Below are 56,653 nucleotides of genomic sequence, written 5' to 3'. Positions count from 1 at the left end.
TGCACCACAAGCTGTTCGACTTCGGCGCGCTGGGGCTCGACGGTGACCTGCGCATCGAGGTGTCGGCCGCCTTCACCGCTCGCACGCCGGCTGGTCGGTCGACCTATGACCTGCACGGCAGGATGCTCCGGCCCCGTCCCGGGACGCAGGCCCCCGCCGTCGAACACATCTCCTGGCACCGCCGCGAAGTGTTCAAGGGCGAGTCTCTGGCCGCATAGGAAGGGCGAACCGATTCGGGGAAGGAGTGCTCAGGCGGCGTCGGCGTTCGGAGCGAACTTGACGTCCAGCTTCACGTTGAGCGCCCGTGCGAGACGCTCGAGGACCGGCAGGGTCGGCACTGTGCCGCCCGCCTCGAACCGGGCAACGGCGGACTGCGTCATACCGGCGGACCTCGCCAACTGGCTCTGGCTCCAGCCGTTTCGCTCCCGCAGATGCCGCACCTCCTGACCGAGCTCGAAGGCGATGCGCGTCGCCTCGTACGACTCGGCGGCTCCCGGCTCCGCCATCCGGCGGTCACGCAGATCGTTCCAGTCGACGCGATCACTCATCGCTCCGCCTCCTCGTTCACCGTGTGCCGCTCCGCCACGCATCGCTCGAGCGCCCGGCGGGCTCGTTCCACCTCCCGGTCCTCCCGCATACGCGTCTTGCGAAACACGGTCAGCAGGATGATCCGCCGGTCGGAGGCTATCCAGTACGTCACCCGGACCGCATCGCGCTCCAGGTAGAAGCGCAGCTCCCGCAGCTTCCCGTCGAGCTGCCGGGAGTGCGGCTCACCCAGCAGCACTTCCCTACTCCCAAGTAGGTCGATGTAAAACGCCGCGCGCGCAAAGTCTGCGCTTGTTAGTCCCTCCAGCCACTCTCGAACTTCTGGTTCCAGCTCCACGCTACCCCAGCCCATAGCATCGATGCTATGGAGCCGTGGAAGTCCTCCTGGGCATTGCGCCCCGCATGTCGGCACGAACTGCTTGTCAGGACGCGTGGGCCGAGGCGTCCACCACCCGGTTGCTGGCGATGGCCAACTCATCGTCGGTGAAGAGCGGACGGAAGCGGGGCCGGATCACCACGGCCTCGGCGGTCAGGTCCACCCGCCCCCGCTCCCACAGGGCGGTGAACCCGTCGGAGACCACCGGGTGGTGCAGGAGCTGCCGGGCGGTGGCGAGGCCGCCCTTCTCGGTCACCATCCGCAGCAGCAGGCTGGCGTGGTAGTTCGCCTCGTCGCGCGCCCGCTCGTACGTACGCACCATCGCCTCGTGGAACGCGGCTTCGAGCGCCCGGCGATCGGCCGATACCTCGACCTCCTCGTCCGCCAGCTCGGCCTTCCGGTCGTACGCCCGCACCATCGCCTGGTGCAGCGTCTCCTCCAGTTCCCGCCGGGCGGGCGTCCCCTGCCCCGCCGGCGCGGGCCGCGACTCGACCGGGCCGCGCTGCTCGGGCGCGGACCGGACCGGCGGCGCGGCCTGGCGGCCGTCGCGGCTCTCGCCGCCGGACAGCCGCAGGAGTCGGGTGACGCTGCGGAAGCGGACGGCGGCGGGGCTGGTGGCCGGGAAGTACTGGACGAGGCCCGCGTGCCGGCCGTGGCTGTCCTCGATCGGCATGTCGCGCTTCATCGACGCCGCGGCAACCACTGCCCGCGCCTCGTGCGGGCGCACCCAGCAGACCAGTCGCGCGCCGTTCGGGTGTGCCCGCTCGACGCGGACGTTCGCCCGGTACTTGCGCGCCTCGGCGGAGGCACTGTCGTAGTAGCGGGCCCACCCCAGCACCTTGCCTTCGTGCCGCACCGGCACGTCGCGGCAGTGCTGGTAGCTGTCCAGGGCGGCGACCGCCTCGTACTGCCGCAGCCAGGCCACGTTCCGGTAGCCGGCGGGCACCGGCACGATCCCCTCGTCCGTCGCCTGGGCCGGCTCCTGAGCCGCTGGTGGGACTGTGACCGGGGAGGGCCTTGTCGGGGGCACAACGCTCGGGCGCGGCTCGTCGTCGACCCTGGGCGCCACCGCGGCGGGGCCGGCCGCCGCCTCCGGGCGGGCCGGCTCAACGGGGAGGGGCGTCGAGGGGCTGGCCGGCCCGTTCGGCTCCTCGCCGCCGGCCGAATCCTTCGCCGGGACGGCGGGAGTGGCCTCGGCGCGAGGCTGACCCACCAGCGGTTGAAGATCCGGTCGAGCTTCGCCCGCACCCCGCTCGACGACTTCCGCGTCGATGACCGGAGCAGCCGTCGGGGACGACACCGCGATGCCCAGCTCGGCGATGCGCTGCCAGAGCGGCTCCAGCGCCGCCTCCGGGTCGCGGCTGAAGACGCTCCCCCGGATGCGGACGAAGACGCAGTTGCCGACCCGTTCCAGCACCGCCTGTCGGCGCATGTCGCTCTCCCACTGGTCCGGCCCGTGGTAGGCGTCACCGTCGCACTCGATGGCGAGCCGCCGCCCGTCCGGCGCGGGGAGGACGAAGTCGATCCGGTACCCGCCGATGCGGAACTGCGGCAGCGGCCGGTATCCCCGGCCCAGGATGCGCCGGAGCACCGCGCGTTCGAAGTCGCTGTCGCAGCGCCTCTCCAGGTCGTCGTACGCCTCGTCGGCGGCGGTGACGTTCTGGCAGTAGGTGAGCAGCAGCCCTCGGGCGTCGTCCTCGCGCAGGTCGGCGGGCTGGACGGAGTGGAAGACCCAGAGCTGGTCGCGGGCGCGGGACGCGGCGACGTTGACCCGCCGGTGGTGGTCGCGCTTGGTGAACGCCGAGACGATGCCGTTGTGCGGTGAGACGACCGTGGAGACGAGCACGACGTCGCGTTCGTCGCCCTGGAAGGTGTACGAGTCGCCGACGCGCAGCCGACGCCGTTCCATCTCCTCCTCGCCCACCACCTCGCGCAGGCGGGTGAGCAGGTAGACGGCCTGCCCGCTGGTGCTCAGCAGGCTCACCACGCCGATGGTGCGTCCCTCGTACGCGGGGTCGGCGACGATCGCGGCGACCCGCTCGACGAGCGCCTCGGCCTCGGCGACGTTGACGTTTCCGTACGCGGGGAGGTCCTGGCGGATGCCCTCGGGGACGTGCACGGCGATGACGGGGTCGCCGATGCCGGCGGGCCGGTCGGTGCGCAGCGGCTCGATCTCGCCGCCGTAGTACGTCTGGCTGGAGAAGCCGATGATCGCCGGTACGGAGCGGAAGTGCTCGGTCAGCAGGATGCGCTCCGGCGAGCGCCGTACGGCGTGGTCGTAGAGGCTGCTCTCCGGGTCGAAGTGCTCGGCGGAGGGCACGTCGACCAGGTGCGAGTTGATCAGGCCGGTGACCGTGCCGACGAACGACAGCTGCGGGCCGATCTGCTGGTCGTCGCCGACGACGACGGCCCGCTCGGCGAGGCTGAGGATCGGCAGGGAGAACATGTCGGCCTGCGACGCCTCGTCGACGATCACGACGTCGAAGTGGGCGCCGCCGGCGAACTGCTCGATGGCCCGGTCGACGGACATGACCCAGACGGGCACGGCGTCGACCGCGGCGTTCATCGCCCGCTGGGCGTGCGCCTGCCACTGGGCGGCGTTCTTGCCCGTACCCTTGCCGATCTTACGCAGGGCGGTGGTCCAGTCGGCGAGCGCGGCGCGGCGCCGGTCGTCGAGCGCCTTGGAGACCTCCAGCCAGGAGGAGGCGACGACGAGTTCCTGGGTCAGCCGGCGGATCCGCTCCCGCGTCTGCTCGATCCGGCGGCCCAGGGCGACGGGGTCGACGCTGCCGACGACGGCGTCGAACCAGGTCTGCGCGCGGCGCCACTGCCAGCGGTGCGGGCAGTCGGCCCCGGTGCCGCCGATCGCGACGGCGCTGCCGTCCTCGATCTGGGCGGTCCAGCCGGGTGCCGCCGGCCGCAGTCGCTCGGTGAGCTGCGCGAAGCGCTGCGCGTCCGGACGCAGCGCGGCGAGCCGGCGTACCTCCGCGAGGGTGCCGTCCCAGCCGCCGAGGTCGGCGCGCTGGCGGCTCTGGTCGAGCAGCCGCCACAGCTCGCTGGCGTCCGTGCGGGACATGCCCTCCTCGAGCACCGTGCCGAGGGCCCGCTCGTCGGCGACGAGCCGGTCGTATTCGAACACGGTCGCGCACCGGGAGACGAGGTCGGTGAGGGCGGTCAGCCGGCGTACGTCGACCGCCTGCTCGGCCCGGGGGACCAGGCGGCGGACGGTGGCGTGCAGGGTGGGCCAGCGGCGGCGGTCCCAGTCGAGCGCGGTGGCGGCGTCGGTGAGCAGCCGGCCGACCCACAGGTCCGGCTGGTCGCCGAGGTCGTCGGAGAGGTTGAGCAGTTGCCGCCACTCGGCCCACCGGGTGTTCAGCTCGTGGCGCAGCCGCAGCCGGGTGACGTACGCGACGACGATGTCGACGTCCTCGGTGGTGCGCAGGGGCTCGCCGTCGATGCGGCATTCGGCGGCGAGCCGGGCGAGGGTGCCCTGGAAGAGCCGGCTGACGCCCTTGCCGCTGGCGAACCGCTGCCGCAGCTCACCGAGCTGGGCGAGGAGGCGGCGCGGCTCGGCGAGCTGCGCCTCGGGGACGCTCGCCTGGTGACCGGCGAGGGTCCGGGCCGCCGCGGTCAGGTCGGCGAGCGCGCGCTGGCAGGCCGCCACGTGGTCCTGCCACATGGTCTGCCAGTTCGGGTCGGCCTGTAGCAGGGTGGCCAGCCGGTCGGTCCACGCGCCCTCCCGGCCGGCGAGCAGGGTCAGCGCCTGACGCAGCTGCCCGACGAGGTCGTCGAGCGCCGGCCGGCCGAACGCCCGCACCTCCGGCAGGACGACCCCGGCGGCGGCGAGCCGGTCGAGTTCCTCGCGGGCGGCGGCGAGCTCGCGCCGCCCGGCGAGGACGGCGGCCTCCGCGGGCAGCTCGGCCGCCGTGGGCAGGTGCCGCAGCGCCTGCGTGCGGTCCTGCCGGACGGTACGCCGGGCGATGTCGAGCAGCTCGGTGAACTCCTCGGCGTCGAGCGGCGCGGCCACGTCCGGCGCCACGGCGTCGGGGATGTCCCCGTAGCGGTCGGCCCGTTCCCGCAGCCAGTTCCCGACGTCGCTCGGCGACAGCCGGATGCCGTCGATCTCGTAGTGCGCGGACTCGTTCTCGGCCATCGTGCGCAGGCCGGCGAGGGCCTGCCCGAGGTCCCGCTCGGCCTCCTCCAGCTGGCGTCGCAGCCGGTCGACGCGCTGCTGCTCGCCCCGCTTGTCGAGGGTCGCGCCTCGGTCGGAGAGTTCGCGGGCGGCCAGTTGGAGCTGCACGAGCTGGTCGGTGGAGCGGCCCAGCACCGCCAGGCACAGCGACTGGATCTCCTGGGGCAGGCCGTCGCGCAGGACCCGCAGCGGGTCCTCCTTCTGCGCCACGACGAGCACCCGCTTGCCGTGCGCCATCAGGTGGCAGATGAGGTTGCGGATGGTGTGGGTCTTGCCGGTGCCGGGCGGGCCCTGCACGGCGACGTTGCGGTGCTGCGCGAGCCGGCGGGCGATGGATTCCTGCGCCTCGTTGGTCGGCAGCGGCATGAGCAGCCGCTCCCCCAGCGGCGCCCAGCGGGCCGGCTGGTCCTGCGGCATCTCCAGCCGGCTCGGCTCGTGGGCCAGGATGGCGGCCAGCGAACCGATGCTCGCGGTGTCGCCGGCGAGCAGCCGGGCGCGCAGCTCTTCCAGGAAGCGGCGCAGCATCCGCTGCCGGGGCCGGACGAAGAGCACGCCCGTGTCGTGCACGTGCGGGCCGGCCGGGGCCGCCGCGCCGCCGTCCCGGACCACGGGGTCGTGCCCGAGGCGGCGCAGCGCCCGCTCGAGGAACTCCACCCGGTCGAGGTCGTGCCAGACGTCGAGGTCGAGCTGGCCGCCGGAGCCGGCAAGGGCGAGCAGTTGACCGAGGTAGCGCTCGTCGAGGCCGGTCAGCGGGTCGGTCTGGAGCCGTGGCGCGCCCTGCGGCACCACCGTGACCATCGACCGGTCGGCGTCGAACTCGATGGCGACCGGGGTCACCACCAGCGGGTACTGCACCCGGTGCCCGGCGACGTCGGTGCGGAGGACGCCGTGGCCCCACACCAGCTCGTGGGTGGCTGCGGCCATGTCGACGCGGTGCTTCAGGTCGAACAGGCTGCGGTGCAGCTGCCGCGTCGACTCCGTACGCCGGGCCTGGTCGGCCCAGGGGCGCCACTCCCGCTCGCGCCACTGCGCGAACCGCTCCTGGAGCCTCCCGATCGTCTCCTCGTCGCCGACGAGCCGGGGTTCGGCCGCGTACGACGGCGCACCGGCCAGGTACGGCGTGAACTCCGCGGGCGTCCTGATCGGTCTCGTGGCGGCGGGCAGGCCGACCCGCAGCCAGCTGGCGCCGTCGGTGGAGACGCCCACCTCGCAGTCGGCGTGCGCGGGGAAGTCGTGCTGCCAGAAGGCGTCGCCGGTGGGCACCGTCCGGGCCGGCTTCTCCATCTGCGCCCGCACGGCCATCAGGTACTCGACCAGCGAGGTGGCCCGGTCCCGGATCAGTGCGGGCGGTTCCGTCGAGGACGTGGAGCGGGAGAGCATGCGGCACCTTTGGTTCTGGTGGATGGACCTGCCACGACGAGGCCGAACCGACCTGTCGTCAGGAGATCGGCCGGCGGGCTCGTCGCACGAGTGGTCGGTCCCGTCCGCGCTGACGCACAGCGCCCACCTCCCCCCTGGCGGTCCCCGGACCCTACCCGCAAGAGTCCTACCAGCGGGACCCCCCGATGTTCCACCGATCGGCCGGCGTCGGCTCACCTGTTCCCGCCGTCAATTACCCGCCAAGTCGATATTGCCCATGTGCAAGTTAGTTGCCCGCATTACACCGTTCCCCTGCTCAGCGGGGGCGGCGGATCCGCGTGCGACACGACGAGGTTCCTCACCACAGCGTCCGTTCCTGATCGGGCCTGGTGCACTCGGCCCGGCAGCACTGTCGCAGACGCGACAGCCGCACCCCTGGCTGCTCCCCACTCTCCATCCACCCGCCGGACGGACCGTGGCCCGGCGGGACGACGAGGGCGCCAACCCGGCGGGCCGTCGCCCCTGTGCGCGGCGGATAGCATCGCGCGATGCAACCGACCTATGTGACCTTCGCCGGACGCTCGGCGGTGACCGCGAACGCCGTCCTGCGCGTCGACCGCGGCACCGCGACCGGGGGGCATCTCACGCTCGACGCCGACGGCTGCGTGGAGATGACGTTCGACGTTCCGGAGGCGGACGCCGACGGGGAGGCCACCCTGGGGATCGTGGCGCTGGTGTCCAGGTCGGGCGGCGCGATCGGGTTCGCGCCGCTCGACATCACCGTCAACGACCGGTGCCTGGTGCACGGCTGGCGCATCCCGGGCGGCGGCGACCTCTTCCAGCAGATGGACTTCGTCGTACCCGCCGGCTGGCTGCGGCCGGGTGCCAACAGGCTCCGGCTCGCCACTGCCGTCGACGCCCGCAGCGTGCTCTGGCTCAACCGGATCACCATCGACGCGGTGTTCGACCGGGACCGGTCCGCGCGGGCCATGGACCAGCGCGAGGCCGAAGAACCGGTGCTCCGGTACGCGACCCGCATCCTGCCGGCCAGGGGCCGCCGGTGGCAGCCCGGCCCGGCAGTCACCGCGTACGTGGACCGGGGCGAGCAGAGCCTGCTCACGGACCTCGCCTGGGCGGACGCCTCCGGCGCGGAGTACGCGGTCACCCTCACCGCCGAGCTGAACGCCTTCTACGGCTGGTGCCGACCGGCTGGCGCGGAGGCTCCCTGTGAGATCCGAGGCGAGCTGACCGGGCGGTGGCGGGCCGATCACCCCGACGCCGCAGTGGCGAGGCGCTGGTTTCAGACGGAGGAGGGGTGGGGCGGCGGCTGGCACCGCTCGAACGAGATCACCTTCGCGATCGGCGCCGACTCGTTGCCGCTGACCAGGGCCAGTTGGCGGGACAAACGCGGCAACAGCGGCACTGTCGCGTTCACCGGCCCCGGCGACGCCTTCGTCGGCACGTACCAGCGGGTGGGCGAGGGCGCCATCGGCTACCGTGGCCGCTCGCCCAAGGTGACCAAGGGGTAAGCAGCACGACGGCGAACCTCACCGCCCGGCAAGCGCGACCGCCTTCTCCAGGTAGCTGTCGACGTCCGTCGCGTGGTAGATCCGCTCGCTCGCCTCGATCCCGTCGAGGAACATCGCGTACACCGCCGCCATCCGCAGTGCCGCGACCGGCCGCAGCAGCTCCACGGCCCGCTCCGGCTCGCACCCCGGCACCTCGGCCCGCCACCGCGCACACCACTCGACGAGCACCGGCGAGGCGGCGTCGTCGGGTAGCCCCTCGGCCAGCCGCAGCGCGTCGAACGCCGGGTGCCCGACGAACGCGTCGCCCCAGTCGATGACCACGTGCCGGCCGGCGTCGGCGCGCACGTTGCCGGGGTGCAGGTCGCCGTGCACGAGCGTCTCCGGCAGCCCGCACCCGCGCACCTCGTCGAGCCGCGCCGCCAGGCCCGCCAGCAGGGAATCCACGCTGGAGGTGTCGTAGCCGGCCAGTCGGTCCCGGATCCAGCCCGGCAGGGCGTGGGCGCGCAGGTCGGGCACGCCCGCCGCGACCAGTTCCGCCGCGTCCGGGATGGACCGCACCTGCACCGGGTGGAAGTCGGCGGCCATCGCCAGGCGTTCCTCGACGGGCGCGCCGTAGCGGTCCTCCCCCGGCACGTGCTCGATCAGCATCCGGCCGTCGCCGTCGTCGGCGAGCAGCGTCGACGTCTTCCCCGGCGCGGTCCGGCCGAGCCAGCGCAGCACCGCGGCCTCGTGTCGGAAGAACGCCGGCACCTGCTTCAGCCAGGCCGTCCCGCCCGGGCCGTCGAGCCGCCAGACCGCCGAGAGGTTCCAGGTGCGCTGCTGGACGGCGGTCTCCGCCGGGCGGCCGAGCCGCCGCAGCTCCCCCGTCGCCCAGGCGAGGCTGCGCGCCGGTCCGCCGGGCTCGGCGTACGGGGCGCGCAGCGGGTCCGCCGCCAGCGGAATCGGCGTCGGTACGAGCGGCGTGGCGGGCGGCGCGTCGACCTGCCCGAGGTACGTGACCGCGCCGCCCATCGGCTGCGGCCCGTCGCCGGTCAGCAGGCGGAGCACGGCCACCTCGACGCCGTACCGCCGGTGGGCCTCGGCCACGACGGGGCCCACCTCCTGCCACCAGGGCGACGGGACGTCGAACGGCGGCAGGGCGCCCAGCGGCGCGCCGGCGGCGTCGACCAGGTCGAGGGTCACGGTGCGGAACACGCCGGCACGCTACCGCCGGCCGCCGGGCCCGGGCGAGGGGTTAACGGCGGGTGCGGGCCAGGGTGCCGACGACGGCGAGGGAGGCCACCGCTGCCCCCGCGACCACCACGGCCATCGGGACGGCGCTGCCCTCGCCGCCCAGCCCGACCAGCGGCGCGGCCATCGCCCCCACCAGCGACTGGATCGTGCCGAGCAGCGCGGCGGCCGTCCCGGCGTGGGCGGGGTGCCGGTCCAGGGCGAGCGCGGTGCCGTTCGGCATCACCATGCCGAGCGAGCCGACGAAGACGAAGAGCGCCACCGCGACCAGCGGCAGGCTGCCGAGGAGCGCGCCCGCGAGCAGGACGGCGGCGGCCAGCAACCCGAGGCCCAGCGGGCGCACCAGCAGCGTACGGGGCTCGAAGCGGTCCAGCAGGCGGGCGTTGAGCTGGCCGGCGGCGACCAGGGCGAGCGCGTTGACGCCGAAGATGAGGCTGAACGCGCCGGCCGAGACGCCGAAGACGTCCTGGAAGACGAAGGACGACCCGGAGATGTATGCGAAGAGCGCGGCGAAGGCGAGGCCCTGCGCCAGCGCGTACCCGAGGAAGATCCGGTCGGTGAAGAGCGAGCGGCCGGCGGCGGCCGTGGCGGCGAGGCCGCCGGTGCTGCGCCGTTCGGCGGGCAGCGTCTCCGGCAGCCGCCACGCGACGGCGGCGGCGAGCAACGCGCCGATCACGGCGAGGGCGACGAAGACGGTACGCCAGTCCCCGAAGCGCAGCACCAGGCTGCCGAAGGCGGGCGCGGCCATCGGGGCGATGCCGAAGACGAGGGTGAGGCGGGAGAAGTACTTCGCGGCCTCGCGGCCGGCGTAGAGGTCGCGGACGACGGCGCGGGCGACGACCACGCCCATGCCGCCGGCGAAGCCCTGCGCGAGCCGCGCGGCGGCCAGGGTCTCGGCCGACGGTACGGCCGCGCAGACCAGCGACAGCAGGGTGTACGCGGCGACGCCCACCAGCACGGGTCGGCGCCGCCCGAAGCGGTCGCTGAGCGGGCCGGTGACGAGCTGACCGAGGGCCATGCCGACGAGGCAGGTGGTCAGCGAGAGCTGGATCTGCGCCTGGCTGGCGGACAGGTCGCGGGTCATCTCCGGGAACGCCGGCAGGTAGGTGTCCAGAGAGAGCGGCCCGAACGCGGTGAGCGTGCCGAGCAGCGCCAGCAGCACGGCGGCGGCCCGCCCGGTGGGGGCGGCGACGCGCTCGCCCGGGCGGACGGGCGGCGCGGTGGCGTGCGGCATGGCGGTCCCCTCACTGACGGCTCGGCCCGGTTAAGGTAGCTCTGACTACAGAGCTATTGCACCGACGGAGGGCCCGACTGTGACGGACGAGACGGTCGACCAGCTCGGCGGGGCGCTCGGCGACCTGCACCGGGTGCTGCGCCGGGCGGCCACCCAACGAGCCGCCCGCACCGCCCTGCCGGACGCCCAGGTGGAGGTGCTGCGGCTGGTGCAGCGGTGGCCGGGGATCGGCGTGCGGGAGGCCGCCGACCGGTTGGGCACCGCCCCGAACACGATCAGCACCCTCGTCGGTGAGCTGACCGCCGCCGGCCTGCTGCACCGGGAGCGGGACCCGGCCGACCGCCGCACCGTCCGGCTGGACCTGACCGACGCGGCGCGGGAGCGGATGGCCGCGTACGGGCGGCACCGGCGCGACCTGCTCGCCGCCGCGCTGACCGAGCTGGACGGCCCGGACCGCGAGGCGCTGCTCGCCGCCGCCCCAGCGCTGCGCCGCCTCGCCGACCGGATGACGGGGCGGAGCTGAGCCACCGGGGCCGGAACGGCCCGCGACTTCGGCGCTACGGTGACGGTGGACGGTGCGGCTCGCGCGTGGAGGTCGTCGGGTGATGGAGCAGCGGATCAGTCTCGTCACGCTCGGCGTCGCCGACGTGACCCGGGCGCGCGCCTTCTACGAGCGGCTCGGCTGGCGCGGCCAGGAGGTCGAGGAGACCGTCTTCTTCCAGGCCGGCGGCCTGGCGCTGGTGCTGTGGGGTCGGGAGAAGCTGGCCGCCGACGCGGGCGTGCCCGACCAGGGCGCGGGCGGGTTCGGCGGGCTGACGCTGGCGCAGAACGTCCGCTCCCGGGGCGAGGTCGACGACCTGCTGACGGCGGCGGCCGACGCCGGGGCGCAGGTGACCGTGCCGGCGCGGGAAACCTTCTACGGCGGCTACGCCGGCTGCTTCGCCGACCCCGACGGACACGTCTGGGAGATCGCCTGGAACCCGGGCTTCCCGCTCGGCCCGGACGGCTCGCTCACCGTCCCCGACCTCGCCCCGCCGGGGTGACGCGCGGTCCGACGGCAGGGGCGGCAGGTCCCGCCACCGCGCCCAGACCCCCGGCGCCGCCAGCCGTCAGGAGGCGACCCGGCGGGGGTACGCGTCGGCCTCCCGCGCCCACTGCTCCGCGGCCACGGAGAGGGCGTCGGCGGAGACGGTGAGCGTCAGCGGGTAGACCGCGCCGAGCGGCTGCCGCCGCATCCACGGCGGCAGGGACTCGTACGCGAACTCGACGGTCAGCGCCAGCCGGCGGCGGCGCAGCACCCAGGCGCGGAAGGCCAGGTTCGGCTCGGTGAAGCGCACCACCGCCGAGGGCTCCGCCGGGTCGCCGGTCGTCTCGGCCTGCTGCCGCAGCCAGCCCGCCAGCACGTACGCCTCGGCCACCGTCAGGCAGGGCGTGAAATGCGACCAGGCCTGCCCGTCGGCGGTGCGGGCGTCGGTCTCGACGAGCAGCCAGTCGTCCCAGTCCGCCGCCTCGTCCGGGTCGTCCGGCGGCTCGACCCCGGGCTGGTAGCCCACGGGCCGCATCCTCACCCGGGCGCCGTCGTCGGAGCGGATCTCCATGCTGCCATCATGACCGATCCCCGGGGCGACGATGAGGCATCCACGCAGCTCAGGGGCACACCGGCGGGCAGCGCACCGGGTTCACGGGTGCCCGGTCAGCGCACCGGGTTCACGGGTGCCCGGTCAGCGCACCGGGTCGTGGGTGCCGCGCGGCACGTCGGGCCGGCAGCGGCGCAGCCGGTCGGCGGCCAGCCGCCCGCCGACGGCCAGCCCGTACCGCTCCACGGCGGCCAGCCCGTACGCGCTGCACGTCGGGGTGAAGCGGCACTGCCCGGGCCAGCGGTGCGACAGCCAGCGCCGGTAACCCAGGATCGCGGCCCGCCCGGCCCGGTCCACCAGCGGCGCCCGCCCGGCGGCGGTCCTCGGCGGCGTCGACGCCCGCCCGGGCGCCACGAGCCGGGCGAACAGCGCGCCGAGGGTGAGCAGGAACGAGAAGAGCCCCAGGTCGCAGCAGGGCACGTCGCAGCTGGGCATGTTGCAGTTGCACGCGTCGCAGTTGTCGAAGTAGTCCTTCTTCTTCTTGCGACGCCGGTCGCCCTTCAGGTTGATCACAGGAAACATCATGCGCCGGCCGCGCCACCCCCCGGCCGGCCGGTCGCCGGGCCGGTCGGCGGGTGCGGGGTCGTACGACGCTGTCGAGCTGAGTCGTCTACGACATCAGCTCGACAGCGTCCCGCATGTGGATCCTCCGCTGGCCGCAGCCGTGGCAGGTCTCCACGTTGAACGGGACCGATGTCCGGTCCGGCATGCCGGCCGCGTCGGCGGCACCGATCAGCGCCAGACCGTGCGGCGCACCCCGTCGTGCGCGGCGCAGGCGTCGCGCCGCCCGCCGGTGAGGCTGACCGAGCCGTCGCCGCACTGCACCAGGTAGCCCCGGCCGGCCCAGAACTCGGGCGTGCAGTCGAACCAGTCGCAGATCTCGACGGCCGGCCTGCGGACGCGGTCGCCGCCGCAGAAGTCGTACCCCATCGGGTTGACGGGGGCGCCGCAGAGCCGCTCGCGGGTGGCTGTCGGCGAGGGCGGGGCGGTGCCGCGTCGCGGCTTCGACGCGGCCGGCGACGCCTTCGCCGGCGCGGCCGGGAGGGCGACGGGTGGGACGGCGGAGGCGCCCGGCGCGGGGGTGGCGGCGACGGCGACCTCGGAGCCGGTCGGGTCGGAGGGGTCGGTGTCCAGCAGCGCGGCGGGCACCAGCAGGGCGATGCCGGCGGCGACGGCCACGGTGCGCCGGCCGCCGGGCACGAACGCGAACGGCCGGGCCTGCGCCGGGGTGGCGATCAGCGGCCGGAACGGCTTGAGCTGCGCGTGCTCGGCGATCGCCTCGTCGAGCTGGTCGAGCACCGCGCCGCGCTGCTCGATGGCGTCGGCGAAGGCCAGGGTCAGCTTGAACCGGAAGTCGGCGGCGACGTCGGCGGGCAGCATCAGCCCGGAGGTGCGCCGCCGGTCCAGCACCTGCATCAGGGTGACCGGCGCGTGCGGGTCGTGGGCCAGGCCGGTCATCTTCCCGTACGCCCAGTCGCGCCGGCCGCGACCGCCGAGCAGCACCAGCCGGCGGTTGGTGATCACCGCCATGCCGGCGTCGGCGACCCGGATGCCGTCGGGTTTGCGGGGCCGCGGCGGCGCGGCCGTCGGAGCGACCGTGAGGTCGGGCGCGGGCAGCACGGTGGTGTGTCGGACCTCCACCAGCTGCGCGGCCGGCAGCACCCAGAACACCACCTCGTCGGGCGCCAGCTCCAGGGGCAGGCCGGCGCCCGCCGCGGCCGAGCCCTGGAACTCCTCGGCGAGGGTACGCAGGCGGCGCAGTTCGTCGTCGCGTCGTCGCCATGCCTTGTCGGCGCTGCGGAACTCCCGCCGCCGCCGTTCGTTCTGCCGGTGCACCCACCGGTACCGCCACGTGGAACCCGTCGAATCAGTCCTTGCCACGCCGACTCCTTCGCCGCGCAGGCCACCAACCGGGGTGTCACAGCTGTCAACTGTGACAACGGCCGGCGGGGACACGCCGCAACGGGCAAAATGACCGAACGACGGGCGAAAACGGACGTTAGGTGGATTTCGTCGAGTCGCTTCGCGTCCATCGGGCGTGTCCGGCGGCGCGCCCCACCGCACCGGACAGCCGCCACGAAACCGGCACCGGCCACGGTCGATAGGCGCCGGTGTAGATCTTGGTACGAAAGGGCCCCCGGAGGGGCCGTTTGTTGCCAAGATCTGAAAGGAGGCCAGGTCCGGACCGCACCACCCCGAACCGCGCAGCCGTGCACGCGGTCGCGCCCGCCCGGTCGCGGTGACCGGACGGGCGCGACGGGCGGCGGGTCAGTGGCGGCGGCCCTCCCCCACCCGGTAGGTGCGCAGGTTCGGGTCGGCCTTGATCTGCGCCTCCGTGTACTTGATGGTGTCCCAGCCCTTGCCCGAGTAGAGCCGGGTCTGGTCGCCGTACCAGGGCGAGTTCGGGTTGGCCGACTGCGAGTAGGTGAGGATCTGCCGCCCCGAGGGGCCGTCGCGGCCCAGCTCGACGGCCATCACGAAGGACGAGCCGTGCACCACCTTCGGATAGCCGACGCCGGGCGCCAGCGGACTGATGATCATGTTGAACACGCCGGCCTCGGCGCGTCCGCCGTGGATCGGGATCCGCCGGTCGCCGCGCGGTTCGGTCTGGACGTCGCCCAGGCGCGCGTCGAGCGGGATGCCGGCGAGCTTGCGGACCGCGTCGGCGAGCGCGGTGAGCACGCGCGGGTCGGCGGTGTTCAGCCGGCTCGGGGTGCGCACCGGGTCGGCGGCGTCGAACGCGTCGGCGAACCGGATGCCGCCCGACAGGGCGAACTCGGTGAACAGGTGCGCGCCCCGGCTGTCCAGGTCGACGCGCAGGTCCCAGCCCTTCAGCGCCGCGCAGGCCCCGCGCAGGTCGACGGTGGTCCCGTCCGAGGCGGTCGCGCTGGGGTGCGCGGCGCAGAGCGCCACCAGGTCGTCGCGGAGCAGTTCGCCGCCGTACGCGCGGTTGCCGAAGACCGTCTGCCAGAGCCGGGACGTGGTGTAGCCCCGCCCGGGCAGCCCGTCGGTGCCGGCGAGCCGCCCCCGCACCTGCTCCACGCCGAGGCGGGTGCGCAGGCTGCGCTCGGTGCGCTCGTTGCCGACGATCCGCGGGTAGCCCTCCAGCGGCGCCTCCGGGTTGGCCAGCCAGTGGCTGTCGTTGGAGTTGGTCACGTAGTCGGCGCGGAACCGGATCGGCAGGTGCGCCGGGCCGAGGATGCCGGGCACCGCCGCGTCGGGGTCGCGGCCCAGCGCGCAGGCCGACCGGGAGCCGTCCAGGACGGCCTGGCCGCTGGTGGCGTAGAGCGGCTGGAACGGCGCGGGGATGCAGGCGGCGGCCAGCTCGTCGGTCACCCGGGGCACCACCGAGTGGTCGGCGTAGAGCGCCTCGCCGCGCGCGTCGGCGGCGATCACGTTCACCCAGGGCAGGAACTGGTGCCGGTCGAGGACCTGCTTCAGCTCGCGGACCGTCTTCGCCCGGCCCATCTCGAGCCAGCCGTCGAAGGCGCGGTTGTTGGTCGCGTTGGCGTCGGTGATCGCGTACGCCGCGGTGGTGGTCCAGTCGAAGGTGCCGGGGACGACGACCACCGGACCGAAGTGGGTGTCGTGGAAGGTGCGGCTGACCGGCACGGTGCCGCCGCCCGGGGCGGGCACCTGGACGGTGACCGCGCGGGTGGTCATCTTCCGGGCCCGGCCGTCCACGTAGTACGAGGTGGGGTCGCCGGGGACCAGCGCGAGCCGGTGCCAGACGAAGCGCCGGGCGGTGGAGACGGTGTGGCTCCAGGCGAGCGTGCGGTTGTGCCCGATCTCGATGATCGGGTCGCCGACCAGCGCCGCGCCCTCCACGTCGTAGCGGCCCGGGACCTTCAGGTGCATCCGGTAGAAGCGTTCCGCCCCCTCCCACGGGAAGTGCGGGTTGGCCAGCACCATCCCGCCGCCGTGTGTGGTGGCCTGCGCGCCCAGCCCGTAGGCGTTGCTGCCGACGCCGGCGGGCGCGCCGTCGCGGGCGGCGACGATCGCCGCGGCGCCCGGCGCGTCGAGGACGGCGGCCGGGCCGGTGGCCGTGGGCGGGGCGGCGGCGACGATCCCGTCGAGCACCGCCCGCGAGCCGGCCCGGACCATGCTGGCCCAGCTCGTACGCCACATGTCCAGCTCGGTCAGCGGGCGCACCCACGGCTTGCCCCGGCAGGCCGGGTCGGTGAGGTTGGCCGCGCCGGTGTGGCGCAGGTAGTTGTTGTAGCCGGCGACGAAGCCGCGGATCTGGTCGCGGACCTCGTCAGACGGGGAGTGCACGCCGTCGCGGGGCCCGAGCAGCAGCCGCTCCGCCGTGCCGTCGTCGATCGCCTTGCGGAAGAACAGGTCGCTGCGCACGTTCGGGTCCGTGGGGCTCGCCGCCCCGAAGTAGCGGGACCGCTCGGCGTTGACCGTGACGACCTTCTCCGCGATGACGCAGATGTTGTCCTCGGCCTGGACGTGACCGACGCCGAAGCCGAGGCTGGCGAAGGAGCGGGCGGTGATGTGCGGGACGCCGTAGGACGCCCGGCGGATCTCCGCCGAGTAGCCGCCGTCACCGTGCCGCGCGGCGGCCGGCGGGACGCCGGCGACCGCGGTGGTGGCGACCGTGGCGAGGGCGGTGACCAGTGCGCAGAGCGGCCTTGGCCTCATCGGGACTTCCTCCCGTCCGGTGGACGTGTGAGAAGTTCACACGACCGGCATTCTCGCCGGGCGCGGGCGTGCCGAGGAAGACCCGACCGGGAAACCGGGTTGTTCCCCCTACGGACCACCCGGACGCTGGGTAACGTCGGCGGCACCCGGGGTCGACGAGGGGGTGGGACCGGTGGGCGAACCGCTCCGCCCCGTGGTGATCGGCGTCGACATCGGCACCACCAGCACCAAGGCGGTCGCGTACGACGTGGACGGTGCCCAGCTCGCCCACCACTCGGTCGGCTACCCGCTCGACGAGCCGCACCCCGGCTACGCGGAGCAGGACCCGCGGCACATCCACGCGGCGGTGCTGGAGTCGGTGCGCACGGTCGTGGCGGAGCTGGACCGGCCGGTCGCCGGGCTCTCCTTCGGCACGGCGATGCACAGCCTGATCGGCCTGGACCCGGACGGCCACCCGATCACCCCGTCGCTCACCTGGGCCGACTCGCGGGCCAGCCGGCAGGCCGAACGGCTGCGCGCGGTCCCGTCCGGGTTGGCGCTGCACCGCCGCACCGGCACCCCGGTCCATCCGATGGCGCCGCTGCCCAAGCTGCTCTGGTTCGCCGAGCAGGAGCCGGTGCTGTTCGGGCGGGTGGCGTACTGGGTGGGCATCAAGGACTGGGTGCTGCTGCGGCTGTGCGACGCGCTGGTGACCGACCACTCGGTCGCCTCCGCGACCGGGCTGATGGACCTGAGCCAGCTGTCCTGGGACGAGGAGGCGCTCGGCGTCGCCGGGATCACCGCGGAGCAGTTGCCGGAGCTGGTGCCCACCACCACCGTGCTGCCCGGCCTCACCGCCGAGGCCGCCGCGGCGACCGGGCTGCCCCGGGGCACGAGGGTGGTCGTCGGCGCCGGGGACGGCCCGCTGGCCAACCTGGGGCTGGGCGCGGTCGCCCCGGGCGTGATGGCCTGCACGATCGGCACCAGCGGCGCGATGCGGGTGATGGTGGAGCGCCCCGGCGTCGACCCGCTCGGCGGGGTGTTCTGCTACGCGCTGACCGAGCACCGCTGGGTGGTGGGCGGGGCGATCAACAACGGCGGCATCGTGCTCGAATGGGTCGGCGACGCGCTCGCCCCGGAACTCGGCGAGCACGCCGAGGAGGAGCTGCTGGCGCTGGCCGCCGAGGCGCCGGTCGGCTCCGGCGGCCTGATCATGCTGCCGTACCTGCTCAGCGAGCGCGCCCCGCACTGGAGTGCGCTGCCGCGCGGCGCGTACGTGGGGCTGACCAACGGGCACCGCCGGGCCCACCTGGTGCGGGCCGCGCTGGAGGGCGTCTGCCAGCAGCTGGCGCTGGTGCTGGCCTCGGTGCGCGCCGCCGGCAACGAGGTCCGGGAGATCCGGGCCAGCGGCGGTTTCGCGCGCAGCCCGCTGTGGCGGCAGATGCTGGCCGACGTGCTCGGCGTGCCGGTGCGCTTCCCCGCCACGCGCGAGGGCTCCGGCTTCGGCGCGGCGCTGCTCGGCATGCAGGCGCTGGGGCTGATCCCCTCCATCGACGTCGCCGCCGACCTGGTGCGCATCGAGGAGACGGCCCGCCCGGACCCGGCCGCCGCCGCCACCTACGCCGCCCTGCTGCCGCTCTTCGCCGGGCTCTACGACGCGCTGGTCCCCACGTTCACCGCGCTGCGCCGCCTCGCCCCGGGCCTGCCGCCAACGCCGGGGCCCCCGCCGCGGTAGGCCCCGGGCCGACCGCCACCGGCGGCGAGGTGGTCCGCCGGCTCGCCCGCACCCCTCCGCGACCGTCCGACCGCGCCGGCCGGACGGCGTGCCGCCCGGCCGGCCCGGTCAGGGCGCCTCGACGCCGGAGATCAGGTACCGGTGCACCTCGGCGCCGCGGATCGCCACCGCCTGCTCCGTCGAGGGACCGGAGCCCCGGAAGTCGAGCAGTTGCCCCTCGGACTCCCAGCGCTCGTAGACGTTGATCCGGCCCGGCTCGACCAGGTCCGCGCCCATCGCGAAGTCGACGCAGCCCGGCGCGGACCGCGCCTGCCGGACGACCTCCACGCAGTCGGCGAGGTAGGCGTCCCGCTGGTCCGGTTCGACGTAGAGACTGCCGGCGACGATGAGCACTGTGACCTCCGGGGACGGCCGCGCCTCAGGCGCGGGTGATCGCGTTGGCGTGGATGGCCTCGCCCAGGTACGCGGCCATCCCCGGCCTGATCTTCTCGAAGTACGCGGTGAACCGCTCGTCCGCCACGTACATGTCGGCCAGCCCGGTGTGGATCTCGTACGAGCACTCGTAGAACCAGCGGCTGATCAGCTGCCGGTGCGCCTCGGCCAGGTCCATCGCCGCCGGGCTGTCCGCCGGCGCGCCCGAGGACATCACCTCGGCGAACCGCCGGCCCCAGTCCTCGTTCTCCGCCCTGTTCCGCAGCCAGTCGTCCTTCGTGTAGCGGGACACGCGCCGGTTCGACTCCCGGTACGCCTCGCTGCCGCCCCAGCGCTGCTCGGCCTCCTCGGCGTACGCCTCCGGGTCGAAGTCGCCGAAGACCTCGAACCGCTCCTGCGGGGTGAGTGGGATGTTCAACCTGCTCGCCTCCATCGCGAACTCGATCGCCGCGACCATCTCCTGGAGCCGTCCGATCCGTACGGTCAGCAGCTCGTGCTGGCGGCGCAGGTGCGCCGCCGGGTCGCTCGCCGGGTCGTCGAGGATCGCGGCGATCTCCTCCAGCGGGAACCCCAGCTCCCGGTAGTAGCGGATGTGCTGCAACCGCTCCAGGTCGGCGTCGTCGTAGCGCCGGTAGCCCGTGCTGCTGCGGCCACCGGGCGTGAGCAGCCCGATCTCGTCGTAGTGGTGCAGCGTCCGCACGGTCACCCCGGCCGCCTTCGCCACCTGTCCCACCGTGTAGGCCATGGTTTCCCTCCCTTCCGCAAACGAGGCTCCCGCCTGCCGTCACGTGAGGGTCAAGCCCGATCCGCGTCGGCGTCGCGGGCCTCGTCGCCGGCGGGGGTCGGCGGTCCGCCGTGCGTCCAGGGCGTCTCCTCCGGGGCCGGGAACGCGCCGACCGGCATGAACGCGTCCGACAGGGTGGTGTAGCAGAGCCGCTCCCCCACCTCGGGCACGCTGCCCGGCGGCGCGGTCAGCCCCCGGCCCATCCCGCCGGAGAGCTCCAGCACCACCTCGGTCTTGCCGTCCGCCGCCGGGGTGACGAAGACCACCCGGGCCTTCTGCGCCGGCCGGGCCGGCGAGTACAGCGTCGCGCCGGGCGGCATCGGCACCGGCTCGGTGGTGACCAGCTGGACCCGGGGGCGCAGCACCGGCCGCTTGCCGCTGTCGTCCACCCGCTTCGGGTCGGCCAGGGTCACCTCGCCGACGAACGCCTCCCCGGTCAGCCGGTGCTCCGCCATCACCAGCGGGTCGTCGTAGGCGCGCTGCACCGCGTAGGAGGTCAGGGCCCGTTCCAGCCGGTGCAGCCGCTGGGCGGCCGCCACCGCCCCGTCCCGGCGGGGCTGCGGCGCGCCGCCGGAGTCGACGTGCTCGGCGTAGCCGGTGAAGGCGTCCTTGTCGCCGTCCCAGCGGCCGGCCACCCGGGCGCCCGGGGGCAGGCCGCGCAGCAGCCCCACGCCGCGCCACATCAGCTCCCAGGTGGGCGCGAGCTGGTCGCGCAGCAGCCGTGCCAGCTCCGCGTACGCCCTGGCGCGCGCGGCCGGGTCGTCCTCGGCGTCGGTGTACGCGGCGATGGCCGGGGCGAGCCGCTGGTTGTCGAAGTCGGGGTCGGTGGCCGGGCCGGCGGGCGGGCAGGTCGCCGGGTCCTCGGCCCGCGCCGCCGCCTCGGCGCCGGTGAGCCCGGCGGGCGGGTCGATCCAGCCGAGCAGCGCCGGCAGGTGCAGGTCCTCCACCACGCTCTGCCCGGTGGCCCAGTGCAGCGTCAGCGCGTCGGTCATCGCCAGCAGCGCCGACGAGCCCGGATGCTCGGCCCGCTCGGCGAAGAACGTCAGCCAGCGCCCGAGCACCGGCACCGACGGGTGCACCGGATACTCCCCGTCGGGGCGGCGGAAGCGGGTGGAGCGGCCGAGCAGCCGCAGGAAGGTGATCCCGGCGGGGTTCGGCACCAGCAGTTGCGGGGCGTCGACGTGGCGGTAGCGCACGTCCCGGCCCCGGTCGACCGGCACCGCCTCGGAGACGCCCCGGAAACCGTCCAGGTAGGGCAGCACGATCCCGGCCAGCTCGGCGGCGAACGCGAACCGCTGGTCGCGGTTGCGGGGCTGCGGCACGATCAGCAGCCGCGCCGCGTCCGGGGCGTCGCCGACCAGCGCCGCCAGCGGCGCGTTCGCCTCGCCGGCCATCGCCAGCGGCACCAGCACCAGCGGTCGCTCGGCCAGGTGCAGGTGCCGGACGGTCGCCACCGGCTGGGCCACCCCGGCGGCGAGCGCCTGGGCCCGGGCCAGCGCGCGCAATGTGCTCACGCCGACCTGCCCGCACGGCCGGCGGCGGCTGGTGGCCGCGCCGCTCGCCCCGGCCTCGCGAGTGAACCGGCGCGGGGCGGCGAGGGATCGGCCGGGTGGTGGCGACGGGCGGCCGGCGTACTCATGCGGGGGTCCCCGCGAGGGCGTCGGCGCGCAGCCGGGCGGCGGCCCGCAGCAGCGCGGCGGCCTCCTCCTGCCCGGGCTCCGGCGTGCGCTCGCCGGCGGCCAGCGCCAGCACCTCGTCGACCTCCGCGACCCCGCCGAGCGCCTCCCGGACCGGCCGGCCCAGCGCCCCGGTGTGGCCGCGCGCCTCGTGGCGGCAGAAGTACGCCAGCTCGCAGGCCGCCAGGCAGTCGGGCGCGTAGCGAGCCTCCACGGTCGACAGCGCGGCGAGCAGGGCCGCCGGCTCGGCCGTCAGGTCGGCCGTGAAGTCCCCGGGCACGGCGGCCAGCAGCGCGTCGACCCGGGCCATCCGGTCGAGCTGGCGGCGCAACACCAGCAGTTGCTTGCGCACGTCGACCAGGCTGGCCACCGGCTGGTTGGCGAAGTCGCGCGGGCAGACCAGCACCGCGTCGTGCGACACCAGCTCCGGGTCGTGGCCGGCGGCGCCGAGCAGCTCGCGCAGGGCCAGCACGTAGACGGCGGCCTGGATCGCGGCGGCGGACACCTTGGCCGGGTCGGCCTGGCCGTCCACCACCGGGAACGACTTGATCTCGACGACGTGGAACCGGCCGGCGAGCCGGGCGGCGACCAGGTCCGGCTCCAGGTGCACCCGGCGGCCGGCGACGTCCAGACCGAGCAGCGGGTGGTCGAACAGCGCGGCGGTGTCGTCCGCCCCACCGGGGGCGGCGCCGGTCAGCAGCGCGGCGGAGCGTCGATGCCGGGCGGCCGTGTCGTCCTCGGCGCCGTCGCCGAGGTCCGTCCAGCTCGCCGCCGCCGGCACGGGTACGCCCAACCGCTCGGCGACCAGCCGCAGCAGCTCGGCCCCGCCGTCGGCCTTGACCTGCGCCTCGAACGCGTTGCCGCGGGTGATGGCGAACCGGGACTGCCCGAACCGGGCGGGAAACCCGATCCGCTCGGCCAGCTTCGGCTTGTCGACCCCCGCGCCGTCCAGCACCGCCCGTCGGGTGCAGCCCGGGTTGCCGGTCAGGGCGGCGATGGTGCGCGCGTTGTGCCGCCTCGGTGGCACGCCGCCGCGGATCGCGGCCAGTCGTTCCTCGGTGCTCGTCACGATCCGCCACGATAGGCGGTCCCCGCCGCCCGCGCCGGGCGCCGCCCCGGCGGGTGGCATGCGGCGCAGCCGTCAGCCGGGCCGGAACCGGCTCAGAGCATGGTGGTGAACGGCCCCAGCACACCGCAGCAGAGCAGCCCGAACACGCCGAGCGTGAGCAGCGCGATGCTGTAGTTCGACCAGAGCCCGAACTTCGTCACGTCGGTGCCGTACCCGTCGTAGGCGCGGTTGCGCCAGCCACCGAAGCGGAACGACAGGTGGTACGCCACGCCGGGCTGGGCGACCAGCGCGGTGGTGATCAGCGGCATGCCCAGGAAGTCGGTGTACCGGACGTCGTGCGGCCCGGCGGGGATCACCACGTGCCAGGTGCCCTCACCGGGGATCGGCACCGACTGGCCGTCGATCTTGAACTTGCTCGTGGTCGGCGCGGGCACGATGTAGGGGCCACGGTTCACCGAGACGACGAGCACCGCGTAGCCCGGCGGGGGCGCGACCGGGTGGGGGTACACCATCGGCGTCACGGGGCCGGGCATGTGCGGGTACGACGCATGAGGGGGGTACGACACCGCCACATCCTGGCACGGCCCGACCAGTCCGCCGAGACTCGGCGGATCACGATACGGTCAGCGCCCGGCGGAGCGGTTCCAGGGCGAACGGGGCAGGGCGGTGCCGGCCAGCGGCCGGCGGTCGCGGCGACGGCGGCGGCGTCCGGGGGTGCACGGCGGCCGCGAGACGGTGTGCACGGGCGCCGGGGCGGGCACGGCAGGTTGCCGGCCGATCAGCCAACAGAGGAAGCGGGCCATCGGTGGGGCTCAGCCGACCGGAAGGCGCTCGGCCTCGGACCGGGAGATCTCGTACTGGGCGCCGCAGAAGGTGCACTGCTGCACGTAGCGGGTGCGGATCGGGATGATCGGCACGAAGAAGAGGCTGAACTTCGTCGACCGGCGCGTGACCACCTGCGCGGCGTGGTTACGGCAGTTGCGGCAGACCTGCTGCGCCACGCCGGACTGGCTGACCTTGGTGCGGAGCCCGAAGATGAAGAACATCGCCCGTCAGTACCCACCCGGGGCCCGACTATCACCTGCGATTCCGACCGGTTCCGGGCGCGGCCCACGGCGGGACCGCGCCCGGTACGCCTACGTCAGCTCGTCGCCCTCACGGGCTCCAGGCCCGGCACCTCGGCGGGGAGCCAGATCGGCTGCCAGTTCTCCATCTCGTGGAAGCGGCGCAGCTCGAACAGCCCCGAGACCGACCCGGCCCAGGCCCCGTACGGGGGGTGCTGCTCGTCGAAGCCGGACTGCACGAAGGTCAGCTTCGTCCTCCCCTGCGACTCGGCCAGCTCCCAGGTGGTGACGCCCGTCGGCCCCCAGTCCACCGACAGCTTCCGGCCCGGCTCCAGGTCGACGACCTTGGCCGCGTAGCCGTGCTCGAAGCCGCCCATGGCGTAGCGGCCGCCGACCCAGGGCTCGATGCCGATCGGGTAGCCGAACCAGGCGCTGGCCTGCGCGGAGTCGGTCAGCGACTCGAACACCTTCGCCGTCGGCGCGTCGATCAGCAGCTCGCCGCGCATCTCGGCGGAGGTGAAGTCGACCTTCGGCAGCAGCGGTTGCCCTTCCAGGTGGGCGGCCAGGTTGGCCAGCGACATACTCCAGAACGTCTGGAGCACGCCCCGGATGGTGCTGCCGCTCATCGCCTCGGCGAAGTCGAAGTGGCTCTGGCTGAGCGTCAGCACCGTGGTCTCGGGACCCTCGGCGCGCAGGGCGAACTCGGTGGTGGTCTCCACCCCGTCGAGCAGCCAGGCGAAGCGCAGCGTGTCGTCGTCGGCGTGCAGCAGCCGCTGGTGCGGCGCGTCGCCCTCGGGCGTGTGCCGGCCCCAGAACTCGTACCGTCTCGGCAGGTCGACCTCGGCGTGCTCGGCCAGCCAGACGCGCAGCTCGGCCGGGTCGGTCAGGGCGCGGCGGACGGCCTCCGCCGGCGCGGCGAGACGGACGGGCAGCCTCATCGGTTCAGTCACGTTCTTTCCCCTTCGGATAGCAGGCCACGGCGAGCTTGAAGGCGTCGCCCTCGGCACCGCCGTAGCGCGTGAACAGGTCCTGCAGAGCGGTCTGCAGGTCGTGCAGGAACTGCGGGCGAAGCTCCGGTGGCACCCGGATCTCGCCGGCGACCCCGATCGAGGGGAGCTCGGGGGCGGCGCGGTCCAGCGCGGCGACGTCCGCCTGGACCTCCTCCATCAGGTCCAGCAGGTGGCCGAGGCTCAGCTCGTCGCGGGCCCGACGCAGGCCGATCCGGCCGACCAGCCGGGGGGACAGCCAGTAGGACCGGGCGGCGGCCTGGTAGATGCCCTCGGTGATGCCCCGGACCTTGCGCTCGCTGACCAGCTCGACCAGCCCGGCGGCGACGAGCTGCTTGACGTGGTAGTAGACGCGCTGCGGCGTCTGCTCCAGCCGGGTGGCGACCTCGGTGCAGGTGCGCGGCTCGGCCAGTTGCCGCAGCACTTCGACGCGCTGCGGCTTGAGCAGGACCTCGGCCTGCTCGATCTGTTCCAGGTACAGGACGTCTCTCATGGCAAAATCAGTTTGTACGTACAAAACTTCTTTGTCAATTGGTTCGACGACAGCCGCGCCGATGGTCGGCGCGGCTGTCGGACGCCGATCAGGCCAGCCAGTCGGGGCGCAGCGGGTAGCCGCTCGCCCCCTCCGGGCCGTTGCGGGTGGCCAGCACCTGGTGCAGCTGGATGCCGTTGCGCTCGAACGCCAGCCGGGACCCGGCCATGTAGAGGCCCCAGACCCGGGCCGTGCCCGGCCCCACCTCCGAGACGCAGAAGTCCCAGTGCGCCACGAGGTTGCGGCACCAGGCGGCCAGGGTCAGCGCGTAGTGCAGCCGCAGGTTCTCCTCGTGCTGCACCTCCAGCCCGACGTCGTGGATCTCGCTGACCACGCGCCCCGGGCCGGCCAGCTCCCCGTCGGGGAAGACGTACCGGTCGATGAACGCGCCCGAGCGGTGCGGCGCGTGGTTGTCGGCCCGGGTGATGCAGTGGTTGAGCAGCCGGCCGTCCGGCCGCAGCCGGTCGGACAGGGCGCCGAAGTAGGCCGGGTAGTTGCGCACTCCGATGTGCTCGGTCAGGCCGATCGAGGAGACCGCGTCGAACTGCTCGCGCGGCGCGTCGCGGTAGTCGAGGTGGCGCACCTCGGCCAGGCCGGTCAGACCCTCCCGCTCGATCGCCGCCCGCGCCCACTCGGCCTGCGCCCGGGACAGGGTCACCCCGAGCGCCTTCACGCCGTACTCGCGGGCCGCGTGTCGGACCATGCCGCCCCACCCGCAGCCCACGTCGAGCAGCCGCATCCCCGCCTTGAGCGCCAGCTTCTGCGCCACCAGGTCGTACTTGGCCGCCTGCGCCTCCTCCAGCGTGTCGTCGGGCGAGCGGAAGACCGCGCAGGTGTACGTCATCGACGGGCCGAGCACCTTCTCGTAGAAGGCGTTCGAGACGTCGTAGTGGTGCGAGATCGCGGTGCTGTCGCGGGTCCGGGAGTGCCGCAGCCCGTTCATCAGGCGCTTCCAGCGCGGCAGCGCCTCCTGCGGCGGGGGCGGCGGCGGCACCAGCCGCTCCCAGCCGAGCCCGCGCACGAGGGCCAGCCCCTCGGCCAGCGACGGCGTACGCAGCCGCAGCTCGTCCTTGAGCACCCGCAACGCCTCGTACGGGTCGCCCGGGTGCACCCCCTGCAACGCCAGGTCGCCGCCGACGTACGCCCGGGCCATGCCCAGATCGCCCGGGGCGGTGAGCAGGTAGGTCAGGCCCCGCTCGGAACGGATCGACAGGGTGATCCCGGCATCGGCCGGGCCCACCGCGCTGCCGTCGTACCCGGTGACCCGCACCGGGAGGGCCCCGGTGGTCAACGCGCGGACGACGTCCGCCACGGTCGGACCCGGGCGCCGGCTCCCCGCCGGCGGACTGGCGGGAGCGCTCGCCGCCCCCTGGTCTCGATCGGTCAGGCTCATGCTCGTGCTACCGCCTTCTCGTACAGTCCGGTGAGCCGATGGTCCGGGTCGTAACGGTCCTTCACCGCGCGCCACGTCGCGCCGCCGTAGAGCCGGTCGAAGGATTCCCGGTCGTAGTACGCGTCGGAGTAGAGCGACTTGTGGCCGCCCGACTCCGACACCGTGCGCTCGATCGCGCGGTTGACATCGCCGTCGGCGGCCCCGGCCGCGATCGGCACGCTCCCCCAGAAGCCGACGTTCACGTAGTTCTGTCCAGCTCGGAGCGGATAGAGCGGCCAGGCCCGGGCCGACCCCGGACCGGACGGCTCGCGCAGCCGCAGCGGGCACAGCCAGACCGGGGTCATCCCGACGGTGCGGGCGAACCAGCGCAGGAACTCCGCCGTCCGCTCCAGCGGGATCTCCACGTCCTGCACCACCCGCTCGCGCGCCGGTTGGCCGCGCAGGCGGTCGATCCGGGCGGCCACGCCGTGCCGGTGCTCCAACCGGACCAACCGGTGGTAGACGTCGCTGCGCCGCCACCGCGCGGGCCAGACCCGCCGCAGGACCGGGTGCTGCACCCCGAACGCCGCCGAGCACCAGAACCAGTCGGTGTCCCAGCGCCAGAGATAGTCGTACGTGGTCAGTGCGTCGCGCGTGTGCCGGCGCACCGACCGGTAGTAGATCTCCTGGCCCGTGTAGTCGCTGACCCGCGGGGCGTCGTCGGTGAAGGTGCCGAGCACCAGGTAGGCCTCGCCGGGGCTGAACATCACCCCGTCCATCGCGTCCACCGCCTCGCCGGCCCAGGACCGGGTCGCGGTGACCTCGGCAAGCGCGTCGGCGAGGGCCTCCAGCCGGGTGAACCGGACGTTGCGCAGGGCCACGAAGCGGCGTACCGGCGCCAGCTCGATGCGCAGCCGGGTCGCGTAGCCCAGGCTGCCCAGCGAGTTGGGGAACGCCGCGAAGAGGTCGGCGTGCTCGCCCTCGGGGCGGGCGGTGACGATCTCGCCGGCCCCGGTCAGCACGTCCATCTCGGTCACCGACTCGTGCGGCAGGCCGTTGCGGAACGACGTCGACTCGATGCCGAGCCCGGTCACCGCCCCGCCGAGGGTGATGGTGCGCAACTGCGGCACCACCAGCGGCATGAGCCCGTGCGGCAGGGTCGCGTCGACCAGGTCCTCGTAGGTGCACATGCCCTGCACGTCGGCCGTGCGGGCGACCGGGTCGACGGCGAGCACGCCGGTGAGCCCGCTGACGTCCAGGCCCGGCGCGCTGGGGGCGGACCGGGGGCGGAACAGGTTGGAGGTGCGCTTGGCGAGCCGCACCGGTTCGCCCGCGGGCACCGCCGCATAGGACCGTCGCAACTGGGCCACCGCGCCGTCGTGGTCGACCGGATGATGATCCACACGGACCGCACACATGCGATCACTGTACGCGCCAGGCGCCCGCGGTGTGGGACCTCCACGCCCGCGTTCGCGACGTCGTCGGGTGACTGGCCGTCGCCGGCCCGGCGACATAGCGTGGAGCCATGCCGAAAGCCGTCTGGAACGACCTGGTCGTGGCCGAGAGCGACGACACCGTGCTGGTCGAGGGGAACCACTACTTCCCGCGTGCCGCCCTGCGCGCCGACCTGATCCGCGAGTCCGACACGCACACGGTCTGCCCGTGGAAGGGCACCGCGTCCTACTACACCCTGGAACACGACGGCCGGACCAGCGCCGACGCGGTCTGGTACTACCCGGAGCCCAAGCCGGAGGCGGAGATGGTCCGCGACCGGGTCGCCTTCTGGAAGGACGTCCAGGTCGTCGACTGACGCGCCCCCGGCGCACCCCCTCAGCCGGCGCGCAGCATGCGCAGCTGGGCGAGGTGCTTCGGCAGGTGGACGCGGGCGTGCAGGTCGAGGGTGCGGCCCCAGGGCAGCGGCTCGTCGACGACGAGGTCGAAGCCCTCACGCAGGTGGGTCTCGACCGGGGTCTGCGCCGCCGGGCCGAGCCGCTCGGTCAGCGCGCAGAGCTTCTGGCTGGTGGCCCGCAGCAGGGTCGCCAGCCCGGCCAGCCCGCCGCACTCGACGACCAGCGCGTCCACCTGCGGGCGGTGGACGGTCTCCAGGTCGTAGTAGGCGAACGGCGAGCCGGCGATGACCGCCTCGGTCGCCTCGGTCATCAGCTCGTCGTTGGCGGCGAGGTGGGCGACGATCTGCTCGGCGCTGAGCTGCCCGGCCGGCGGCGGCCCGAACCCGCCCGCGTCGACCTCCGCGAGCACCTCCTCGTACGCCCCCCGCAACGTGCCGCTGTCCATGCCCCCAGTCAATCCCGGCCCGCGCCGTCCGACCCGGCGTTCCCGCGGACGGTTCACCCGGAAGGGGCCGGCCGGAAACGCATGCCCGGACGTCGCCGGCCGGAGGGCTGACCGGACGCTGTCGAGCTGCCCCGTCGATAGGACCAGGAGCGGCGGGCCGGAAGAACTCGGCAGGCGACGCGCATCGGCGCTCCTCCTTCGACTCCCGGCTCTCGCCGGACAGATCCAGCCGCTGCATCTGGTCGTCAGGCCGGGACCGGGCCTTCCGGGGTAGCGTCGGACGAGGTCCCAGGTTGGCACGGCCTCCCGTCCCGGACGAGGCCTCTGACCGGCACGGCCTCCCGTTTCGGACGAGGCCTCTGACCGGTACAGCCTCCCGTTTCGGACGGGGCCTCTGACCGGTACAGCCTCCCGTCCCGGACGAGGCCTCTGACCGGCACGGCCTCCCGTCGGACGAGGCCTCTGGCTGGCACAACGCCCGAGGCGCCCGGCATCGGCACGACCTCCGGCCACGCACGAGGCCGCGGCATCGGCACGGACCGTGGTCTCACCAATGGGGCAGCTCGACAGCGTCCAAGCGGCGCCCCCGAGGCAAGGCGCACCCCGAGGCAAGGCGCGCCCCAAGGCCGGGCGCACTTCAAGGCTGGGCGCACCCGAGGCGAGGCGCACCCAAGGCCCGGGCACGCCCCGAGGCCCGACAGCGCCCGAGGCCCGAGGGCCAACCAGAGCGCTGCACCGCGCCCGGATCGGGCCTCCCTGCCGGCCGGGGCCACGGGGTGCTCAGCCGCTCGGTCCGTCGAATCCGCCAGGTCAGCGCCGGCGGGGCTGCCGGGTGCGCAGGTAGTCGGAGACCACGTACTCGCCGAGGTCCTCCAGGTCGGGGGTGAACATCCGGCCCTTCGAGCGGCGGGCCACGGCGTCGACGAAGCGGCGCAGGCCGGGATCGTCGCCGAGCATGAACAGGTTGAGCGTGGCGCCGTAGCGGGTGAGCCGGTCCACCTCGCGTACGGTCGCCTCGATCGTCTCGGGCAGCGACGGCCAGTGGAACAGCGCCTGCCCGTCGTCCGGGTCCAGGTGGGCGGTCGGCTCCCCGTCGGTGACCACCAGCACCACCGGCTCGGCGTCCGGGTGCCGCCGCAGGTGCCGGGCGGCCAGCCGCAGCGCGTGCTGGAGGTTCGTGCCCTGCCGCATGTCGGGCTCGGCGGCGGCCAGCTCCTGCTGGGTCAGCGGCAGCGCCTCCAGGCCGAAGCCGATGATCTGCAACGCGTCCTGGGGGAACCGGGTGGCCATCAGGTGCGCCAGCGCCAGCGCCGTCTGCTTCATCGGGCCCCACCGGCCCTGGGAGATCATCGAGTAGGAGAGGTCGACGCAGAGCACCACGGCCGCCGAGGCCCGCCGCTCGGTCTCCACCACCTCGAAGTCTTCGACGGCCAACCGCACCGGCACGCCGGAGCCGGCGCGGCGGACCGCCCGGGTCAGCGTGCGCACCACGTCGAGGGGCTGCTCGTCGCCGTACTCCCACGGCCGGGAACCGCCGCTGACCTCGCCGGCGGCGCCCGCCGAGCGCAGGTCGTGCTGGCCGCGCGGCCCGGCGGTCAGGTCCGCGAAGACCCGCCGCAGCGCGGTGCCGCCGAGGCGGCGCAGCGCCTTCGGGCTCAGGGTCAGCCCCTCGGCGTCCCGGCTCACCCATCCCTGCCGGCGCAGTTCCCGCTCCAGCTCCCGCAGCCGGCGTACGTCGTCGGCGGCGTCCCGGCCCAGCGTCCGGGCCACCGCGTCGACGTCGACCTCGTCCAGGGTGGCCCCCGGATTCTCCTGGTCGAGCTGGTCCAGCAGCTCGTCCAGCTCGGCGATCTCCCCGAGCGCGCCGGCCGCCTCGCCGTAGCCGAGGAGCCGCTCGCCCCGCACCCGCTCGCCCGGGCCCCGGTGCAGGTCGGGGCGGAGCGCGCGGAGGTTGGCGTCCAGCGCGGCCAGCTCCCCGGCGAGCCGGTCGCCCAGCGACTGCCGCATCAGGTCGGCCAGCTCCTCGCGCTGCCGGTCGGACAGCGAGCGCATCAGCCGCTCACCGGCGGCCGACCGCCGGGCCAGCACGTCGACCAGTTCGTCCACGTCGGCCGGCTGCTCCGGGAAGAACTCGCCGTGCCGGCGCATGAACTCGGCGAAGGCGTCGGTGGTGTCCTCCGACCGGGCGTGCCGGGCGAGCAGGTCGTTCAGGTCGCGCATCATCCCGGCGAGCCGCTGCTGCGCGCCCGGGTCCGCCGAGGCGCGCACCGCGTCCCGCAGCCCGGCGAAGCGCTGGCCGAGCACGTCGTCGCGCAGCCCGTCGAGGATCCGCTGGTACGTCCGGCGGGCCTCGTCACTGCTCCACCGGTATCCGGTCAGCTCCGCCACGGCGCGGGCCGTCGAGCGGGGCAGGTTGTCCAGCACCGCCTCGGCGAAGCGCGCGTCGTCGTCGTCGCGCCCGCGCAGCTCGTCCCGCTCGGCGGCGAGCGCCTGGTCGAGCAGGGCCCGGGCCCGGGTGACCGCCCCGTCCAGGTCACCCCGGCGCAACGCCTCCCGGCGCAGCCGCCTGGCCCGGGCGGCGAGGTCGTCGAGGCCGCCGCGCCCCTGCGGCCCCCGACGCAGCAGGTCCCGCAGCGCCTCCCGGAGGCTGCCGCCGGCCAGCACCTCGGCGCCGACGGCGTCCACCGCCCCCCGCACGTCGTACGGGGGCGCGAGCGGGTCGGGGCCGCCCCGCCACTGCCCGTACCGGAACCGGTCGCCGGCCATGCTCAGGCCCGGCCGCCGTAGCGGGTCCGGCCGGAGTCGGTGACGTCCTTGCCGAGCCGGCGGGTCAGGTGCAGCCCCTCCAGGACGAACTCCACGCCGGCCGCGGCCTGCTCCGGGGTGGGCGCGTCGCCCAGCCCGAGCCGGTCGAGCGCCTTGGCCAGCCCGGGGACGGTGCCCACCTGGCGCAGCAGCTCGGCGGAGCCGACCAGCTCCCCGGTCTCGATCACCGCGTCCTCGTCGACCAGCGCGGTGAAGCCGGAGAGGTCCAGCCCGGCCAGCCGGGACCGGAACGTCTCGGCGGTCGCGGTCCGCAGCAGGTGGCCGAGGATCTCGACCTCCCGCCCCTCCTCGCCGCTCTCGAACTCGACCTTGCCGCGCAGGGTCGACGTCACCGGCACCGCGTCGCCGACCCGGGCGACCGGTGCCTCGGGGCGCACCCCGTCGGCCGGCTCCGTGCCGGCGGCGAGCAGCCCGGCGCGGCGCAGCGCGGCGGCGGCGACCGTCTCGGCGGCGGCGATGGCGAACCGGGCGGAGACCCCGGAGCGCGGGTCCACCGACGGCGACTCGCGCACCGCGCGGGCGAACCGCGCGAGGACCTCCAGCACGTGCTCGGGCACCTCGGCGACCAGGTCGGCCTCCTGCCGGATCAGCTCCAGCTCCAGGTCGAGGTCGACCGGGTAGTGGGTGCGCACCTCGGCGCCGAAGCGGTCCTTCAGCGGGGTGATGATCCGGCCCCGGTTGGTGTAGTCCTCCGGGTTGGCGCTGGCCACCAGGAACAGGTCCAGCGGCAGCCGCAGCTGGTAGCCGCGGACCTGGATGTCCCGTTCCTCCAGCACGTTGAGCAGCGCCACCTGGATCCGCTCCGCCAGGTCGGGCAGCTCGTTGACGGCGAAGATGCCCCGGTTGGTGCGCGGGACGAGACCGAAGTGGATGGTCTCCGGGTCGCCGAGGGTGCGCCCCTGGGCGATCCGGATCGGGTCGACGTCGCCGATCAGGTCGCCGACGCTGGTGTCCGGGGTGGCCAGCTTCTCGCCGTAGCGCATCGAGCGGTGCAGCCACGCCACCGGCAGGTCGTCGCCGGCCTCGGCGACCAACGTCCGCGAGCCCGGGGTGAGCGGGTGCAGGGGGTGCTCGTTGAGCACCGAGCCGACGATCACCGGCGTCCACTCGTCGAGCAGGCCGACGAGCGAGCGGATGAGTCGGGTCTTGCCCTGGCCCCGCTCGCCGAGCAGCACCATGTCGTGCCCGGCGAGCAGGGCCCGCTCGACCTCGGGCAGCACCGTGTCGTCGTAGCCGACGATGCCGGGAAAGCGGTCGGCGCCGGAGCGCATCCGGGCCAGGAGGTTGTCGCGGAGTTCCTGCTTGACCGTGCGGTACGCGTGGCCGGCCGCCCGCAGCTCGCCGAGCGTGCGGGGCAGGTCGGCCGGTGGGGCCGGGGTAACCGGGGAAGGCGCAGTCACCCGACCCACGCTAGCTCACGAAAGCGGGGACGCCCGGGCCGTCGACCGGGCGCCCCCGCCGGCGGGACGCTCAGCCCCGCCCGCAGCGCCGGCAGGCGCCCCTGCGGCGCAGGTGGTACGCGTACGTGGCGGCGCCGAGCGCGACGCCCCAGAACGGCCAGAGCAGCATCGGGGCGGTGGCCGCGCTCAGCCCGGAGAAGTCCCAGAAGTCCGGGGTGGCGAGCAGGCCGAGGGTCGCCGCGGTGACCGCCACCGCGACCAGCGTCGCCGGGACGACGGCCAGCCCGACCGGCACCGGCCGCCCGGCCAGACCGACCGTCCAGCGCGGGAACCGTTCCCCCCACCGCTGCACCAGCCCGAGGGTGAGCACCGCGCCCACCAGGGCGAAGCCGCCCAGCCCGGCTCCGGCCCAGACCAGCCCGGACTCGCGCATCTCGTCGAGGAACGACCGGTCGATGCCGAGCGGGACGCCGACCGCCCAGGCGAGCCGGGTGACCGCGTACAGGGCGGGGATGGTGGCCGCGGTCCAGGCCGCCACGCGCCCCCAGCGGGCGGCCGAGGCGGGCGAGGTCCAGCCGTGGTCGGCGCCGTCGCGTCCGCACGCCGGGCAGGCGCCGGCGGTGCGCCGGCGCCAGCGCAGCGCCGCCCCGGCCAGCAGCACCCCGCCGACCATGGCCGCGAACCGGGCGAAGAGCGCCCAGGTGAACACGTCGGCGTAGTCCACCGGCGGCCAGCCGAACGGCGCGCCGACGAGCAGGATCGGGGCGTAGCCGAGGATGGTCAGCACCCCCACGTCCGGCACGACGACGGCGAGCAGGAAGGCGACCGTCCAGGCGTACGCGAGCAGCAGGGTGCGCAGCGGCAGGGCCGGGCGGGGGGCCGGGCCGGTCATGGCGAGCGCGGCCACCGCGGCGCCGAGCAGCAGCACGGCGAACAGGGGTGGCCCGACGTCGGTCGGGACCAGCCGGAGCAGGTTGGCGTCGCCGCCGCGCGGATCGTTCGCCCCGAACGGGTAGCCGGCGCCGGTGACGGCGCAGACCAGGGCGAGCAGGCCCCAGAGGCCGAGCCAGCCGGCGGCCAGCGGGGCGAGCCGGTCGGGCCGGCCCGGGGCCGGGCGGTGGGTGGGAGCATCGGTCGTCGTCATGCTTCCCAGCCTCGACCGACGGGCCGCGCCCGCCCTCCCGTGCGGCGGTGAACCGGCTCCCCCGCGGGAGGGAACGTTCAGCCCGACGGGGTGACGAACCCCGACTCGTACGCCGCGATCACCGCCTGGGTGCGGTCGCGGACGCCGAGCTTGGCCAGCACGTTGCCGACGTGGGTCTTCACGGTCTCCACCCCGACCACCAGGTGCGCGGCGATCTCCGGGTTGGACAGCCCGGTGGTCATCAGCCGGAGCACCTCGGCCTCCCGGTCGGTGAGCCGGGCGGCGGCCAGCCGGTCGGCGCCCCGCCCCCCGTACGCCCCGGCGAGGCGGCGGATGGCGGCGGGGAAGAGCAGCGACTCGCCCCGCGCGACCACCCGGACCGCCTCCACCACCTCGGCGGGCCGGGCCCGCTTGAGCAGGAAGCCGCTGGCCCCGGCGCGGAGCGCGTCGTAGACGTGCTCGTCGTTCTCGAACGTGGTGACCACCAGCACCCGGGGCGGGTCGGCGGAGGTGGCGAGCAGCCGCCGGGTGGCCTGGATGCCGTCGATGCCGGGCATCCGCACGTCCATCAGCACCACCCGGGGGCGCAGCCGGGCGACCAGCGGCGGCACCTCCGCGCCGTCGGTGGCCTCGCCGAGCACCCGCAGGTCGGGCTGGGCGTCGAGGATCGCCCGCAGCCCGACCCGGATCAGCTCGTCGTCGTCGACGATCAGCACGCCCGTGGTCGTCGTCGCGGTTCCGGTCGTCATCGGGTCCCCTCGTACGGCAGTCGCACCCGGATGCGCCAGCGGTCGCCGTCCGGCCCGACGGTGAGCCGGCCGCCGAGCAGCAGCACCCGTTCCCGCATCCCGTCCAGGCCCCGACCGCCCCGCCCCGGGTCGGCGCGGCGTCGCCGGCCCACCGCGTTGTCCAGCTCCAGCTCCAGCGCGTCGGCCCGCACGTCGAGGCGCAGCGCGACCGGTCCCCGACCGTACCGGGCCGCGTTGGTCAGCCCCTCCTGGACGATCCGGTAGCCCTCCCGGGAGACCGCCGCCGGCAGGTCGGCCGGGTCGCCGGTGCGCCGGGCGTCGACCGGCAGGCCGGCCGCGCGGGTGTCGGCCACGAGCCGGTCCAGGTCAGCGAGCGTACGCTGCGGCGCCGGCGCGGCCCGCCGGCCGTCGGGCTCGCGGAGCAGCCCCAGCACGTGGTCCAGGTCGTCCATGGCCCGCCGCCCGGCCTCCTCGATCGCGCCCAGCGCGCGCCGGACGAACTCCGGGTCCCGGTCGAGCAGCTCGCGGGCGGCCCCGGCCTGGAGGGTGGCGACGGTGAGGGCGTGGCCCACCGAGTCGTGCAGTTCCCGGGCCAGCCGGTTGCGCTCGGCGAGCCGGGTGGTGCGCGCCTCCAGGGCCGCGATCCGTTCCGCCTGGGCCGGGCCGAGCAGCACCGGGGCCATCGACACCGCCAGCGCGCCGAGCCCGGCCACGGCGTAGCCGAGCGCCACCAGCACGACGATCCCGGTGAGGGTCAGCCAGCCGGTGTCCCGCCCGTCGAAGGGCCCGAAACGGTCACCGCCGGTCAGCTGGGTGTCGAGGCCGAACTGCTGCCCGATGAAGGCCAGCGCCATCGGCACGGCGCTGAACAGGGCGGCCACCACGAGCCCGCCGCTGACCAGGTGCAGCCCGATCCAGAGCGCCGAGCGCAGCCGGGTCTCCCGGTCGACGGCGTGCCCGGGCGGCGGGTCCGGCAGGTCGACGCCGAGCAGGGCCCGCGCGGCGGCGATCTCCAGCGCCCGGGGACCGTCGAGGAAGACCGGGACCGCCGCGATGGTGGCCGCGACGCCGAGCAGGGCAAGCACCAGCGGCCGGGGCACGTCCGAGCGGGTCAGCATCTGGGCGAAGGCCACCGCCAGCAGCACGTACGGCAGCACGAGCACCCCGCCGAGCAGCAGGAACACGCCGCGCCGCCAGGTGCTGCCGGCCACCAGCGGGGCGAGGACCGTGCTCGGTTTCACCCGCCCATTCTGTCCCGGTCACGCCCCGCGCCGACTCCCCCGCGTCGGGGAGGTCGGCTGGTCGTCGAGGATCAGCGCGGTGACGTCGTCCATCGGCTCACCGTCCGGCGCGGGCCCGGAGCAGGCGGGGCGCCGCCGCGAGCCCGGTGATCGGGCGGAACTCCCTGGCCGCCCGGGCGAGCGCGGCGTGTTCGTCGTCGGCCAGGTCGATGTCGGCGGCCGCCGCGTTGCGTTCGACCTGTTCCACGCCGGACGCGCCGGGGATGGCCAGCACGTTCGGGTGGCGCAGCAGGTAGGCCAGGGCGATCTGGCTGGGGGTGGCGTCGTGCGCGTCGGCCACCTGCCGCAGGGTGTCGATCAGCGTCGCGCCGCGCTCCAGGTTCTCCGGCAGGAAGTACGGGTTGGCCCGGCGCACCGCCCCGCTCGGCGGGTTCTTCGCGTCGTACCGGCCGGACAGGAAGCCCTGGGCCAGCGGGCTGTACGCGATGACCACGCGGCCGGCCTGCCTGGCGTACGGCAGCAGGTCGTGCTCGGGCCCGCGGTCGACCATGCTGTAGCGGACCTGGTTGCTCAGCACCCGCCGGCCGAGTGCCGCCTCGGCGACCTGCCAGCGGCGCAGGCCGTAGTTGCTGACGCCGACCTCGCCGACCAGCCCGACGTCCTGCAACGCGCGCATGCCGCGCATGGTGGTGTGGTCGGCGACCAGCGGGTTGGCCTGGTGCACCTGGTAGAGGTCGAGGTGGGTGACGCCGAGCCGGGCGGCCGAGGCGACTGCCCGCTGCTGCACCACCGGGGCGACCGGCAGGATCGGGAAGATCTTGGTGGCGAGCACCACCTTCGGCCGGTCGTCGCCGAGGGCCTCCCCGAGGATCCGCTCGCTGCGGCCGAAGCCGTACAGCTCGGCGGTGTCGAAGACGGTGATGCCGAGGTCGACGGCGCGCCGGACGATGTCGGCCGCCCGGCGCTCGTACTCGGGGCCGTAGCCCCACTCCCGGGACCCGAACTGCCAGGTGCCGAGGCCGATCTTGGAAAGGGGCTTCGGGGTGTCGAGCGGGACGAAACGCATGGTCCCGAAACTACCCCGGCGTCCGTTGCCGCAGGCCCGTTCGCCGGGCACGCCCCGCACCGGCGGGGATAGGGTCGGTGACCGTGACCTACCTCGCCGCGGATGAACGCTACGACAAGATGACCTACCGGCGCAGCGGGCGCAGCGGGCTGCGGCTGCCCGCGATCTCGCTCGGGCTGTGGCACAACTTCGGCCCGGACCGGCCGTACGAGCGGCAGCGGGACATCGTCCGCCGCGCCTTCGACCTCGGCGTGACCCACTTCGACCTGGCCAACAACTACGGGCCGCCGCCGGGCGCCGCCGAGGAGAACTTCGGCCGGATGCTCGCCACCGACCTGCGGGCGTACCGGGACGAGCTGGTCGTCTCCACCAAGGCCGGTTACCTGATGTGGCCCGGCCCGTACGGCGAGTGGGGCTCCCGCAAGTACCTGATCTCCTCGCTGGACCAGTCGCTGCGCCGCCTCGGGCTGGACCACGTCGACATCTTCTACTCGCACCGCTTCGACCCGGACACGCCGCTGGAGGAGACGATGGGTGCCCTCGACGCCGTCGTCCGGGCCGGCAAGGCGCGCTACGTCGGCGTCTCCAACTACGACTCGGCGCAGACCGAGCGGGCCGCCGCGATCCTGCGCGACCTGGGTACGCCGCTGCTGATCAACCAGCCGTCGTACTCGATGCTCAACCGCTGGACGGAGGACGACGGCCTGCTGGACACGCTGGAGCGGGTCGGCGCGGGCTGCATCGCGTACAGCCCGCTCGCCCAGGGCCTGCTCACCGACCGCTACCTGGGCGGCATCCCCGAGGACTCCCGGGTGCGGACCAGCGTCTTCCTCAGCGAGGGCGACCTCGGCGAGGAGAAGCTGGCCACCATCCGGGCACTCGGCGCGGTCGCCGAGCGGCGCGGCCAGTCGCTGGCCCAGCTCGCGCTCGCCTGGGCGCTGCGCGACCCCCGGATGACCAGCCTGATCATCGGGGCGAGCAGCGTGCCGCAGCTGGAGGCGAACATCGCCGCCCTGGACAACCTCGACCTCACCGCCGAGGAACTCGCCGAGATCGAGGGCCACCTCGGCTGACCCGCACCGCCTCCGGCGCCGGCGTCAGTAGATGTCGGCGTACGGCGACGCCCGGGAGAACGCCCTGAGCGCGTCGAGGTCGTAGCCCTCCTCGAAGTTGGTCAGCTCCGTCAGCAGGTCCTCCGGCTCGTACCGGTACCGGCCGGCCCAGGTCTCGAACGACTCGACCTGGGCCGGGTCGGCCCCGCTGAAGCAGCGGTAGCCGCGCGGCGAGTTGCGGATCACCTCGTCGACCGCCGGGGCGAACCGGATGTCGATGTTCCACCGGATGCGGTCCGACACGTTGGGCGTCGAGCGGTGCAGCGTGGTGTCCGTGAAGATCACCACGTCGCCGGGCTCCATCCGGGCGGTGCTGACCGGGCCGTCCCCGAGGGCCGCGTCAGACGTGCCGTACTCGCCGTTCGGCAGGCGGTCACGGGGGATCCAGCCCCGGGTGTGCGAGCCGGTGACGAACTGGAGGCAGGCGGTGTCCTCGTCGACGGGCACCAGCGGGATCCACACCGACAGCAGCGGCCCGACCGAGGGGTCCCAACCCTTGTAGTAGTAGGCGTCCTGGTGCCAGGCGACCTGCTGGGTGCGGCCGTGGGGGTCGCGCGGCCGGGCGTTCCAGACGCCGTGCGCGTAGACCTCGTCGCCGATCAGGCTGCGCACCGGGCCGAGCAGCTCGGGGCTGCGCCACAGGTCGTACACCGGTCGGCCCACCAGGATCCGCCGCCAGGCGGCCGGCACGCGGACCTGGCTGGACTCGATCAGGCGCAGGTAACGCTGGTCGTACGGCAGGTCGGCGAAGGTCTCGGTGACCCCGCCCCGCTGCTGCCACTGTCGGGCGAGGTGGTCGACGACGCGGCTGAACGAGCCGTGCAGCGCGTCCAGGATCCCGACCGGGAGCACGCCCCGCAGGATCAGGTGCCCGTCGCGCCGGAACTGATCCAGTTGCTCGGCTGTCAACGCGTGGGGGTGGTCCACCATCGGCTCCTTCACTGGCCGCACGGGATCGGGCCCAGCCACCGGGCGGGGAAAGGCCTCCAGTGTGGCGATCGTGACAGAAGGCCCGAGGTGCGACAACGCCTCATTCATGCGGAGGAGCCCCTATTCCGGTCGCGCCTCGCCGACCGGCGGCACGAGACGACCAGGAAACACGAGACCGACCAGGAAAAGTCGAAAGCCCTGGTGCGGGATGACTCCCGCACCAGGGCTTTCGCAAGGGTGGAGCCGAGGGGACTCGAACCCCTGACCCCCACACTGCCAGTGTGGTGCGCTACCAGCTGCGCCACGGCCCCTTGCCTCGTCCCGGTCACCCGGGCACGAGAGAACTATACACAGCGCCCCCCGCATGGTCATCTCGCGGGGGCCACCGGCCCGCGGCTCAGTTCAGCGCCACGTCCGGCGGGAAGTGCGCGACCGCCGCCATCATGCCGCCCTGGCGGCGCAGCACCATCGGCCACAGGTCGTCCGGCCGGTCGACGAAGGCGTCACCGGGCAGCGCGTCCAGCACGAACCAGGAGCCGTCCTCGATCTCCTGCTCCAACTGACCCGTGCCCCAGCCGGAGTAGCCGGCGAAGACCCGGATGCCGGTGATGCCCTCCCGCAGCCGCCCCGGGTCGACGGAGAGGTCGAGGGTGCCGACCGCCCCGGAGACCTGGTGGAACCCCTTGAGCCGCTGCACCGGGTTTCGCATCCGGGCCAGGCAGATCGCCGAGTCGGGCTGCACGGGGCCGCCCTCGAAGAGCACCGCCGGGTCGCGGGCCAGGTCGCTCCAGTCGCCGAGCACGTCGGCGACCGGCACCTCGGTGGCCCGGTTGAGCACCACGCCGAGGGCGCCGCCGGGCTCGTGCGCCACCAGCAGCACCACCGTACGGTCGAAGTTCGGATCCTTCAGCGCCGGTGTCGCGACCAGCAGCCGTCCGGTCATCGACCCCGTCGCCCGCCCGCCGATCGCCTGCCCCTCTCCCTGCATGCCGGACACCCGGTCAGACCGACCCGACCGGGACGCCCGGGGGCACCGGTGCCATCCGCGCTGTGAACGCCATGCCTGGCACCATAGCTTGCCCCCGGGGCGGTGGCTAAGGTCTGACGGTCGGTTGATCGAGGACACGAGGGGAGGGCCCGATGGGTCCCACGGCGGAACTCGCGGTGATCGGTGGGTCCGGGCTCTACGCGCTGTTGGACGGCGCGACCGAGCACGAGGTGGAGGCGCCCTACGGGCCGCCGTCCGACGCCGTCACGATTGCCGAGGTGGGCGGCCGGCGGGTGGCGTTCCTGCCCCGCCACGGCCGGGACCACCGCCACCCGCCGCACCTGATCCCCTACCGGGCCAACCTCTGGGCGCTGCGCTCCCTCGGCGTACGCCAGGTGCTCGCCCCCTGCGCCGTGGGCGGCCTGCGGCCGGATCTCGGTCCGGGCACGTTCGTGGTGCCGGACCAGCTGGTCGACCGCACCAGCGGGCGGGCGCAGACCTACTACGACCGGGGCGCGGTGCACGTCTCCTTCGCCGACCCGTACTGCCCGACCGGCCGCCGTACGCTGCTCGCCGCCGCGGCCGGCCGGGACGTGCCGGCGGTGGACGGCGGGACGGTGGTGGTGGTCGAGGGCCCGCGCTTCTCCACCCGCGCCGAGTCGCGGTGGTACGCCTCGATCGGCGGCACGGTGGTCAACATGACGGGCCATCCGGAGGCGGTGCTGGCCCGCGAGCTGGCCCTCTGCTACTCGTCGATCGCCCTGGTCACCGACCTCGACGCGGGCGTGGAGGGCGGCGGCGCGGTGACGCAGGAGGAGGTGTTCCGGGTCTTCGGGGAGAACACCGACCGGCTGCGCGGCCTGCTGCTGGAGGCCGTCGCCGCGCTGCCGGCCGAGCGGGACTGCGCCTGCGGGAGCGCGCTGGACGGCATCACCCTTCCCTTCGCGCTGCCCTGAGGCGAAAGGCCCGGCTCGCCCGACCTGCCCCGATAGATTGGGGGGCGATGGCAACGGTCCGCGACACCACGTACGACCTGCTCCGGGCCCTCGGCCTGACCACCGTCTTCGGCAACCCGGGCTCCACCGAGGAGCCGTTCCTGCGGGACTTCCCGGACGACTTCCACTACGTGCTCGCCCTGCACGAGGCGTCGGCCGTGGGCATGGCGGACGGCTACGCGCAGGCCACCGGCCGGCCGGCACACGTCAACCTGCACACCGCCCCCGGCACGGGCAACGGCATGGGCAACCTGGTCACCGCGTGGCACAACCGCACCCCGCTGATCGTCACCGCCGGCCAGCAGACCCGGGAGATGCTGCTGATTGAGCCCCGGCTGACCAGCCGGCGGGCCACCGAGCTGCCCCAGCCGTACGTGAAGTGGAGCCACGAGCCGGTGCGCGCGCAGGACGTCCCGGCGGCGCTGATGCGGGCGTACGCGACGGCGGTGCAGCCGCCCGCCGGGCCGGTCTTCCTCTCGCTGCCCCTCGACGACTGGGCGCAGCCGGCCGACCCCCCGCCGGCGGTACGGACGGTGGCGACCCGGTTCGCTCCCGACCCGCACCGGCTGCGCGAGTTCGCCGCCGTGCTGGCCGTCAGCCGCGCGCCCGCGCTGGTGCTCGGCGCGGCCGTGGACCGGGCCGACGGCTGGCCCGCCGCCGTGGCGCTGGCGGAGCGGCTCGCCGCGCCGGTCTGGTCGGCCCCCGCCCCGGAGCGGGCCGCCTTCCCCGAGGACCACCCGCACTTCCGCGGGGTGCTCCCCTTCGCGATCGGGCCGCTCTCCGAGGCGCTGGACGGCCACGACACCGTGCTGGTGGTGGGGGCGCCGGTGTTCCGCTACTACCCGCACGTGCCGGGCGACCACCTGCCCGCCGGGGCCCGCCTGCTGCACGTCACCGACGACCCGGACGAGGCGGCCCGGGCCCCCGTGGGCGACAGCCTGCTCGGCGACGCCGGACTGGCCCTGACCGCCCTGGTCGACCTGCTCCCGGCGGCGGACCGGCCGGCGCCGCCGGCGCGCCCCGACCCGCCCCCGCCGGCGGACGGGCTGCCGCTGGCCCCGGACGCCCTCTTCGCGGCCCTGGCCCGGCACTGGCCCGCCGACGGCATCCTCGTCCAGGAGTCGCCCTCGAACCTGCCGGCGCTGCGTCGCCGGCTGCGCAGCACCCGCCCCGGGTCGTACTTCACGATGGCCAGCGGCGGTCTCGGGTACGGCCTGCCGGCGGCGGTCGGCATCGCGCTCGCCCAGCGTGACACCGGCCGCGGCCGGCCGGTGGTCGCGGTCATCGGCGACGGTTCGTTCCACTACTCCGTGCAGGCGCTCTGGACCGCCGCGCGGCTGCGCCTGCCGCTGGTCGTGGTGGTGCCGGTCAACCAGCAGTACGCCATCCTGAAGGCCTTCGCCGACTTCAAGGACACGCCGGGGGTGCCCGGGCTGGACCTGCCCGGGCTGGACATCACGGCGATCGCCCGCGGCTACGGCTGCGCGGCCACCGTCGCGGAGACCCCGGAGCAGTTCGGCGAGGCCCTGACCGCCGGGCTGCGCGCGGACGGCCCGACGGTGCTGCCGGTGCCGGTCAGCACGGAGGTCCCCCGGCTCCTGTGAGCGCTCCCGGCTGGGCGCCGGGTTCGGCCGGTCACTACCCGCTCCCGATCGGTCAGGTCGTCGCGAGCCGCAGCGGCGCGCCGGTGAGCACGTCGAGGACCGGCCGGCCGCCCAGCGGCGCCTTCAGCGTGGCGGTGACCGGTTCGATCTTCAGCATCGCGTTGCACACGCCGGTGGCGGTGACCACGCTGCCGCCCACCACCACGACGTCGTCGCGTTCCTGCACCAACGGCGTGATCCCGGTGTCGCAGCTGCCCACGCCGAGCCGCCAGGTCAGCTCCGCGCCGTCCACGGACTGGACGTCCTGGGCGCCGACCACGCCCTCCGGGGCCGGGCGGGCGGGTGGGGCGGGCTCGGGCGGGGCGGTGACGGCCTGCGGCGCCACGGCGAGCCGGGCCACCGGCGCGGCGAGTTCCTCGACGGTGAAGAGCCACGCCGGCACCTGCGCCTCGCCCCGGCTGGTGCGCACCGGCGCGGTGCCCAGCTTCACGGCCGTGACCGTCAGCGGGACGCAGGCGGTCTGCGGGGCGCTGCTCACCGGGCCGTCGGGCCCCGGCTCGATGGTGGGACCGCCACCGGGAAGCTTCGGCCCGGCGGGGTCCCTGGGGCGTCCGGGACACGGCGCCGGCTCCCCCCGGTCGAGCTGCCCGTACGCGGTGGCGGCGTCGACCAGCGGGACGGTCAGCGTGCCGTCCGGGAACCGGATGGTGCCGTCGGCGGGCTTCGCTTCCGGCAGGGCGACCTGGTCGCGGTACCAGCCGCTGTGGAAGGCGACCTTGGTCTCCTCGGTGAAGCCCGGGTCGCCGACCAGCACCGTCGGGTCCTGTAACGGCACGTAACCGGACTTCCACGCCGGAGGCGGTCGCCACGCGTCGGCCACCTCGGTGGCCCGTTGGGCGAAGGCGTCCCGGCGCGGGTCGGAGTCGCCCGGGCCGTCGGCCGGGTCGGAGCCGGCCGGCGCGCACCCGGCGACGATCATCAACAGCGGAAGGCCCAGCAGGGCGGCGGTACGGCGCATGTGGGTTGGACGCCGGCACGCCCACGCCGGTTCCCGCCGTCAGGTCTCCCCGCCCAGATCCGTCTCGTACGCCTCCCAGAGCAGGTCCGCGCCGCGCTGCCGGTGCCCGGCGAGGGCCCGCAGCAGGTGCGCGGCCAGGTCGAGGAGGTTCTCGACCGAGGCGTCCGGCGCCTCCGCGGCCTGCTGGAGGGCGCTCAGCGCGGCGGCGATGGCGACGTGCTCGTGGGCCAGCAGTCGCACCCCGCGTTCCAGCCGGGGCGCCTGGCCGAGCAGTTCGGCGTAGAGGCCGGCGGGTCCCTCGGTGGCCCGGACGTGCTCCGCGAAGCCCCGTCGCACGGGCCCCAGCCCGACGAGGAAGCGTTCCCGCCAGCGCGGTTCGGCCGGCGCGACGGCCAGGGCCCGGGCGAGCGGGTGCAGCTCCCCGAGCGGGGTGACGGGGGGCCGGCGCGCGGCGGGCGGCCGGAGCCCCCCGGAGAGGGTGGGCGGCTGCTGGATCGGACCGGTGACCATGGGCACCTCCCGCGTCGCGTCTGACCGCGTACAGCGATGGTGGACCCGCCGCCTCCGCCCTGTCCAGAGGCGGTGCGGCCTCATCCGCCCCGGCAGTCCCGTCCGTCCCAGGGGACCCACCGGCCTCACGCCGCGCCCGCCCGGCGGCCTCGCCGGTTCTCCCCTGCCGGCAGGCCGGTCCCGCAGCCACGACGGCCGGACGACCGGCCCCGGAGACGGCGATGCGCCCCGGTCCGTGGACCGGGGCGCATCGTCTGGTGGTGGAGGTGCCGGGAATCGAACCCGGGTCCTTCGCCGGTTTGTCAGGGCTTCTCCGAGCGCAGCTCGCTATGCCTCTACTCGGCCCCACCGCTCACGCGAGCAAGTTGGTGTGACGGGCCCAGTCGCTGATTGATCTCGCCGCACGGACCCCGCGACCGGGTCCGATTGGCCAGCCTTCTAGCTGATGCCGGCTAACTGGGTCGAAGGCGCTCCCAGGCCGACAGACTCACTACTCGCCTCAGGCGGCGAGAGCGAAGTCAGCGCGATTGTTCTTGGCGCTTATTGGTTTCCGACGACCGATTCTCGAGACGACGTCGGCTTCCTCGGCTCGCTTCCCCTGTCGCTGCGTACGAAGTCGAAACCAGTCACCCCCTCGACAGGCCGCCGATGTGGCGGCACTGACAAGCGTAACGCCTGCCGCAACGGGTTTCATCCCGAGCCCCGGGGGCGGCGAGCCGACCGGGACGAATGCGACAACTCAGTCGTCCATTCCCTTGCCGCGCCGGCCGGCGACCCGGGCGATCTCCCGGTCCGCGTCCCGCTTGGCGAGGTCCTGTCGCTTGTCGTACGACTTCTTGCCCTTCGCCAGGGCGATCTCCACCTTCGCCCAGCCGTCGGAGAAGTAGACCTGCAACGGCACCATGGTCAGGCCGCCCTCGCGGGTCTTGCCGATCAGCCGGTCGATCTCCAGTCGCTTGAGCAGCAGCTTGCGGGTCCGCCGGGGCTCGTGGTTGGTCCACGTGCCCTGCGTGTACTCGGGGATGTGCATCCCGTGCAGGTAGAGCTCGCCGTTGCGCTCCTGCGCGAACGCGTCGACCAGCGACGCGCGCCCGGCCCGCAACGACTTGACCTCGGTGCCGGTCAACGCCATGCCCGCCTCGTAGGTGTCGAGGATCGCGTAGTCGTGCCGGGCCTTCTTGTTGGAGGCGACGACCTTGCGTCCCTTTTCCCGTGGCATCGGCGCCACCCCCTTCCGGTGATCCGCGCCGGACGTGACCGGCCGCGGGGCGGGGATCATGCTACCCGAACGACAAGGACCCTCCCGCGCCGTTTATTCCTGGCGCGGAAGGGCCCTTGTCGAGCCGTACGGGCGTCAGACCCGCAGGTAGAAGCGGAGCGTGACCCAGGCGGTGACCGCGCTGACCAGGCCGCCGACGCCGGCCATCAGCGGGAACATGAACAGGATGTCGCCCCAGCTCACCGGCGAGAGCAGGCCCTGCAACGCCTGCAACGACCCGTCGAAGAGCAGGTACTTCGCCGCGATCAGGGCCACCAGGCCGAGCAGCGAGCCGATCAGGCCGGCGACCACGGCCTCCAGCACGAACGGCGCCTGGATGAACCAGTTCGACGCGCCGACGAGCTTCATGACCGCGACCTCACGCCGCTTGCTGTACGCCGCCACCTGGATCGTGTTGGCGACCAGGAGCAGCGCGGCGACGGCCATCACGATCGCGGCGGCCAGGGCGATGTTCTGGATCGAGGTGAGGATGTCGAAGATCTTGTCCAGCAGCCGGCTCTGGTCGACGATCTCGTCGACGCCCTCGGCGTCCTTGTACTGGTCGTAGATGCTCTTGTACTGCTCCGGGTTGTTCAGCGTGAGCCGGAACGACTCGGGCAGGCTGTCCGCCTTGACGGCGCTGAGCAGGTCCGGCGCGTCCTGGAACATCTCCTGGAAGCGCTTGTACGCCTCGTCCTTGTTGACGTAGAGGCTCTCCTTGACCAACGGGTCGCCCTCCAGCTTGGCGGCCAGCGCGTCACGCTGCTCGGGGCTCACCTCCTGGTCGAGGAAGATCGAGACCTGGATGTTCTTGTAGTAGAGGTCCTTCATGTCGTCGACCTGGCGGTACATGAGACCGCTGGCGCCGAGCATGGTCAGCGAGACCGCCATCGTGATGATCATCGCGATGGTCATGGTCACGTTGCGCCACAGTCCGACCAGTACCTCGGACAGGACGTATTTCACGCGCATCGGGATTTCCTCCGGGTCTCCGGCATGAGGTGTTCGTCGTCAGGCTGCGCAGGGGTGGCGTCGGCTCAGCCGTAGACGCCGCGGGCCTGGTCGCGCACGATGCGGCCACTCTCGATCTCGATGACCCGGCGGCGCATCTGGTTCACGATGTTGGAGTCGTGCGTGACCATCACGACGGTCGTGCCGGTGCGGTTGATCCGGTCCAGCAGGCGCATGATCTCGATCGAGGTGTCCGGGTCCAGGTTTCCGGTCGGCTCGTCCGCGAGCAGGATCAGCGGACGGTTCACGAACGCCCGGGCGACGGCGACCCGCTGCTGCTCACCACCGGAGAGCTCGTGCGGGTAGCGGTGCTCCTTGCCACCGAGTCCGACCAGCTCCAGAACCTCCGGCACGACCCGGCGGGCGACCGCCTTGGTCTTGCCGATCACCTCGAGGGCGAACGCCACGTTCTCGTACGCGGTGCGGTTCGGCAGCAGCCGGAAGTCCTGGAACACGCAGCCGATGGAACGCCGGAAGTGGGGTCGCTTCCAGGAACGCATCGACGTGACGTCCTTGCTGTTGACGACGACCCGCCCCTTGTTGGGCGAGACCTCGTGCAGCAGCAACTTGATGATGGTGGACTTGCCGGAGCCGGATGGACCGATGAAGAAGACGAACTCGCCCTTCTCGATCGAGACGGACACGTTGTCGAGCGAAGGCCGGGACGCCTTCGGGTACGTCTTCGTCACTTGCTCAAGCTGAATCACGGGTGGTGAGTCTACGCGGTGTAACCGGGGAGCCAAGTGCCACGCCCCGCCGTTGCGCGGCGCGTCATCCAATTCGGGCGCACCGGGGAGATCGACGACGCGCTCCGCCCACGGTCGATCACGCAGCGTCGCCGGCGAGCTGCTGCTGCTTGCGCCACCGGATGCCCGCCTCGAGGAACTTGTCCAGGTCGCCGTCGAAGACCGCGGTCGGATTGCCCGTCTCCTGCTCGGTCCGGAGATCCTTCACCATCTGGTACGGGTGCAGGACGTACGAGCGCATCTGGTCGCCCCACGAGCCGGCGGCGTCGGTCTTCAGGCCCTGCATCTTGGCCTGCTCCTCCTGGCGCTTGCGCTCCAGCAGGCGGGCCTGGAGCACCCGCAGCGCGGACGCCTTGTTCTGCAGCTGGGACTTCTCGTTCTGGCAGGTGACCACGATGCCGGTCGGGATGTGCGTGATCCGCACGGCGGAGTCGGTGGTGTTGACGCTCTGCCCGCCCGGACCCGAGGAGCGGTAGACGTCGATCCGCATCTCGTTCTCGGGGATCTCGATGCTGTCGGTCTGCTCCACCACCGGCAGCACCTCGACGCCGGCGAAGCTGGTCTGCCGGCGACCCTGGTTGTCGAAGGGGCTGATCCGCACCAGCCGGTGGGTGCCGGACTCGACGCTGAGCGTGCCGTACGCGTAGGGCACCTTCACCGTGAAGGTGGCCGACTTCAGGCCCGCCTCCTCGGCGTAGGAGGTCTCGTAGACCTCCGTCGGGTAGCCGTGCCGCTCGGCCCAGCGCAGGTACATCCGCAGCAGCATCTCGGCGAAGTCCGCCGCGTCCACGCCGCCGGCGCCGGCCCGGATGGCGACGAGCGCCTCCCGGGAGTCGTACTCGCCGGAGAGCAGGGTGCGGACCTCCATCTCCTCGATGGCCTTGCCCAGCCCGGCGATCTCCGTCTGGACCTCGACGAGCACCCCGGGGTCGGATTCCGCCTCGGCCAGCTCCAGCAGCACCTTGGCGTCGTCGAGCCGGGAGCGGAGGCTGCCGAGCTTGCTGATCTCGCCGTTGACGTACGACAACTGCGAGGTCACCTGCTGGGCCTTCGCCTGGTCGTCCCACAGGTCGGGCGCGGAGGCCTCCTGCTCCAGGCGGTCCTTGTCCTCGCGCAGCCGGTCGATGTCGAGCACCGCCTCGATGTTGCGCAGGGTGGCGTCGAGGTCCTTGAGCTGTTCGGCGTAATCGGCAGCGGTCACGACAGACAAGGGTACTGCGCGGGCGAGGAGTGAGCTTGCGAGCCCCGCAGTCCCGGGCCAAAAAGGTGCAGCGCGGGCGAGGAGTGAACCTGTGAACCCCGCAGTCCCGAGCCGAAAAGATGCAGCGCGGGCGAGCAGCGAACCCGTGGGGCGGCGATGATCAGCCGACCGGGGCGCTCTTGAGCCAGGTCAGGGCGGCCTTGTGGTAGGCGACGGCGAACTCCAGCGCGCTGGCGTCGTACGCGTCGCCCTCCTTCTTGGCGTTCTTGACCTGCTCGCGGACCTTGGCCAGGGCCTCGGTGTGGTATTCGTTGGCCGCCGCCTGGAGGTTCTTGAGCTGGCTGGCCGAGTGCAGCTCGCCGAAGGCGATCCGCAGGGCGATCGGGTTGCGGATGGTGTCCCGCCCCGGCTCCTCCGCCAGCCAGCGGGAAAATGTCCGTTTCCCCGCCGCGGTGATCGCGTACGGCTGGCTGGAGCGCGGGCCGGGCTTGCCCATCCGGACCAGGCCCCGCTCGGCCAGGACCGGCAGCTCCCGGTAGACCTGACTGCGCGTCATCGACCAGTACGGCGCCAGCCGGCGCTCGGCGGCGGCCATCAACTGGCCACCTGTCATGGGGCCCTCGTGGAGCAGCCCGAGCAGGGCCGCCGCCGTGGGGTTGACTCCGGAATCCGCCATGCCCCTCACGCTGCCACTTTGCCGACGCGGCGTCCAGGATTTGGCATTTTCGCCACCCGGTCGGGTTCCTATGTGCACTGTCGGCGCGAGACAGTCCGCCGGGGAGGGGCGGACGGTGTCCCCCGGGGAGGCGCGGGACACCGTCGCCGGGGTGGTCACAGCCGGCTGCGCAGCTCCCACAGCTCCGGGTAGAACCGGGTCTCCACGCGGGAGCGCAGGTACGCCCCGCCGGCCGAGCCCCCGGTGCCGGGCTTCGTGCCGATCTGCCGCTCGGCCATCAGCACGTGCCGGGCCCGCCACAGCGAGAACGCCTGGTCGTGGGCGACCAGCGCCTCCGCGAGGTCCCACAGCGGCCCGAACCGCTCCCGGTCCCCGGCGATCGTGGCGTACGCCGCGAAGCGCGCCTCCTCGTCGGCGACGTCGAAGCCGGCCCGGCCCAGCACGGCCAGGAAGCCGTCCCAGAGGCTCGGCTCGGCCAGCCGCCGCTCCAACCGCTCCCGCTCGGCGTCGGGCAGGCCCCGGAAGCGGCGCAGGTAGTCCGGGTCCTTGAGGCCGGAGAGGAACTCGATCTCGCGGAACTGGGCGGACTGGAAGCCCGAGGCCGGGGCGAGCTTGGTGCGGAAGGCCAGGAAGTCCTGCGGGGTCATCGTGTCGATCACGTCGACCTGACCGATCAGGACCCGTTCCACCACGTGGCAGCGCTCCAGCCGCACCCGGGGCAGGTAGGTCTCGCCGGCCAGCAGCCGGTCCCGGGCGTCGGTCAGCTCGGCGAGCAGCAGCTTGAACCACAGCTCGTAGACCTGGTGGATGGTGATGAAGAGCAGCTCGTCGTGGGAGGCCGGGTCGGACTCCGGCACCTGGGCGGCCAGCAGGTCGGCCAGCCGCAGGTAGTCGGTGTAGGTGAGCAGGCCACCCTGCTCGCCGAAGTGGGGATCCTGCGCGGGGGTGGGGTGGGTCACAGCGGCCACGGTACCGCCGCCCGGCCGCCCTCGCCTCTCCCGCCGCGGGCGCGCGAAGGGCCCTCTCCCATCGACGGGAGAGGGCCCTTCCGCACGCCTCAGCCCATGTGGGGGTACGTGTGGTCGGTCGGCGCGACGAAGGTCTCCTTGATCGTCCGGGGCGACATCCACCGGACGAGGTTGTGCCAGGAGCCGGCCTTGTCGTTGGTGCCGCTGGCCCGGGCGCCGCCGAAGGGCTGCTGCCCGACCACCGCGCCGGTCGGCTTGTCGTTGATGTAGAAGTTGCCGGCGGCGTACCGCATCTTCTCGGCCACCGCGTCGACCACCCGGCGGTCCGTCGCGAAGATCGACCCGGTCAGGGCGTACGGCGCGATCGACTCGGCCTGGCCCACCACGTCGTCGAAGCGGCCGTCGTCGAAGACGTGCACGCCGAGGATCGGCCCGAAGTACTCGGTGGTGAACGTCTCGTGCGCCGCGTCGGTGCACTCGAAGAGCGTCGGCCGGACGAAGTACCCCACCGAGTCGTCGGCGGTGCCGCCGGCGAGGACCCGGCAGGCGTCGTCGCCGGCGATCAGCTCCAGCGCGGCCGTGTGCCGGTCGAACGCCCTGGCGTCGATCACCGCGCCGCCGAAGTTGCCGAAGTCGGTGACGTCGCCGTAGGTGAGCGACTCCGCGGTGGCGGCGAGCCGGTCGCGCAGCCCGCCCTCCCACAGCGAGCGCGGGACGTACGCCCGGGACGCCGCCGAGCACTTCTGGCCCTGGTATTCGAAGGCGCCGCGGATCAGGGCGGTGTGCAGGGCGTCGACGTCGGCGCTGGTGTGCGCGACGACGAAGTCCTTGCCGCCGGTCTCGCCGACCAGCCGGGGGTAGCCGCGGTAGCGGGAGATGTTCTCGCCGACGGTCCGCCACAGGTGCTGGAAGACCTTGGTGGAGCCGGTGAAGTGGATGCCGGCCAGGTCCGGGTCGGCGAGCACGACGTCGGAGACCTCCTCGCCGCGCCCGGTGACCATGTTGATCACGCCGGGCGGCAGGCCGGCCGCCTCGAAGAGCCGCATGGTGAAGTGCGCGGCGAACTGCTGGGTCGGGCCCGGCTTCCAGACCACGGTGTTGCCCAGCAGGGCCGGCGCCGAGGGCAGGTTGCCGGCGATGGCCGTGAAGTTGAACGGGGTGACCGCGTAGACGAAGCCCTCCAGCGGGCGGTGGTCGAAGCGGTTCCACACCCCCGGCGACGACATCGGCTGCGCCTGGAGCAGCTCCCGCGCGAAGTGCACGTTGAACCGGAGGAAGTCGATGAACTCGCAGGCCGCGTCGATCTCGGCCTGGATCACGGTCTTCGACTGGCCGAGCATGGTGGCGGCGTTCAGCGTGTCCCGCCAGGGGCCGGCGAGCAGCTCGGCGGCGCGCAGGAAGATCGCGGCCCGCTCCTCGAACGGCAGGGCCCGCCACATCGGGGCGGCGTCCTTGGCGGCCTTCACCGCGGCGCGGGCGTCGTCGTGGGTGGCGTGCGCGGTGACGCCGAGCACGTGCGCGTGCCTGTGCGGCTGCACCACGTCGATCGACTCGCCGCCGGCCATCCGCTGCTCACCGGCGATGGTCATCGGCAGGTCGATCCGCTCGGCGGCCAGCTCGGTCAGCCGCCGCTGGAGCCGTTCCCGGTCGGCACTGCCAGGCTCGTAGTTGCGCACCGGCTCGTTGCGCGGCTCGGGTACGGAGAACACGGCGTCCATCAAGGCTCCTGGCGATCTCGACAGCGGTGGCGAAACCGGACCCGCGGGCACCGGCCGGACGGCCAGCGCCGACGCCACGCCGGGTTGACCGGTCGCGGCTGCGGGACCTCCCCCGATTCTTCCACGACCCACCCCCGCCGCCGCCCCACCCATGCCCGCCGCCTCCGCCCTCCCGTCGGCCCCACGACCGGGTCCGTCGATGAGGGGTCCGCCCTCCGGGAACGGCGGGCTGGCGACCCGATGCCCTCGGTCGGCAGTCGGGGCGGTGGGGGCGTGGGGCGGGCGACGGGGGGTGGGGGTGGCGGACGCGTACGCTGGGTGGCCGGTGAACTGCCGGCCCACCGGGGCCGGGCGTCCGTCGGAGGGAAGACGATGACCAAGCAGCCCGGCGGCTCCGCAGCCGCGGAGTCGGACCGGCCGGCGCCGGCCGCCGACGCGCACGACGGGCCGGCTCCCGCGCTCGCGCCCGGGGCGCCGGTGCTCGCGCTCCTGGCGCTGGGGTGGCTGGCCGCGATGCTCTGGTCGACCCGCGAGGTGATCAGCTCGGCGGCCGCCGGGCTCACCGCCATCAGCCTCTCCGCGTTCGCCCTGCCGGGGGTGATCTCGGCCGCGCTGGTCGCCGGCGCCGGCTTCGCGCTCCTCGGCGTCGACCTGCTCGCCCGCCGGGGCAGCGACCGGGTCACCCTGCGCTTCGTGGCGGCGATCGGCGCCGGCCTGCTCGTCGGGCTCGCGGCCGCGTTCGCGATCAACCTGACGTACGCCGACAACGCGACCACCAACGTGATCGCCGGCACCACCGCCGCCGCGGCGACCATCGGCGGGGCCGTCGCCGGCGCCCGCAGCGGGCCCGTGGTCGGGGCCGTGGTGGCCGCCGCCCTCGGCACGCTGGTCTTCGTGGTGGCCTTCAGCCGGGCCCGCGACCCGCTCTTCGACCTGTTCGGCGGCGGCGACTCCCAGGAGTCGCTGCTCAGCGCGGCGAAGTGGGTGTCCCGCACCGAGTCGCTGCTCGCCGGCCTGGTGGCCGGGCTGCTGGCCTTCGCCTACCTGACCCTGGCCCGCCGTCGGGCCGCCCGGCGCGACGCGTCGGCGCCGGCGCTGCGCTGGCCCGCCTACCTGCTGGCCGGGGCCGGCCCGGGCCTGCTCCTGCTCGTCGCCGAGGTGATCATCCGGGTCGGCGGGCGGTCCCTGCTCGACCTGGCCGGGGCGCTGAGCGAGGCGGACGCGGTGGCCCAGACCTCGCTGGGCACCTCCCGGATGGACAACGGCATCTGGGTGCTCTTCGTCGGCGCCCTGACGGCGATGATCGCCTTCGGCCGCACCCTGGGGCCTGCCCACGCCGACGACGACCCGGCCGAGGCCGCGCCCACCCGCTGACCTCGGCGCCGTCCCGCCGCCGACGGCGGCGGGCGGGGTCAGGAGGTGGCGCGCAGCAGCAGGTCCAGCTCGGTGACGTCGTACCACTCCAGCTCGTGGTCCTCGGCGCCGTCGACCGTGAACTGCGCGTCCGGGTCGCCGGCCAGGGCCTCGGTGACCACCTCCACCGCGGCGGAGACGTCCTCGACGGCGTCGGCGCCGTCCACGTGGACGGCCGCGACGGCGCCGACCGGCACGGGGTCGCTCAGCTCGACCGCGCTGGAGCCCAGCTCCGCGTCGCCCCGGCGCACGGCCCAGGCGGGCAGGTCCACCGAGACGACGACCCGGCGGCGGGGCGCGGCGGGGTCGGCCCGGAGCAGCTGCAACGCGTCCTGGGCGGCCCGGGTGAAGGCGACGTACTCCAGCTCCTCCTCGTCGCCCTCGGCGTACCACTCCCGCAGGGTGGGGGTCACGGCGTGCGCGGCGGCCACCGGCAGCCCGGGGCCGCGCAGGAGGGTCAGCATCGGGACGGTCGCCGGCACGTACACCCGGACAAGTTCCTCGGTCACCGGTCGTCTCCCCCGCTCAGGTCCTGCGCCGGCCTCCGCCGGTCCCGGCCGATCATGCCCTATGCCGTGACCGTCATACACCGCGCACCTTACGGGCGGAAGCGTCCCGCCGGTGTGTCCCGGGGGCGTGTCGCCGCAGGTCGCGCCCCGGCGGCTGGGCCGCGTCGGTGGTCGGTGGCAAACTGAACCAAACGACGCCAACCCCGGGGGTTTTCGTGGAGCCGAGGTTCCTGCTGCTCTCCGACGTGGCCACCGAGCTGAACGTGTCGGACTCGCAGGTCTACCACATGGTGCGCAGCGGCGAACTGCCCGCGATCAAGATCGGTGGGCGGGGCCAGTGGCGGGTGGAACGCGCCCGGCTGGAGGAGTACATCGAGCGCAAGTACGCCGAGACGGCCGAGTGGGTGCGGAGCAACCCGCTGACGGAGCGCGACGCCGAGTAACCGGACCGATCCGCACAGGCATTGACCGTGCGCTGCGCCGTGCCCGAGAATGGAGCTCATCGAAGGCAAACGAAAGCAAACGCAGGAACAACGGGAGGTTCACCGATGACCGACCCCCGCCGCCCCGGGCCGGCGCGGCCTCCCGTCCGGCTGCGCCCCGCCCCCTCGTTCGAGCCCCCGTTCACCGACGACGACGCCGCCCACTGGCCGGCCCCCGGCCACGCCCAGCTCGTGCTCGACCTGTTCGAGCCGGCCCGGCGCGAGGCCGACCGGCCACCGGGCCGACGGCAGCGGCCGGCACCGACCGGCCCCGCTCGGCGCCCCGCCGCCGCGCTGCCCCTGGACGCGCTGGTGACCGCCACCCCCGAGGCGACCCGGGCGGCGCACCGCTTCGTCTGCACCTGCCTGGAGGTGCTCAACGGCTACCGCCCGCCCGGGCAGCTCAGGCCGCTGCTCGACCCGGCGCGGGCGGCCACGCTGCTGCCCGAGCTGGCCCGCGCCGCCGCCCGCTCCGGTCCGGTCCGCCGCCGGTCGACTCGGCCGGCCGTACGGCTGCGGCGGCTGCGGGTCTGCGAGCCGCGCGCCGCCGCCGTCGAGGTGGCCGCGGTGCTGGCCGGCGCGGGCGGGCGCACCTGGGCGATGGCGCTGCGCCTGGAGCACCGCCGGGGCAGCTGGCTCTGCACCGCCCTCCAGGTCCTCTGAGACGCAAGCGAGCCGCTGAGACGCAAGCGAGCCGCGGTCGACGAACGACCGCGGCTCGACTGCTCCGGGCGGGCGCGGGGCCCGCTCAACTACTGGTCACGCACCGCCGTTGGGGGAGCCGTGGCACCGCTTGTACTTCCGGCCGGACCCGCACGGGCACGGCGCGTTGCGGGACGGGCCGTTGCCGGCCTCCGCCTGCCCCGGCGCCGCCCGCCGGGTGTTGCCGGCCGGGACGCCCGGGCCACGCAGGCCCGTCGCCGGTCGCTGCGGCGCCGCCGGAGCGGTCGTCCCCGGCGCGGCCGGGGCGGCCGGGGCCGGGCGGCCGACGCCCAGCGCCGGCGCGTGCTCCTCGGCGCGCTCGACGGCCACCGCGCCGGCGCCGGCCTCGCCGTCGATGGTCGGCGCGGAGTACTGCAGGCCCTGCTGCTGCGGCGTCCGGCCCAGGCCCTTGGCCCGGATCTCGACCGGCTTGTCGAGCAGCTGGACCTCCTCGGCCTCGGGCTCCGGCTCGTTGACCTGGACCTCGAGGTTGTAGAGGAAACCGACCGTCTCCTCCTTGATGCCGTCCATCATGGTGGCGAACATGTCGAAGCCCTCGCGCTGGTATTCCACCACCGGGTCGCGCTGGGCGTACGCCCGCAGGCTGATGCCCTCCTGGAGGTAGTCCATCTCGTAGAGGTGCTCGCGCCACTTGCGGTCGATGACCTGGAGCAGGACCATCCGCTCCAGCTGGCGGGTGCCCTCCTCGCCGAGCTGCTCCTCGCGGCGGTCGTACGCGGCGTGCGCGTCCTCCTTGAGGCGGGAGAGCAGGAAGTCCGCGTCGATGCCGGCACGCGAGCCGCCGGCCTCCTCCTCCAGCTCCTCGATCGTCACGCCGACCGGGTAGAGCTGCTTGAGGCTGGCCCAGAGCTGCTCCAGGTCCCAGTCCTCGCCGTAGCCGTCGGAGGTGGCCCCCCGCACGTACGCCTCGACGACGTCGTCGATCATGTTGCGGACCTGGTCGGAGAGGTCCTCGCCGTTGAGCACCCGCAGCCGCTCGGCGTAGATCACCTGGCGCTGCTTGTTCATGACCTCGTCGTACTTGAGGACGTTCTTGCGGATCTCGGCGTTCTGGCCCTCGATCTGGGCCTGCGCGCTCTTGATCTGCTTGGTGACCATCTTCGACTCGATGGGCACGTCCTCCGGGATGTTGAAGCGCTCCATGACCGCCTCGACGGCGCCGGAGCGGAAGCGCTTCATCAGCTCGTCCTGGAGGGAGAGGTAGAAGCGGGACTCGCCGGGGTCACCCTGGCGGCCCGACCGGCCGCGCAGCTGGTTGTCGATGCGGCGCGACTCGTGCCGCTCGGTGCCCAGCACGTAGAGGCCACCGGCGGCGGCGACCTCCTCCGCCTCGGTGTCGCAGGCCTGCTTCCACTGGGGCAGGACCTCCTCCATCGCCTTGGCGTACTCCTCCTCCTGCTCGACCGGGTCGAGGCCGCGCTGGCGCAGCTCGTTGGCGGCGAGGAACTCGGGGTTGCCGCCGAGCAGGATGTCGGTGCCACGGCCGGCCATGTTGGTGGCGACGGTGACGGCGCCCTTGCGGCCCGCCTGGGCGACGATCTCGGCCTCGCGGGCGTGGAACTTGGCGTTCAGCACGGAGTGCGGAATGCCGCGCCGGCGCAGCAGCTGGGAGATGATCTCGGAATTCTCCACCGAGACGGTGCCGACGAGCACCGGCTGACCCATCGCGT

51 protein-coding genes, 1 tRNA gene and 1 other RNA gene (2 of these 53 only partly in view) are annotated in these 56,653 nt (G+C 74.1%); 12 read left to right on the top strand and 41 right to left on the bottom strand.

Annotated features, from left to right (window positions below):
• Positions 1-218: the final stretch of a phosphorothioated DNA-binding restriction endonuclease gene (locus AB0G08_RS10430; RefSeq protein WP_358085909.1), read on the top strand. Its footprint begins 679 nt before the window's first position; only the last 218 of its 897 coding nucleotides appear in the window; its start codon lies beyond the left edge, outside the window; it ends in the stop codon at positions 216-218.
• A 30-nt stretch (positions 219-248) separates the two neighbouring features.
• Here the strand turns inward: AB0G08_RS10430 and AB0G08_RS10425 are convergent, their stop codons facing one another.
• The 3 genes from AB0G08_RS10425 to AB0G08_RS10415 form a co-directional block, all read right to left on the bottom strand.
• Entirely contained in the window at positions 249-548 is a 300-nt protein-coding gene (locus AB0G08_RS10425) for a helix-turn-helix transcriptional regulator (protein WP_358085907.1), read from the bottom strand.
• The gene (locus tag AB0G08_RS10420) at positions 545-898 is read right to left on the bottom strand and encodes a type II toxin-antitoxin system RelE/ParE family toxin (RefSeq protein ID WP_358085905.1); all 354 of its coding nucleotides are present in this window, start codon (positions 896-898) and stop codon (positions 545-547) included. Before AB0G08_RS10420 ends, AB0G08_RS10425 begins: the two co-directional genes overlap by 4 nt.
• Before the next feature lie 70 nt (positions 899-968).
• The gene (locus AB0G08_RS10415) at positions 969-6,494 is read right to left on the bottom strand and encodes an AAA domain-containing protein (RefSeq protein ID WP_358085904.1); all 5,526 of its coding nucleotides are present in this window, start codon (positions 6,492-6,494) and stop codon (positions 969-971) included.
• A gap of 527 nt (positions 6,495-7,021) precedes the next feature.
• Between AB0G08_RS10415 and AB0G08_RS10410 the strand changes: the two genes are divergently transcribed.
• On the top strand, positions 7,022-8,002 hold the full coding sequence (locus tag AB0G08_RS10410; RefSeq protein WP_358085902.1) for a hypothetical protein: 981 nt from the start codon (positions 7,022-7,024) through the stop codon (positions 8,000-8,002).
• Positions 8,003-8,020: 18 nt separating this feature from the next.
• Here AB0G08_RS10410 and AB0G08_RS10405 read toward each other — a convergent pair whose 3' ends face one another.
• Complete coding sequence (locus AB0G08_RS10405) at positions 8,021-9,196, bottom strand: aminoglycoside phosphotransferase family protein (protein WP_358085900.1); 1,176 nt, start codon at positions 9,194-9,196, stop codon at positions 8,021-8,023.
• 40 nt (positions 9,197-9,236) lie between these two features.
• Positions 9,237-10,466 carry a multidrug effflux MFS transporter gene (locus tag AB0G08_RS10400; RefSeq protein ID WP_358085899.1) on the bottom strand — a complete coding sequence of 410 codons (1,230 nt, stop codon included), beginning with the start codon at positions 10,464-10,466 and terminating at the stop codon, positions 9,237-9,239.
• 79 nt (positions 10,467-10,545) lie between these two features.
• Between AB0G08_RS10400 and AB0G08_RS10395 the strand changes: the two genes are divergently transcribed.
• Positions 10,546-10,989 carry a MarR family transcriptional regulator gene (locus tag AB0G08_RS10395; protein ID WP_358085897.1) on the top strand — a complete coding sequence of 148 codons (444 nt, stop codon included), beginning with the start codon at positions 10,546-10,548 and terminating at the stop codon, positions 10,987-10,989.
• A gap of 82 nt (positions 10,990-11,071) precedes the next feature.
• Positions 11,072-11,509, top strand: coding sequence for a VOC family protein (locus AB0G08_RS10390; RefSeq protein ID WP_358085895.1), 438 nt, complete (start codon positions 11,072-11,074; stop codon positions 11,507-11,509).
• Between the two features lie 66 nt (positions 11,510-11,575).
• Here AB0G08_RS10390 and AB0G08_RS10385 read toward each other — a convergent pair whose 3' ends face one another.
• From AB0G08_RS10385 to AB0G08_RS10370, 4 genes are all read right to left on the bottom strand, one after another.
• Positions 11,576-12,064, bottom strand: coding sequence for a hypothetical protein (locus AB0G08_RS10385; protein ID WP_358085893.1), 489 nt, complete (start codon positions 12,062-12,064; stop codon positions 11,576-11,578).
• A gap of 123 nt (positions 12,065-12,187) precedes the next feature.
• Positions 12,188-12,625: a membrane protein insertion efficiency factor YidD gene (gene yidD / locus AB0G08_RS10380; protein WP_358085940.1), complete on the bottom strand. Its 438-nt coding sequence runs from the start codon at positions 12,623-12,625 to the stop codon at positions 12,188-12,190.
• 210 nt (positions 12,626-12,835) lie between these two features.
• A complete protein-coding gene (locus AB0G08_RS10375) occupies positions 12,836-13,984 on the bottom strand; it encodes a hypothetical protein (protein WP_358085892.1) in 1,149 nt (382 codons plus the stop codon).
• Positions 13,985-14,371: 387 nt separating this feature from the next.
• Positions 14,372-16,750: an acylase gene (locus tag AB0G08_RS10370; protein ID WP_358085890.1), complete on the bottom strand. Its 2,379-nt coding sequence runs from the start codon at positions 16,748-16,750 to the stop codon at positions 14,372-14,374.
• Between the two features lie 172 nt (positions 16,751-16,922).
• On the opposite strand from AB0G08_RS10370, the gene AB0G08_RS10365 reads away from it, so the two are divergent.
• A complete protein-coding gene (locus AB0G08_RS10365; protein WP_358085888.1) occupies positions 16,923-18,464 on the top strand; it encodes a gluconokinase in 1,542 nt (513 codons plus the stop codon).
• Positions 18,465-18,572: 108 nt separating this feature from the next.
• On the opposite strand, the gene AB0G08_RS10360 is transcribed toward AB0G08_RS10365, so the two are convergent.
• The 10 genes from AB0G08_RS10360 to AB0G08_RS10315 all read right to left on the bottom strand — a co-directional run bounded on the left by AB0G08_RS10360 (position 18,573) and on the right by AB0G08_RS10315 (position 27,818).
• The gene (locus tag AB0G08_RS10360) at positions 18,573-18,857 is read right to left on the bottom strand and encodes an antibiotic biosynthesis monooxygenase family protein (protein WP_358085886.1); all 285 of its coding nucleotides are present in this window, start codon (positions 18,855-18,857) and stop codon (positions 18,573-18,575) included.
• Positions 18,858-18,882: 25 nt separating this feature from the next.
• Positions 18,883-19,641 (bottom strand): MerR family transcriptional regulator, encoded by a 759-nt coding sequence (locus AB0G08_RS10355; RefSeq protein ID WP_358085884.1) that lies wholly within the window; start codon positions 19,639-19,641, stop codon positions 18,883-18,885.
• Positions 19,642-19,691: 50 nt separating this feature from the next.
• The gene (locus AB0G08_RS10350) at positions 19,692-21,194 is read right to left on the bottom strand and encodes a hypothetical protein (RefSeq protein ID WP_358085882.1); all 1,503 of its coding nucleotides are present in this window, start codon (positions 21,192-21,194) and stop codon (positions 19,692-19,694) included.
• 121 nt (positions 21,195-21,315) lie between these two features.
• Positions 21,316-22,425, bottom strand: a complete 1,110-nt coding sequence (locus tag AB0G08_RS10345) for a hypothetical protein (protein WP_358085880.1) — start codon at positions 22,423-22,425, stop codon at positions 21,316-21,318.
• Positions 22,426-22,517: 92 nt separating this feature from the next.
• A complete protein-coding gene (locus tag AB0G08_RS10340) occupies positions 22,518-22,991 on the bottom strand; it encodes a hypothetical protein (RefSeq protein WP_358085878.1) in 474 nt (157 codons plus the stop codon).
• A 246-nt stretch (positions 22,992-23,237) separates the two neighbouring features.
• A complete protein-coding gene (locus AB0G08_RS10335) occupies positions 23,238-23,471 on the bottom strand; it encodes a zinc-ribbon domain-containing protein (protein ID WP_358085876.1) in 234 nt (77 codons plus the stop codon).
• A 95-nt stretch (positions 23,472-23,566) separates the two neighbouring features.
• Positions 23,567-24,439 (bottom strand): SRPBCC family protein, encoded by an 873-nt coding sequence (locus AB0G08_RS10330; RefSeq protein WP_358085874.1) that lies wholly within the window; start codon positions 24,437-24,439, stop codon positions 23,567-23,569.
• The gene (locus tag AB0G08_RS10325) at positions 24,432-24,989 is read right to left on the bottom strand and encodes a helix-turn-helix domain-containing protein (RefSeq protein ID WP_358085872.1); all 558 of its coding nucleotides are present in this window, start codon (positions 24,987-24,989) and stop codon (positions 24,432-24,434) included. The genes AB0G08_RS10330 and AB0G08_RS10325 overlap by 8 nt, the downstream gene beginning before the upstream one ends.
• An 88-nt stretch (positions 24,990-25,077) precedes the next feature.
• The gene (locus AB0G08_RS10320; RefSeq protein ID WP_358085870.1) at positions 25,078-26,421 is read right to left on the bottom strand and encodes a class I SAM-dependent methyltransferase; all 1,344 of its coding nucleotides are present in this window, start codon (positions 26,419-26,421) and stop codon (positions 25,078-25,080) included.
• Entirely contained in the window at positions 26,418-27,818 is a 1,401-nt protein-coding gene (locus AB0G08_RS10315) for an FAD-binding oxidoreductase (RefSeq protein WP_358085868.1), read from the bottom strand. Before AB0G08_RS10315 ends, AB0G08_RS10320 begins: the two co-directional genes overlap by 4 nt.
• Before the next feature lie 107 nt (positions 27,819-27,925).
• Between AB0G08_RS10315 and AB0G08_RS10310 the strand changes: the two genes are divergently transcribed.
• A complete protein-coding gene (locus AB0G08_RS10310) occupies positions 27,926-28,210 on the top strand; it encodes a DUF427 domain-containing protein (protein ID WP_358085866.1) in 285 nt (94 codons plus the stop codon).
• 20 nt (positions 28,211-28,230) lie between these two features.
• On the opposite strand, the gene AB0G08_RS10305 is transcribed toward AB0G08_RS10310, so the two are convergent.
• From AB0G08_RS10305 to AB0G08_RS10275, 7 genes are all read right to left on the bottom strand, one after another.
• The gene (locus tag AB0G08_RS10305) at positions 28,231-28,695 is read right to left on the bottom strand and encodes a hypothetical protein (RefSeq protein WP_358085864.1); all 465 of its coding nucleotides are present in this window, start codon (positions 28,693-28,695) and stop codon (positions 28,231-28,233) included.
• 810 nt (positions 28,696-29,505) lie between these two features.
• Positions 29,506-31,461 carry a VWA domain-containing protein gene (locus AB0G08_RS10300; RefSeq protein ID WP_358085862.1) on the bottom strand — a complete coding sequence of 652 codons (1,956 nt, stop codon included), beginning with the start codon at positions 31,459-31,461 and terminating at the stop codon, positions 29,506-29,508.
• Between the two features lie 2 nt (positions 31,462-31,463).
• On the bottom strand, positions 31,464-32,930 hold the full coding sequence (locus AB0G08_RS10295; RefSeq protein ID WP_358085860.1) for a magnesium chelatase: 1,467 nt from the start codon (positions 32,928-32,930) through the stop codon (positions 31,464-31,466).
• Positions 32,931-32,991: 61 nt separating this feature from the next.
• Positions 32,992-34,065: a hypothetical protein gene (locus AB0G08_RS10290; protein ID WP_358085858.1), complete on the bottom strand. Its 1,074-nt coding sequence runs from the start codon at positions 34,063-34,065 to the stop codon at positions 32,992-32,994.
• 77 nt (positions 34,066-34,142) lie between these two features.
• Positions 34,143-34,814, bottom strand: a complete 672-nt coding sequence (locus tag AB0G08_RS10285; protein WP_358085856.1) for a response regulator transcription factor — start codon at positions 34,812-34,814, stop codon at positions 34,143-34,145.
• A complete protein-coding gene (locus AB0G08_RS10280) occupies positions 34,811-36,055 on the bottom strand; it encodes a histidine kinase (RefSeq protein WP_358085854.1) in 1,245 nt (414 codons plus the stop codon). Before AB0G08_RS10280 ends, AB0G08_RS10285 begins: the two co-directional genes overlap by 4 nt.
• A gap of 97 nt (positions 36,056-36,152) precedes the next feature.
• The gene (locus tag AB0G08_RS10275) at positions 36,153-37,121 is read right to left on the bottom strand and encodes an aldo/keto reductase (protein ID WP_357867643.1); all 969 of its coding nucleotides are present in this window, start codon (positions 37,119-37,121) and stop codon (positions 36,153-36,155) included.
• A 77-nt stretch (positions 37,122-37,198) separates the two neighbouring features.
• On the opposite strand from AB0G08_RS10275, the gene mgrA reads away from it, so the two are divergent.
• Positions 37,199-38,194: an L-glyceraldehyde 3-phosphate reductase gene (mgrA, locus tag AB0G08_RS10270; protein ID WP_358085852.1), complete on the top strand. Its 996-nt coding sequence runs from the start codon at positions 37,199-37,201 to the stop codon at positions 38,192-38,194.
• A gap of 24 nt (positions 38,195-38,218) precedes the next feature.
• Here mgrA and AB0G08_RS10265 read toward each other — a convergent pair whose 3' ends face one another.
• The 3 genes from AB0G08_RS10265 to AB0G08_RS10255 all read right to left on the bottom strand — a co-directional run bounded on the left by AB0G08_RS10265 (position 38,219) and on the right by AB0G08_RS10255 (position 40,151).
• Positions 38,219-39,160 (bottom strand): phytanoyl-CoA dioxygenase family protein, encoded by a 942-nt coding sequence (locus AB0G08_RS10265; RefSeq protein WP_358085850.1) that lies wholly within the window; start codon positions 39,158-39,160, stop codon positions 38,219-38,221.
• A 241-nt stretch (positions 39,161-39,401) separates the two neighbouring features.
• Positions 39,402-39,474 (bottom strand) — tRNA-Ala (locus AB0G08_RS10260).
• Between the two features lie 86 nt (positions 39,475-39,560).
• The gene (locus tag AB0G08_RS10255) at positions 39,561-40,151 is read right to left on the bottom strand and encodes a YqgE/AlgH family protein (protein ID WP_357867705.1); all 591 of its coding nucleotides are present in this window, start codon (positions 40,149-40,151) and stop codon (positions 39,561-39,563) included.
• Positions 40,152-40,303: 152 nt separating this feature from the next.
• On the opposite strand from AB0G08_RS10255, the gene AB0G08_RS10250 reads away from it, so the two are divergent.
• Together AB0G08_RS10250 and mdlC are read left to right on the top strand one after the other, a co-directional pair.
• On the top strand, positions 40,304-41,107 hold the full coding sequence (locus AB0G08_RS10250) for an S-methyl-5'-thioadenosine phosphorylase (protein WP_358085848.1): 804 nt from the start codon (positions 40,304-40,306) through the stop codon (positions 41,105-41,107).
• 47 nt (positions 41,108-41,154) lie between these two features.
• Entirely contained in the window at positions 41,155-42,750 is a 1,596-nt protein-coding gene (gene mdlC / locus AB0G08_RS10245; RefSeq protein WP_358085846.1) for a benzoylformate decarboxylase, read from the top strand.
• 52 nt (positions 42,751-42,802) lie between these two features.
• On the opposite strand, the gene AB0G08_RS10240 is transcribed toward mdlC, so the two are convergent.
• From AB0G08_RS10240 to pruA, 10 genes are all read right to left on the bottom strand, one after another.
• Positions 42,803-43,768, bottom strand: coding sequence for a hypothetical protein (locus tag AB0G08_RS10240; protein WP_358085844.1), 966 nt, complete (start codon positions 43,766-43,768; stop codon positions 42,803-42,805).
• A gap of 39 nt (positions 43,769-43,807) precedes the next feature.
• Positions 43,808-44,278, bottom strand: coding sequence for a hypothetical protein (locus AB0G08_RS10235; protein ID WP_358085842.1), 471 nt, complete (start codon positions 44,276-44,278; stop codon positions 43,808-43,810).
• A 258-nt stretch (positions 44,279-44,536) separates the two neighbouring features.
• Positions 44,537-44,912, bottom strand: a transfer-messenger RNA (tmRNA) gene (gene ssrA, locus AB0G08_RS10230).
• Positions 44,913-45,017: 105 nt separating this feature from the next.
• Positions 45,018-45,497, bottom strand: coding sequence for an SsrA-binding protein SmpB (gene smpB / locus AB0G08_RS10225; RefSeq protein WP_088979560.1), 480 nt, complete (start codon positions 45,495-45,497; stop codon positions 45,018-45,020).
• A gap of 135 nt (positions 45,498-45,632) precedes the next feature.
• Positions 45,633-46,508 carry a permease-like cell division protein FtsX gene (gene ftsX, locus AB0G08_RS10220; RefSeq protein WP_358085840.1) on the bottom strand — a complete coding sequence of 292 codons (876 nt, stop codon included), beginning with the start codon at positions 46,506-46,508 and terminating at the stop codon, positions 45,633-45,635.
• 65 nt (positions 46,509-46,573) lie between these two features.
• A complete protein-coding gene (ftsE, locus tag AB0G08_RS10215; protein ID WP_089001878.1) occupies positions 46,574-47,254 on the bottom strand; it encodes a cell division ATP-binding protein FtsE in 681 nt (226 codons plus the stop codon).
• 118 nt (positions 47,255-47,372) lie between these two features.
• On the bottom strand, positions 47,373-48,494 hold the full coding sequence (gene prfB, locus AB0G08_RS10210; protein WP_357867726.1) for a peptide chain release factor 2: 1,122 nt from the start codon (positions 48,492-48,494) through the stop codon (positions 47,373-47,375).
• A gap of 160 nt (positions 48,495-48,654) precedes the next feature.
• A complete protein-coding gene (locus AB0G08_RS10205; protein ID WP_357867729.1) occupies positions 48,655-49,170 on the bottom strand; it encodes a PadR family transcriptional regulator in 516 nt (171 codons plus the stop codon).
• Positions 49,171-49,325: 155 nt separating this feature from the next.
• Entirely contained in the window at positions 49,326-50,129 is an 804-nt protein-coding gene (locus AB0G08_RS10200) for a tryptophan 2,3-dioxygenase family protein (RefSeq protein ID WP_357867731.1), read from the bottom strand.
• Between the two features lie 98 nt (positions 50,130-50,227).
• Positions 50,228-51,856, bottom strand: a complete 1,629-nt coding sequence (pruA, locus tag AB0G08_RS10195) for an L-glutamate gamma-semialdehyde dehydrogenase (protein WP_358085838.1) — start codon at positions 51,854-51,856, stop codon at positions 50,228-50,230.
• Between the two features lie 372 nt (positions 51,857-52,228).
• Here pruA and AB0G08_RS10190 point away from each other — a divergent pair, with 372 nt between their 5' ends.
• Positions 52,229-53,230: a hypothetical protein gene (locus AB0G08_RS10190; protein WP_358085836.1), complete on the top strand. Its 1,002-nt coding sequence runs from the start codon at positions 52,229-52,231 to the stop codon at positions 53,228-53,230.
• Between the two features lie 38 nt (positions 53,231-53,268).
• On the opposite strand, the gene AB0G08_RS10185 is transcribed toward AB0G08_RS10190, so the two are convergent.
• Positions 53,269-53,778 carry a hypothetical protein gene (locus AB0G08_RS10185; RefSeq protein ID WP_358085834.1) on the bottom strand — a complete coding sequence of 170 codons (510 nt, stop codon included), beginning with the start codon at positions 53,776-53,778 and terminating at the stop codon, positions 53,269-53,271.
• Between the two features lie 215 nt (positions 53,779-53,993).
• On the opposite strand from AB0G08_RS10185, the gene AB0G08_RS10180 reads away from it, so the two are divergent.
• The gene (locus tag AB0G08_RS10180; RefSeq protein WP_357867743.1) at positions 53,994-54,221 is read left to right on the top strand and encodes a helix-turn-helix domain-containing protein; all 228 of its coding nucleotides are present in this window, start codon (positions 53,994-53,996) and stop codon (positions 54,219-54,221) included.
• Positions 54,222-54,326: 105 nt separating this feature from the next.
• Complete coding sequence (locus tag AB0G08_RS10175; protein ID WP_358085832.1) at positions 54,327-54,923, top strand: Rv3235 family protein; 597 nt, start codon at positions 54,327-54,329, stop codon at positions 54,921-54,923.
• A gap of 96 nt (positions 54,924-55,019) precedes the next feature.
• On the opposite strand, the gene secA is transcribed toward AB0G08_RS10175, so the two are convergent.
• A protein-coding gene (gene secA / locus AB0G08_RS10170; protein WP_358085830.1) for a preprotein translocase subunit SecA crosses the window boundary here: on the bottom strand, positions 55,020-56,653 show its 3' portion. The gene runs 1,288 nt beyond the window's last position; the window shows 1,634 of its 2,922 coding nt (coding positions 1,289-2,922); its start codon lies beyond the right edge, outside the window; it ends in the stop codon at positions 55,020-55,022.

The sequence above is a fragment of the Micromonospora sp. NPDC023644 genome, assembly GCF_040640115.1.
Taxonomy (GTDB): Bacteria; Actinomycetota; Actinomycetes; order Mycobacteriales; family Micromonosporaceae; genus Micromonospora.
Note: the sequence above shows the minus strand (reverse complement) of the source record. Positions and strands in the feature narration are given on the sequence as shown.

Coding starts and splice junctions, on each gene's coding strand:
- AB0G08_RS10420 (WP_358085905.1), bottom strand. CDS start 898: ATGGGCTGGGGTAGCGTGGAGCTGGAACCAGAAGTTCGAGAGTGGCTG.
- AB0G08_RS10250 (WP_358085848.1), top strand. CDS start 40,304: ATGGGTCCCACGGCGGAACTCGCGGTGATCGGTGGGTCCGGGCTCTAC.
- AB0G08_RS10355 (WP_358085884.1), bottom strand. CDS start 19,641: ATGGCCTACACGGTGGGACAGGTGGCGAAGGCGGCCGGGGTGACCGTG.
- smpB (WP_088979560.1), bottom strand. CDS start 45,497: ATGCCACGGGAAAAGGGACGCAAGGTCGTCGCCTCCAACAAGAAGGCC.
- AB0G08_RS10410 (WP_358085902.1), top strand. CDS start 7,022: ATGCAACCGACCTATGTGACCTTCGCCGGACGCTCGGCGGTGACCGCG.
- AB0G08_RS10285 (WP_358085856.1), bottom strand. CDS start 34,814: ATGACGACCGGAACCGCGACGACGACCACGGGCGTGCTGATCGTCGAC.
- AB0G08_RS10400 (WP_358085899.1), bottom strand. CDS start 10,466: ATGCCGCACGCCACCGCGCCGCCCGTCCGCCCGGGCGAGCGCGTCGCC.
- AB0G08_RS10205 (WP_357867729.1), bottom strand. CDS start 49,170: ATGGCGGATTCCGGAGTCAACCCCACGGCGGCGGCCCTGCTCGGGCTG.
- AB0G08_RS10390 (WP_358085895.1), top strand. CDS start 11,072: ATGGAGCAGCGGATCAGTCTCGTCACGCTCGGCGTCGCCGACGTGACC.
- mdlC (WP_358085846.1), top strand. CDS start 41,155: ATGGCAACGGTCCGCGACACCACGTACGACCTGCTCCGGGCCCTCGGC.
- AB0G08_RS10290 (WP_358085858.1), bottom strand. CDS start 34,065: ATGACGACGACCGATGCTCCCACCCACCGCCCGGCCCCGGGCCGGCCC.
- AB0G08_RS10255 (WP_357867705.1), bottom strand. CDS start 40,151: ATGCAGGGAGAGGGGCAGGCGATCGGCGGGCGGGCGACGGGGTCGATG.
- AB0G08_RS10275 (WP_357867643.1), bottom strand. CDS start 37,121: ATGCGTTTCGTCCCGCTCGACACCCCGAAGCCCCTTTCCAAGATCGGC.
- AB0G08_RS10175 (WP_358085832.1), top strand. CDS start 54,327: ATGACCGACCCCCGCCGCCCCGGGCCGGCGCGGCCTCCCGTCCGGCTG.
- AB0G08_RS10310 (WP_358085866.1), top strand. CDS start 27,926: ATGCCGAAAGCCGTCTGGAACGACCTGGTCGTGGCCGAGAGCGACGAC.
- AB0G08_RS10415 (WP_358085904.1), bottom strand. CDS start 6,494: ATGCTCTCCCGCTCCACGTCCTCGACGGAACCGCCCGCACTGATCCGG.
- AB0G08_RS10320 (WP_358085870.1), bottom strand. CDS start 26,421: ATGAGCCTGACCGATCGAGACCAGGGGGCGGCGAGCGCTCCCGCCAGT.
- AB0G08_RS10325 (WP_358085872.1), bottom strand. CDS start 24,989: ATGAGAGACGTCCTGTACCTGGAACAGATCGAGCAGGCCGAGGTCCTG.
- AB0G08_RS10335 (WP_358085876.1), bottom strand. CDS start 23,471: ATGTTCTTCATCTTCGGGCTCCGCACCAAGGTCAGCCAGTCCGGCGTG.
- yidD (WP_358085940.1), bottom strand. CDS start 12,625: ATGTTTCCTGTGATCAACCTGAAGGGCGACCGGCGTCGCAAGAAGAAG.
- pruA (WP_358085838.1), bottom strand. CDS start 51,856: ATGGACGCCGTGTTCTCCGTACCCGAGCCGCGCAACGAGCCGGTGCGC.
- AB0G08_RS10240 (WP_358085844.1), bottom strand. CDS start 43,768: ATGCGCCGTACCGCCGCCCTGCTGGGCCTTCCGCTGTTGATGATCGTC.
- AB0G08_RS10190 (WP_358085836.1), top strand. CDS start 52,229: ATGACCAAGCAGCCCGGCGGCTCCGCAGCCGCGGAGTCGGACCGGCCG.
- AB0G08_RS10305 (WP_358085864.1), bottom strand. CDS start 28,695: ATGGACAGCGGCACGTTGCGGGGGGCGTACGAGGAGGTGCTCGCGGAG.
- AB0G08_RS10235 (WP_358085842.1), bottom strand. CDS start 44,278: ATGGTCACCGGTCCGATCCAGCAGCCGCCCACCCTCTCCGGGGGGCTC.
- ftsX (WP_358085840.1), bottom strand. CDS start 46,508: ATGCGCGTGAAATACGTCCTGTCCGAGGTACTGGTCGGACTGTGGCGC.
- AB0G08_RS10300 (WP_358085862.1), bottom strand. CDS start 31,461: ATGGCCGGCGACCGGTTCCGGTACGGGCAGTGGCGGGGCGGCCCCGAC.
- AB0G08_RS10385 (WP_358085893.1), bottom strand. CDS start 12,064: ATGGAGATCCGCTCCGACGACGGCGCCCGGGTGAGGATGCGGCCCGTG.
- AB0G08_RS10425 (WP_358085907.1), bottom strand. CDS start 548: ATGAGTGATCGCGTCGACTGGAACGATCTGCGTGACCGCCGGATGGCG.
- AB0G08_RS10315 (WP_358085868.1), bottom strand. CDS start 27,818: ATGTGTGCGGTCCGTGTGGATCATCATCCGGTCGACCACGACGGCGCG.
- AB0G08_RS10370 (WP_358085890.1), bottom strand. CDS start 16,750: ATGAGGCCAAGGCCGCTCTGCGCACTGGTCACCGCCCTCGCCACGGTC.